We start from the raw sequence: 57,671 nt of genomic DNA, 5'->3' as shown, positions 1-57,671 counted from the left end.
AATGATTATGAAGTACATCAAACCTTGCAAAAAATGGGTGTTAAACGTAGTGAGGGTGAATGGTTTGTATCGGATCGTGAAACAGTAATGGCGGCGATTATTGCAGTACGCAATCGTAAAATGCCACAAAAAAATCGTATTTTTGATTTTGCGATGCGTCCAGAACAACAAGCTGCAGTAGCACGAACAAAAGCTTATTTCACTTCCTTTAGAAACGATCCGAAGAATAAAAATAAAGATCCTAAATTTCTTTGGAATGCCAAAATGCGGTTTGGTAAAACATTCGCCACTTATCAATTAGTAAAAGAGATGAATTGGCGTAGAATTTTAATCCTCACTTTTAAGCCTGCGGTAAAAACTGCGTGGCAAGAGGATTTACAACGACATATTGATTTTACGAATTGGCAATTTATTGATAAACAAAATATTGACCAAGCAGAGATATTAAAAAAGAGAAGTGAGCAACTTAATAAACCAATGATCTGTTTTTTATCTTTGCAAGATTTACATGGTAGAACATCGACTGGGAAAATTAAGGCTCGTAATCGTTGGATTTATGAAATTAATTGGGATTGTGTAGTATTTGATGAGTATCACTATGGTGCGTGGCGTAACAAGACCAAAGAACAGTTTGATGATGGCGAGCTGAATACTGAACTAGCTGATCAATTAGCATTTGAAGAAGAAATTCTAGGATTAACGCCGTATCATTACCTTTATCTTTCAGGTACGCCATTTAGAGCTTTAAATGATGGTGAGTTTATTGAGGAACAAGTATTTAGTTGGACTTATAGTGATGAACAACAAGCTAAAATTGATTGGGGTAATAAACCAAAAAATCCTTATTTAGCGTTACCGAAAATGGTCATGATGACCTATCAAATGTCAGAAGATTTACGTCGTGTAGCAGAAAAAGGGGAAAATAACGAATTTGATTTAAATGAATTTTTTGCTGCTAATGGTGATGGTGAACAAGCACAATTTAAATATATTAATGAAGTGCAACAATGGTTAAATTGGTTACGTTACGGTGGAGAGCAACATCTAGTACATATTGGTGTTGAGAAACCACCGATGCCATATAGTGATGTGAATTTGTTAGGTAATTTATTGCATACCGTTTGGTTTTTACCTTCGGTTGCAGCTTGTTTTGCAATGCGAAACTTATTAGCACAACCGCAAAATCAGTTTTATCACGACTATAAGGTTGTAGTTGCAGCTGGTAGCCAAGCTGGCATAGGTGAAAATGCGTTACCACCAGTACGTAATGCAATTGGTGATAATCCATTGGAAAGCAAGAGCATTACCTTAAGTTGTGGAAAATTACTAACAGGTATATCAATTCCGGAATGGTCAGGGATTTTTATGCTATGTAATTTGAAAAGCCCTGAAACTTATTTCCAAGCTGCATTTCGTGTACAAACACCTTGGACAATGCGAGATGATCAACAACAAGAAATAGTGATTAAAGATTATTGTTATGTTTTTGATTTTGCACTAAATCGTGCATTAGCACAGATCAGCGAATATAGTACACGTTTAAATCCAAAAGAGAGTAATCCGGAAAAACAAGTTGCAGAGTTTATCCATTTCTTACCTGTATTATCTTATGACGGCGGTTCAATGAAACAATTTAATGCAGCAGATATTTTGGATTATACCCTTAGTGGGATTACCGCAACTTTGTTAGCACGACGTTGGGAAAGTGCAATGTTGGTAAATGTGGATAATGATACCTTAGACCGCTTGCGTAATAACCCAGAAGCGATGGCAGCATTACAAAAAATCGAAGGCTTTCGTTCATTAAATCAGGATATAGCGACTATTATTAATCGTACGGAATCAGTGAAAGAGAAAAAGAGAAATGCGATTGCTGAGGAGCGTGATCTGACTACGAAAGAAAAGCAAGAAATTAAAGAGGAAGAAAAAGAACGGCAATCATTGCGTAAACAAATTCAGGAAAAACTGATTAAATTTGCCACTCGTGTGCCAGTATTTATGTATTTAACGGATTTACGTGAGCATAGTTTACGAGAAGTGATAGAAGAGTTAGAGCCTGATTTATTTTTATCTGTTACGGGTTTAACGCAAAGAGATTTCCAATTATTAGTAAATTTGAATGTATTTAATCAATCGCAAATGAATGATGCTGTGTATAAATTTAAGCGTTATGAAGATGCAAGTTTGGAATATACAGGTATTAGAAAGCATCACGAAAATTTTGTGGGAGGCTATGATACCGTAATTACGCAATCAGAATATATGCATCTAAATTAACGAATAACTGGCTCAATGACTCATTGAGCCAGTATAACGATTACTCTTTATAAACAATTCCCGAATTGGCTTCAAATTTTGAAATATCAATTGGTGAGTTTTCTTGGAAGTAAGCTTTTAAACTGTCAGCATCAACGTAACCGGTATTAACATAGGTTGGGTTGTTGGTAACGACAGGATAACCATCACCACCGGCTGCACAATAACTTGGTACGGAAACGCGATAAACTTTCTCTAAATCTAATGGTTTTCCATTAATTTTGATGTCAGATACTTTTTTCGCCTTGCGATCCACTGTCATCGTGATACCGGAAAATTGTGGGTAAGCACCAGAATCGACCTCTTTTAATGCCACAACATTTAAGTAGTCGATTAAATCTTTCCCTTTCATTTCAAAATAACTGATGATATTGCCAAAAGGTTGTACGGTAAGGATATCTTTGTAAGTCACTTCGCCAGCTTCAATTGAGGCACGAATACCGCCAGAGTTCATAATGCCGATATCAGCTTTTGCTCGTTCAGCTTGTGAGCGTGCGATTAATTGACCGAGATTGGTTTGATGGAAACGGATCACATCGCGATCACCTTCTAAGCGTCCATTTACACTACCTACGACTTGATTAAGTAATTTGTCGCCTTTGTCTTGGTAAGTTTGTAAATGGGCTAACAGTTTTGCATCAGCTGGGATTTCTTCTTGATAAAGCACATACTCGCTAGAACCATCGGCTTTTTTCACTTTATGCTTAAGATTGATTGGAATAAGTTGGTATTTCTCAAGAGTCAGTTTGCCATTTCTGAAACTGAAATCAGCACGACCAAGATATTTTCCCCATTCGCCAGCTTGCATAATCCAAGTCGCTTTTTCTAATAGAGGTTGACAGCTGTCACCTGGTTTGAATTGAGCATTGAAGCTACCGTCAGCATTAATACATACAGTGTCATGAGTATGTCCGCCAATCAGAATATCAAAGGCGCCTTTTGGTAACTCTCTAACCATAGAAACATCGCCAGGTGCGTTAGAACCATATTGTGCATTATGGTAGTAGCCCATATGGGTCAAGGCGATTTTGAGATCAGGTTTTTCTTTTTGATCTAATGTTTTGAGAATGTTTTTTGCTGCTTCTGCAGGACGTTCAAATTTTACTGCTGAGATAAATTCAGGATTACCCAATTTGGCAGTATCTTCGGTGGTTAAGCCAACAACAGCAATTTTTAAGCCTTGCTTGTTGAGTAAGGTGTAAGGTTTAACTAATAGTTTGCCGGTTTTTTGATTGAATACATTGGCTGCTAAGAATGGGAATTTTGCCCATTTTTCTTGCATTTCTAATAATTGTAATGGGTTATCGAATTCGTGATTACCTAGGGTTAAGGCTTCATAGCCCATCATATTTAAGGCTTCAATATCTGGTTTTGCATTTTGTAAATCGGATTCAGGAACGCCAGTATTGAAATCACCAGCATTTAACAAAATTACTGAACCACCTTGTTTTTTTACTTCAGCACGAATACGGTCAATTAATGTTTTTTGTGCTGCTAAACCATATTCACCATTTTTATTTTGCCAATAATGACCATGTAAATCGTTCGTGTGCAGAATAGTGAAATGATAAGTGTGGTCTTTTTGATAGGCATAGCCAAAAGATGAAACTGCAAGAAGAGAGGTTGCCGCTGAGAATTTAAGTAGATTCGCCAATTTCATTGATGTTCCTCCATTGAAGTAAATCAGCAAGTTCTATTCTAAGCAACAAATTAACTGAAAAAAAGAGAAGTTTTATCAATAATATAGTGTGTTATTTTTCCGATATAGATAATACATAAATGATATGAAAATCTCTTTAATCATTGAAACTAAAATAAGGCAATGATTGATTTTTCTGGAAAAAACGGTAAAATTCTACGGCTTTTTGTACAGATGTTTTTTATCTAAAAAATATTTTGCTACAAAAACAACAAACGCCCCTACTTCGAACGGGGTTTTCTTTTTTTACTATCAATATTTTAGAGGAAGGTTATGGTAACCATTCGTTTATCTCGTGGCGGAGCTAAAAAACGCCCATTCTATCAAATTGTCGTTGCAGACAGCCGTTGCCCTCGTGATGGCCGTTTCATCGAACGTATTGGCTTCTTCAATCCAATCGCTTCTGGTAAAGCAGAACGTTTACGTATCGATTTAGATCGCGTAAATGATTGGGTGAGTAAAGGCGCATCTTTATCAGATCGCGTTGCTTCTTTAGTAAAAGAAGCTCAACAAGCAGCTTAATTTAGAACAACGTAGGTGGTTGTAATGGAACAGCAAAAAATCGGTGTCGTAGGTAAACTTGGTTCGACTTATGGTATTCGCGGTTGGTTGCGTGTTTATTCTTCTACCGAATATGCAGAAAGTATTTTTGATTATCAACCATGGTTTTTGAAAATTAAAAACCAATGGCAACCAGCGGAAATTGAGGGTTGGCGTCATCATAGTCAGGATTTGATTGTGAAATTGAAAGGCGTTGATGATCGTGAACAAGCGCAAACATTAGCAAATATTGAAATTGGTGTTGATTTGAACCAACTTCCTGAATTGGAAGATGGTGATTATTACTGGCACGATCTTATTGATTGTGAAGTTATCAATCTGCAAGGTTATCATATGGGTAAAGTGACAGAATTGATGGAAACAGGTTCCAATGATGTATTAGTTGTGAATGCGAATACAAATACAAAAGATGCTTTCGGCAAACAAGAGCGGTTAATTCCGTACATTGATACAGTAGTTAAAAGAGTAGATCTCAGCACCAAAGTTATTGAGGTGGACTGGGACGCTGGTTTCTAACCTCAGGAAGATCCTGTTGGCTTAATGAACATTGAGGTATCCGTATGTGGATTGGGGTAATTACGCTTTTCCCAGAAATGTTTAAAGCTATTACAGAATTTGGGGTAACAAGTAGAGCCATAAAGCACAATCTCCTGCAAGTGCATTGTTGGAATCCTCGTGATTTTACTCACGATAAACATAAGACGGTTGATGATCGTCCTTATGGTGGTGGTCCGGGAATGTTAATGATGGTACAACCGTTAAGGGATGCCATTCAGGCAGCAAAAGCAGCGGCAGGTGAGGGAGCGAAAGTGATTTATCTTTCGCCGCAAGGACGAAAACTTAATCAAGCGGGTGTCGAACAGTTAGCACAAAATCAAAAAATGATTTTAGTTTGCGGACGGTATGAAGGCATTGACGAGCGTGTGATTGAAACCGAAATTGATGAAGAATGGTCAATCGGTGATTATGTTCTTACCGGTGGAGAGCTGCCAGCAATGACATTAATTGATGCAGTTTCACGATTTGTTCCGGGTGTATTAGGAAAACAGGCTTCAGCAGAAGAAGATTCCTTTGCAGACGGTTTATTAGATTGTCCGCATTATACACGTCCAGAAGTGCTTGATGGATTAACAGTACCGCCAGTATTGATGTCTGGCAATCACAAAGAAATTCGTAAATGGCGTTTAAAACAGTCATTACAACGAACGTGGTTACGCAGACCTGAGCTATTAGAAAGCCTAGCTCTGACTGACGAACAAAGGTTGCTGTTGCAACAAGCTCAACAAGAGTATCAACAGCAAAAGAAATAGATTCAGTTACATCTAGGATAAGGTAATTTATTATGAGTAACATTATTAAACAACTTGAACAAGAACAATTAAAACAAAACGTACCTAGCTTCCGTCCAGGTGACACATTAGAAGTTAAAGTATGGGTTGTTGAAGGTAGTAAAAGACGTCTGCAAGCGTTCGAAGGCGTGGTTATTGCGATTCGTAACCGCGGCTTGCATTCAGCATTTACCTTACGTAAAGTGTCTAACGGTGTTGGCGTTGAGCGTGTATTCCAAACTCACTCACCAGTTGTTGACAGCATCGTAGTTAAACGTAAAGGTGCCGTTCGTAAAGCTAAACTTTACTACTTACGTGAACGTAGTGGTAAGTCTGCACGTATTAAAGAACGTTTAAATTAATCGATTCTTTCTCTAAAGCCCTTGTATCTTGCAAGGGCTTTTTTATAGATTTTTAATAGGAAATGAACATAGGTGTGTGGCTAATCGGATCTTGATGAATTTCTCCATGCAAAGAGAATACTTTATTTAAAAGATCTTTCGTCATTACTGTTTCGGGTGCACCTTCTGCAATTAAAGTTCCTTGTTTTAATACGACTAGGTGATCGCAATATCGGCTAGCTTGGTTTAGATCGTGTAAAACAGTGATGATTGTTTTTCCCTTAGCTTTTTGCGATTGCATAATATTCATTAATTCTGTTTGATGATTAAGATCAAGGTAAGTTGTTGGCTCATCAAGTAACAGAAATGGTGAATCTTGAGCTAATGCCATAGCTAAAAAGACACGTTGTTTTTGACCTCCAGAGAGATCTGTTACTAGATTATTTGCTAGAGAAGTGACTTGAGTAATTTCCATTGCTTCTTCAATTTTCTCTTTATCTTCTGCTTTCAATTTTCCCCATAAATTTAAATAAGGGCTGCGACCATAGCTAATTAAAGATCGGACATTAATGCCTTCTGGGGTGATATGGTGTTGAGGTAGAAGGGCTAGTTGTTGTGCAAATTGATTAGCACTGTAGTGCCAAATATTTTTATTGTTTAATAATACTTCACCTTGTTTGATTGGTATAAGGCGAGCAATACTTTTGAGGAGTGTTGATTTACCACAACCATTGGGTCCAATTAACGCCGTAATTTGATTATCAGGAAAATTGACATTGAGCTTGTTTAGGATAATTTTTTTACCATAGCCAACAGTAAGTTGATGTGTTGAAAGTTGCATTATTTATTTTTCCTAATCAATAATAAAAAGAAATAAGGAGCACCGATGATTGCTGTTAAGATTCCTGCTGGAAGTTCTAGTGGTGGTGCAAGGGTGCGAGCAATAATATCAGCGAGTTGTAATAAAATTGCCCCAATCAAAATAGATGCTGGAATTAATATATGGTGATGTCCGCCAAATAATTTTCGTGCCATGTGTGGTGCCACTAATCCTAAGAAGGCAATTGGACCACAAACTGACACTGCTGTTGCTGAAAGAGCAACAGCAATTAATAGCGTGATTAGTTGTGTACGGTGGACATTTACGCCTAGATTATTTGCCTTTTCTTCTCCTAATCCTAACAAATCAAGAAATTTTCCTAACAATATGCTAGTGGGTAAAAATATTAGTAACCATGGCAGGGCAATATAAACAAAATCCCAACTTCTTCCCCATAAGCTTCCTGTTAGCCAAAGCATAGCAAGATTAATTTCTAGTGGTCTAGCTAACATAATATAATGCGTTATTGCTGCATATAAAGCAGAAAGTGCTACACCAATTAAAGCCATTTTTAGAGTAGAAAAACGATAACTACATAAGAACCATAGCAGCAGAAAAGCTGCAATACCTGCAATAAAAGTAATGGGTGGCAACCAGTAAATAGAAAGTGTTGGAAAAAAAGATAAAATTATGACAGCCGCTAAACCAGCAGCGTTGTTGATCCCAAGTATTTCTGGTGAAGCAAGAGGGTTTCTAATAATCGCTTGAACTAATGTTCCTGATAAAGCGAGTGCAGCGCCTAGAACAATAGCAAGCAATGCTCTAGGCAAACGATATTCAATGAGTGTGAAATAATCTTTACTATTCGCGTTAGTGAATGCTGAAATAAGATCAGATATAGATAAGGTATAAGTACCAAATATTAAACTGATCATAAATAGTAAGGTAACAATACTTAGCAGTAATATAAGGTAATATACTGACAATTTCATTATTGTTTCCCTCTTGCTAGCCAAACAAAGAATGGTGCACCAATAAGTGCTAATATTGCACCAGCAGGCAGTTCATTTGGAAATGTAATGGCACGAGCTAAAGTATCAGCAATGAGCATTAAAATTGCGCCAAATATTATAGACATTGGTAATGATTTTCTTAAATCATGACCAATCCAGTAACGTGCGATATGGGGAACTAATAGACCGATAAATGCAAATGGACCAGCAATACTAACGGTTGATCCAATTAAGAATAAGGCACACAAGTTAACGATAATTCTTAATTGGAAAAGGTTGATGCCGAGAGAAGTTGCCGTTTCATCACTTAAACTTAAAATATTTAATTTATTTGCCATTATCATGCTAATAATGATTGCTGGAAGGGTAAATGGTAATAATATTTTGACTGCTTCCCAGCGAATATGCCCGACTCCACCAGCTAACCAATTCATTATTCCATAGGCATTATCTTCAGATAAAATGAGCGTTAATTTTGTAAGTGCTGCGCATAACATAGATACTGCTATACCAGCTAGGACAATACGACTTCTTTCAACGTTGGTTCGCCAGCCAGCACTAATAGATATTACTAATAGCCAACTTAACCCGCCTCCAAGTGCTGCAACAAAACTAATACTGTATGATGACAGTAATGCAGGATTAAATGCAGTAGCTATCACCATTGCTAATGCTGCGCCAGAATTAATGCCTAGTAAAGATGGTGATGCGAGAGGATTTCTAGTAATACTTTGTAATAGTGCACCTGCAAGACTAAGAGAGGCACCAATCAACATTGCACAAATACTACGAGGAACTCGTAAATTGTTAACAGTAATGCTTGCAATGGAATTATGAGCATTAGTGAATAAAGTATACAAAGCATCATTTGCTGATATATTTAATGGGTAATAGAGAAAGAGGCTCCCCCAAAATAATAATAAAAGTACTAAAATGGGGCATAGCCAACGTAATAATACACTACGCATCTTTTATTTTGTCATTGTTTTTTGTAAGGTTTCAGCAATATTTTCTGCAGCATCTAAACCTCTAGAACGAGTCCATAGTGCAGCATCATTAACATTAATTACTTGATTTTTTTGGACAGCAGTTAGTGCTTGCCATAATGGTTCAGTTGCCCATTTTTTAGCGATACTTTCATCTCTATAATGAACAATAATGAGCCAATCTGGATTTGATGTTGCTAATTGTTCTAATCCAGCAGGATTATTAGCATCATCTTTTGTATTTAGTGGTTTATCTACAGTAAAACCTAAAGCTTCTAACAGGCTACCAGTATAAGATTTATTGGTTGTAATCAAGAATGAGGTTTCACGAGAAATACCTATTGTTGCATGAACTTTTGGTAATGATTTGGCAATTTCAGCCATTTTTTCTTTATGTTGTTTAATTCTTGCTTGCATTTCTTGTGACTTGCCAACAACATCAGCAATGGTTTGAGCAGATACAAGGTTATCTTGATAAGTTTCTTTGCGAGATTTTAGTAATAAAGTTGGTGCGATCTTCTTTAATTCTTCATATACAGCACTATGTCGATTTTGGTCAGCAATGATTAAATCTGGTTTTAATTCAGCGATCGCTTCTAGGCTTGGTTGAGAACGAGTACCAACAGATTTCCAATCATTAATTTTATTTCTCACACTTTGTAAAATACGAGTCTTATCGTTATCGTCAGCAACACCCACTGGGCTTACACCCACATTTGCTAGCGAATCTACAAAAGAATATTCGAGTGCTACAACTCTTTTAGGTGTTGTGTTAATTGTAAATTCACCTTGGGCATCTTTTACAGTAACTGCAATGGCAGAAAATGAACAGCACAACAGAACAGTGAGAGTAAAAAAATAACGAAATTTATGTAACATTGATTAGCTCCTAAATTAATTTAATCAATAAAATAATAGCAAATTATTGTACAAAATAACAACGAAAATAAGAATTCTTCTCAATTATGAGAGATATTAATTTTAGGAGCGTTGAAAATAAATTACACCTGCAACCAAAAGGTAACAGGTCCATCATTGGTGAGGGAAACTTGCATATCAGCGGCAAATTGTCCTGTTTGAACAGGCACTGTTTGGCGACATTTTTCAACAAAGTAGTTATAAAGCTCGGTAGCGAGTTCTGGACTACCAGAACGACTAAAACTCGGACGTAAGCCTTTCTTAGTATCGGCAGCAAGAGTGAATTGCGAAACCACTAATAATTCACCATTAATTTGTTGTACATTCAAATTCATCTTGCCGTTTTCATCGCTAAAAATACGATAATTTAAGACTTTTTCTGCCAATTTATCTGCTTTAAGCTTATCATCATCTTGTTCCACGCCAAGTAATACCAAAATGCCTTGCCCAATCTGCCCAATAGTTTGTTGATTAACGACGACATTGGCATTTGTAACACGTTGGATTAAAGCAATCATTTTTTCTCTCCAGTTGGTTTAGATTGGGTTAATTGTTGATAGAAATTGTCTAGATCGGGATCTGGTACGCCATTGCTCTTGATACGTTGTAGATCATCAAGCACTGCAGTTAATTGTGCACCGAGTAAAACAAAAGTCCAACTTAAGTGGATCCATAAGATCATAATTGGTAATGTAGCTAAGGCACCATAAATTAATTGATAAGATGGAAAAGCCTGCATATACCAAGTAAAACACGCTTTCCCTAGCGTGAAAAAGATTGCGGCAATTAACGCACCATAAGCAGCGTGTTTAATGTTTACTTTGGTGTTAGGTACGACAGCATAAATACAAGTAAAAGCTAACCATGTCAGTAAAAAAGGTACAAAGCTCAATAATTTTAAGCCGAAAGGCAATCCTGTTTTATAAGTAAATACAGAACTTGAAAAGATGTAAGAACTCACTCCAACACTAGTAGCGATAAAAATTGGACCCAAGGTGAGGATCATCCAATAAATAGAAAATGAGTATAAGGCAGAACGTTTTTTGCTGTTAAACCAAATATCATTAAGCGTAGTATCAATAGATCTAATCAACATTAAGGCGACAATAATTAAGCCAATGATACTGACACCGCTCATCTTTTTGGTATTGGCGAGAAACATACGCATATAGTGTTCAACTGTGTTACTCACAGAAGGAGCAAAATTAGTAAATATAAATTGTTCAAAATCTTGAACAAGATCGCCAAAAACAGGAAATGCAGCAAAAAAGGCAAAAATCACCATAAAGAGTGGCACAATCGCTAACATTGTGCTGTAAGTGAGAAAGCCTGCAGCTTGTGAAAGTTTATTTTGTTTAAAACGAAATAAAAAAACTTTAACTAAGATAATGAAACGCTGAATGATCAATTGTTGAGAAAGTATTTGCATAAACTACCTTATTAATGTTTTAACGACGAATTGCTAACCAATTGCGTAATATCGTTTCGCCATATTCGGTCATAAAAGATTCAGGATGAAATTGTACTCCATAAATAGGTAACTGACGATGTTGTATTGCCATAATCACACCTTGTTCGCATTCGGCAATGATTTCTAACGCATCAGGAAAGTTCGTTTTTTCAACTGCCCATGAATGATAAACTCCAATTTGACTATTATTAGGAACATTTTTCCATAAAGGTGAAGATACGGTTTGTCGTAAAGTAATATTTCTGCCATGTCTTACTTCTGGCAAATTGTAGAGTGAAGCACCAAAAAATTGACAGAGTGTTTGATGACCTAGACAGACACCCAGAATCACTTTGTTTTGATGATATTGCTGTAATAACTGGAAAAGCTGTGGATAAGCAGAGGGAATATCAGGCCCTGGTGATAGGAGTATGTGTGAATAACGATCTAATTCAGTAACAGGAATTTCATCATGTTGTATTACGGTAAATTTAGATGGCGGAATGATTTTGCGTAATAGATCAACTAGGTTGTAGGTGAAGGAATCGTGGTTATCAATTAGGAGCAGCATAAGATTTAGAGGTAGATTGTAATAAATGTTATTTTACTGATATATCGTGTTATAGAAAACAATAATAAAGACTTCTATAATGAATAAAATGGACAAACTTGAGAATTGTAATGAAAGATAGACATAGCTTAATCCTTGAGGTGTTGAACCAGAAAGGTAAGATTCAGATAAATGAGTTGGTTAAATTATTAAATGTTTCTGTAGAAACAGTAAGGCGAGATTTATCCTTTCTATCTCAACAGCAGTTACTTTATCGGACACATGGTGGGGCATTAAGTAAAAAAACAGATGATATTGGTAGTTCTTTCCAAGTTAGGCAAAAAACAAATGCAGAAGTAAAAAGAATCATTGCAGAACGGGTTGCAGAATACATTTATGAAGGAGCAGTTATTGGTCTAGATGCAAGCACAACGAGCTGGTATGTAGCACAGTTAATACCTAATATTCCTTGTTCTGTGGTGACAAATTCGATGCATAATATTACGGCGTTGGTGAATAAGCCGAATGTAAAGACGATTGCAACAGGTGGGGTTTATTCAGGGAAGTATGATGCTTTTTATGGTCCATTGTCAGAATATTTACTTTCTCGTTTGCATATTGATATTGGTATCTTTTCTTGTATTGGCGTGGATGATAATGGAGCTATTTGGGAGTCCAATGAGTTAAATGTTGCGATTAAACGCAAGATGATGGATGTTTCTAGCCAAAAATTTCTTTTGGTTGACCCTTCTAAATTTGGTAAGCAGAATTTAGTTCAATTAGCTGAAATTTCTCAAATTGATATGTTATTTACTCAAGGTAATATACCTGAACGATTATTAAAGTATTGTGATAAAAATGGTGTAACTGTATTTGGCTAATTATGCCTGAATTGACCGAATTTTGGTGAATTTTTATTTATTCGGTCAAGATTTTTTGAAAAAAATTCTGTATTTTGACTGTTTTCTGTGATTCTCCTCACAAAACGTAATCAAGTTCTAAAAATATCTTTTCCCTTTCCTTCTATTAATAGATGATTTTCTCCAGATAATTTGTGCTGTTTGAAGTACAAATTTACTTGTTTTCAAAAGTGAAATTAAAGGAGACATCTATGCAATCAGCAAAAATTAAGATTGGTATTAGACCAACTATTGATGGTCGTCGTATGGGAGTAAGAGAATCACTAGAAGCTCAAACTATGAATATGGCGAAATCTGTATCAGAGCTATTACAAACTCATATCCGACATACAGATGGTCAATTTGTTGAATGTGTTATTGCTGATACTTGTATTGGCGGTGTAGCTGAAGCCGCAGCTTGTGCTGAAAAATTTAAGTTAAACAATGTAGGCGTGGTTATTACAGTGACGCCTTGTTGGTGTTATGGTTCTGAAACGATTGATATGGATCCTCATATGCCGAAAGCTATTTGGGGATTTAATGGTACGGAACGCCCAGGAGCAGTTTACTTAGCTGCAGCACTAGCTGGGCATACACAAATGGGTTTACCTGCATTCTCAATTTATGGTACAGAAGTTCAAGAAGCGAATGACATAACAATTCCTGAGGATGTAAAGGAGAAATTATTACGTTTTGCTAGAGCAGGATTAGTGGTAGCAAGTATTAGAGGGAAATCTTATTTATCAATAGGTTCTGTTTCAATGGGGATTGCAGGCTCTATTGTTGATCAATCTTTCTTCCAACATTACTTAGGCATGCGCAATGAATATGTTGATATGACAGAAATTAAGCGTCGTTTGGATAGAAACATTTATGATCAAGAAGAAGTTGAATTAGCGCTATCTTGGGTAAAACAATACTGTAAAGAAGGGATTGATACTAATAAGCCAGAATTCCAGCGTTCTCCTGCCGAAAAAGAGGAGCTTTGGGAAAATGTAGTGAAAATGACGATTATTGCCCGTGACTTAATGGTTGGAAATCCAAAATTAGCTCAATTAAATTTTGGTGAAGAAGCATTAGGGCATAACGCAATAGCAGCGGGTTTCCAAGGACAAAGACAATGGACAGATCACCTACCTAATGGTGATTTTATGGAAGCTATTCTCAATTCTACCTATGACTGGAATGGTGTACGTCCTCCATTCATTATGGCAACAGAAAATGACTCACTCAATGGAGTTACGATGTTGCTTGCTAATCAATTAACAGGTCAAGCTCAAATTTTTGCTGATGTTCGTACTTATTGGAGTGAAGAATCTGTTGAGCGTGTAACAGGTTTCCGTCCGGAACAAGGTTTTCTTCATTTGTTAAATTCTGGTTCAGCTGCATTAGATGGTACAGGTCAGCATCAAAACGAAAAAGGTGAACATTTAATCAAGCCTGTTTGGGAGGTAACGGAACAGGATGGTAAACGTTGTGTAGAAAATACACGTTGGTGTGCAGCTGTTCACGAATATTTTCGTGGTGGTGGATTATCTTCGCAATTCCTTACTAAAGGAGGGTTGCCATTTACCATGAGTCGCATCAATTTAGTTAAAGGATTAGGACCTGTCTTACAACTTGCAGAAGGTTGGTCGATTGAATTGCCTCAAGATGTACATGAAACATTAAGTAAACGTACTAATGAAACTTGGCCTTGTACTTGGTTTGTTCCTCGTCTTACTGGCAAGGGGGCGTTCACTGATGTTTATTCGGTTATGGCAAATTGGGGAGCTAATCATTGTGTTGTGAGTTATGGACATATTGGTGCGGATCTTATTACTTTAGCATCAATGCTACGTATTCCAGTGTGTATGCACAATGTCGAAGATGATGCCATTTTCCGTCCAAGTGCATGGAACGCATTTGGTCAAGACAAAGAAGGTCAAGATTATCGAGCCTGTCAAAATTTTGGTCCATTATATAAATGATCTATTTATTGGTAACACTTCCTCGTTTTGAGGAAGTGTTCTAAAAGGAGTTATAAATGGCTATTGCATTGATTCTAGATTGTGGAGCAACTAATGTTCGAGCAATCGCAATGAATGATCAAGGTAAGATGATTGCTTCCACTCATCAGATAAATCAAACACTTTCTGATATAAAAAATCCAGATTACAAAGTTTGGGATTTTGAGCAAATTACAAGAAAGTTATTTGACTGTGCTAAACAAGTTACGAAAAAACTCGCTGATTTGCAATTAGAGGTAGATGTCATTGGAGTTACCACATTTGGCGTAGATGGTGCACCTTTCATTCGATGTGAACAATGTTACCCGATAATTTCTTGGAAATGCCCTCGTACATTACCGGTCATGCAATCGTTAATACAAGAGTTTGATGTTGCAGCTTTATACCAACGTAATGGAATTGGACAATATAGTTTTAACACCTTGTATAAATTACGCTGGTTACAGCAAAATGAAGCTGATTTATACAAAAAGATAGAACACTTCTTATTTATCTCTTCAATGCTGACTTATCGTTTAACAGGAGTAATGACTACTGATAGAACGATGGCAGGCACTTCTATGATGACTAACCTACAGACAGAAACTTGGGATACTGAGGTATTAGCTTTTTTAGGACTACTACCTGAACAATTACCTCCATTAGTGAGTGCTGGAGAACAGATTGGTAAATTGTTACCTGATGTTGCTAAACAACTTGGAGTAGCTTCAGGAATACCAGTTGTTTCTTGTGGTCACGATACTCAATTCGCCATCTTAGGATCTGGTGCAGGCTTAAACCAACCTGTTTTAAGTTCTGGAACTTGGGAAATCTTAATGGCAAGAACGCAGAAAGCGATTGTGCAACAGGAATTCTTATCTCAAGGATTAACAACAGAATGGGATGCAGAAAAAGGAATATTTAACCCAGCAGTGCAATGGGTAGGATCTGGGATTCTAGAGTGGGTAGGCAAATTATTGTTTAGTGATTGTTATGGAAAAGACAATTATTACCAAACAATGATAACAGAAGCTGAAGCTGTAGATAGAGATGCTAATAGGGTATCTGTTCAAGGGAATTTTGAGTTTAGTGATTGTTCTCTTGGACTAGGACAGTTCAGTGGACTCTCTATGCATACTACTCGTGGTGAAATCTATATCGCTATGTTGGAGTATTTAGCGAATAAATTGAAATCAAGTCTAGCATTATTGCAACAGGTAGGGTGTTTCCAAGCGGATAGTTTGATCTGTGTTGGGGGTGGAGCGAAGAACAGATTATGGAACCAAATTAGAGCTAATACCATTGGTTTACCGATTGAAGTTGTTCAGGTGTCTGAATCAACGGCGTTGGGGGCAGCAATGACAGCTTTTAAAGGGATTAATGTTTATCAAGACGTAGCCACTGCTCAACAAGTAATGAAATCTTCTAGAGAAGTGGTTAATCCTCAGTCTTAGAGATTAGATAAGGAGAAGAAAATGTTAAAGGGAATACATCCAGCAATTTCACCAACATTATTGAAAGTATTAGCTGAGATGGGGCATGGAGATGAACTAGTGTTAGCCGATGCTCATTTTCCAGGACATCAATTACACCACCAAGTACTGAGAGCTGATGGTGTCGATATTGCAACGTTATTAGAAGGGATTAGTCAATTAATCGAATTAGATCAATATGTTGATACACCATTAATAATGATGCAGGTAGTAGAGGGAGATACATTAGATCCAAGTGTGGAGCGGCGTTATGTATCAGCTATTCAGCAAAATATAACAGAAAAATTAAATTTAACACGTATTGATCGTTTTTCTTTCTATGAAAGAGCAAAACAGGCTTTTGCTGTAGTAATAACGGGAGAAACTGCAAAATACGGCAACATTATCATTAAAAAAGGGGTTACCCCAGTTAAGGATTAATTATGAATAGAGAACAACTTTCACAAAAAATTATTGATACTTGTTTAGAGATGACTCGTTTAGGTTTGAATCAAGGTACAGCAGGTAATGTAAGTGTACGCTATCAGGATGGAATGCTTATTACACCAACAGGTATGCCGTATGAGCAAATGACTATAGATAGCATTGTTTATGTTGATAACAATGGAAATTATGAAGAGGGTAAATTGCCTTCTAGTGAATGGCATTTCCATTTAGCAGTTTATAAAGCGCGTAATGATGTAGATGCTGTAGTACATAACCATGCTCTTAATTGTGCTGCAGTATCTATTTTAGAAAAATCAATTCCTGCCATTCATTATATGATTGCTGTTGGCGGTACGGATCATATTCCTTGTGTACCTTATGCGACTTTTGGAACACATCAATTAGCTGAATACGTTTATCAAGGTATTCAAACATCAAAAGCAATTCTATTAGCTCATCACGGATTAATTGCGGCAGAAAAAAACTTAGATAAAGCATTGTGGTTAGCTCATGAAGTTGAAGTATTAGCAAGTTGGTATATGAAATTGCTGGCAACAGGTTTACCTATTCCGACACTTCCTGCTGAGGAAATGAAAATTGTATTAGAAAAATTTAAATCTTACGGTTTGAGAGTCGAGGAATAGTTTTATCTATTCAATAAAAGGAGACAAATTTATGAAAGCAAAAGTATTAGAAAAACAATATGTGATACCGTTCATTCTGCTGACATCTTTGTTTGCATTATGGGGGTTTGCGAATGATATTACCAATCCAATGGTAGCTGCATTTCAAACAGTAATGGAAATCCCTGCATCACAAGCGGCCCTTGTCCAGTTTGCTTTTTATGGCGGTTATGGGACGATGGCAATTCCTGCAGCATTATTTGTAAGTCGTTATAATTATAAATATGGTGTCCTTTTAGGTTTAGCTTTGTATTGTATAGGCGCTTTATTATTTTACCCTGCTGCAAAATATGAAATGTTTTCTTTCTTTTTGTTTTCACTCTATATTTTGACTTTTGGACTGGCATTTTTGGAAACTACCGCCAATCCATATATATTATCAATGGGAGATCCACAAACAGCGACCAGAAGATTAAACTTTGCTCAGTCATTTAATCCTCTAGGATCTATTTTTGGTATGTTTGTAGCGTCACAGTTTGTTTTAACTCAGTTAGATTCTGATAAGCGAGATGCAGCAGGAAATCTTATATTTCCAACATTATCTACTGCTGAAAAAACAATTATAAAAACGCATGATTTAGCGGTTATCCGAGATCCTTATGTCATATTAGGATTCGTTGTTTTAGCGATTTTAATTATTATAGCACTGTATAAAATGCCTAAAACTCGTACTGAAGAACAACCAAGAATTAGCTTTTCTGAAGCAGTAGGACGTTTATCAAAAAATGCAAAATATCGTGAGGGTGTTATAGCTCAGGTATTTTATGTAGCTACGCAAATTATGTGTTGGACGTTTATCATTCAATACGCAGAACGGTTAGGTTTTACTAAAGCAGAAGCACAAAATTTCAATATTATGGCAATGGGACTCTTTATTGTAAGTCGTTTTATTAGTACCGCATTAATGAAATATCTCAAAGCTGAATTAATGTTGATGTTATTTGCTTTAGGTGGTTTAGCAACAATACTAGGTGTTATTTTTATAGATGGCGTATTGGGGGTGTATTGCTTAATTTTAACTTCAGGTTTTATGTCGTTAATGTTCCCAACTATTTATGGTATTGCCTTAAATGGATTGAAAGAGGAATCTACCTTAGGTGCAGCAGGACTAGTAATGGCGATTGTAGGTGGAGCATTAATGCCTCCTTTACAAGGCTCTATTATTGATATGGGAGAGGTGGCAGGTTTACCAGCAGTTAATGCATCTTTTATATTACCGCTTATTTGTTTTGTGGTGATTGCTATTTATGGCTATCGCTGTTGGAAGATATTGAAATAAATATTTTATAAGGCTGAGTATAAAAACCTTGATAAGAGCTACTTATCAAGGTTTTTTATAATTTAAGTATTTTAGAGTTAAAAAAATATTACTTTTTTGTGTTTGTTTTTTTATTGTAACAGGAGTATTCTTAGCTAAACCGATTTAGCTAAGAAAAAATTCTGCTTAAAGAGCAGAATTCTTTTTTTGCTAACTAGAGTGTTTTTGTTTGTAGGCATAGATATAGCAAATAGCAATATGTTCTGCGAACGTGTTTAGGCGTGCTGGTTAATCATCAGCAATGGTAGTTATTCTCTGTATGAGCAGAGAAAGCATGAAAAACGATAACTGAAATATGGGTTATTCCATGTAGTTCATCTAGTTAGGAGCTTTTATGCAAGAGGCGAGTGTATCTCAATCGAAGTGGGGAAAAACAATTACAACAGTAATTTTTTCTCTGCTTTCTTTAATTTTATTAGTGGCTGGTATATGGCTGGCTGCATTAGGAGGTTCTATCTATTATCTGTTAGCCGGGATTGTGTTAGCAGTCATCACCGTTTTATGGATAAAAGATAAAATTTCTGCATTATGGCTTTATAGCATCGGCTTACTTGTTACATTGATTTGGTCTTTGTGGGAGGTAGGTACTGATTTCTGGGCATTAGCACCACGAGTCGATATTTGGTTTTTACTCGGTGTGTGGTTATTGTTCCCATTTACCAATCGAATGTTAGCTCAACATAGCAACATTAAAGCAGCAAAAGGCAGCTTATCTGTGGTGATGTTAGCGGTATTGGCAGTGTTGGGATACAGTATTTTTAATGATCCACAAGAAATCAATGGCACTATCAGCCGCGCACAACCGGAAAATAGTACACCAGTTGCTGGCGTTGCTGAGGCAGATTGGCCAGCGTATGGACGTACGCAAGCTGGCGAACGTTATTCACCGCTTAATCAAATTAATGTGGATAATGTGAAAAATCTAGAAGTTGCGTGGACATATCACACAGAAGATATGAAAACAGAGAAAGATTCTGGTGAAAGTACTTATGAAGTAACACCGATTAAAGTGGATAACACCCTTTATCTCTGTACTACACACCAATTTTTAGATGCAGTTGATGCCGAAACAGGTAAACGGTTATGGCGTTTTGATCCGCATTTAGCACCAACCAAACGTTTCCAACATATGACATGTCGTGGCGTTTCTTACTATGATGAGAAAACCGCTGCAGCAATTAATCCAAAAAGTGCTTCAGTGAGTGATAGTGTGCCGTCAGCTGTTTGCCCACGTAAAATCTTATTACCTGTCAATGATGGACGTTTAATTGCAGTGAATGCAGACACCGGCGAGGCTTGTAGTGATTTTGGTGAGAAAGGAACAATCAATTTAAGAAAGAAAATGCCTTATGATTATCCTGGTGGATATAATCCAACCTCACCAGCAGTTGTGACCGCTTCAACCATTATTATTGGCGGATCAGTAACAGACAATTTATCTAATAAAGAGCCGTCTGGTGTAATTCGTGGTTATGATGTCAATAGTGGCGAACTTAAATGGGTGTTTGATACTGGAGCGCAAGATCCGAATGCAATGCCGGGTGAAGATACTGACTTTGTGCATAATTCACCAAATGCTTGGGCGCCGCTTGCTTATGATGCGGAAAGAGATATTGTCTATATTCCGACTGGCGTTGGTACACCGGATATTTGGGGCGGTAATCGTACAAATTTAAAAGAACGTTATGCAAATTCTGTATTGGCATTAAATGCAACAACAGGAAAATTATTGTGGAGTTTCCAAACCACACACCACGATTTATGGGATATGGACGTTCCGTCACAACCATCACTTGGCGATTATCAATTACCGAATGGACAGAAAGTTCCAGCGATTTATGTATTAACTAAAACAGGTAATCTCTTTGTATTAAATCGTGAAACTGGAGAACCGCTTGTACCGGTAGAAGAGCGTCCAGTGCCACAAACCGTTGCACGAGGCCCACAAACTTTTGGTGAACATTATTCTGCAACTCAACCATTTACTGAAATTAATTTAGCACCACCTGGAAAATTAACTGATAAAGATATGTGGGGTGCAACTATGTTCGATCAGTTGATGTGCCGTATTATCTTTAAATGACTAAATTATGATGGAATTTATACACCACCGTCAGAAAATGGTACTTTAGTGTTCCCTGGTAATCTTGGGGTATTTGAATGGGGCGGTTTATCATTGAATAGTGATCGACAAGTTGCCGTAATGAATCCTCTCGCCTTACCGTTTGTGTCAAAATTGAAAAGAGAAGATCCAAATCGTGCTGAAACCATTAAAGGTAGCGGTACGGAAGGCGGCTTCCAACCAATGTATGGTACACCATATAGTGTTAGCCTTGAGCCATTCCTTTCACCATTAGGTTTACCATGTAAACAACCGGGTTGGGGATATATTGCTGGCGTTGATTTAACTACTCATAAGATTGTGTGGAAAAAACGTATTGGTACCATTCGTGATAGCTTACCGAAACTTATGCAGCTACCGCCGTTGAAGATTGGGGTACCAGGACTTGGTGGCGTTATTTCCACTGCTGGTGGTGTAATGTTTGTTGCTGCGACACAAGACAATTACATTCGTGCATTTAATGTGAGTAATGGTGAACAACTCTGGCAAGCTCGTTTACCAGCTGGTGGACAAGCGACACCAATGACATATATGCAAAATGGTAAACAATATATTGTCATTATGGCTGGTGGCCACAGTTCATTTGGTACGAAATTAGGCGATGCGTTAGTTGCTTATAAGTTGCCAGATGCTAAGTAAGTTAGTTGTTTAAAATTAGTGATTTTAAAATCTGTACCGAATACTATTTCTTGGTGTAAGGTACAGATTTTTTTATGTTTTTTATCTTAAACCTGCCAAGAAAGTAAAGCCCACCTAGCTTGTCCATGTTTGATTGGGGTTTTAGTGTTTATTCTTTCATTATAAAAGTTTTCTAATGCCAATTTTTCATTGTTAGTTAAACCACCTAACGTGAATTCAACTGATTTCAGTAAATCGTTAAAATTTTCTCCTTGATAGGTTGCAACATCTGAATGAATAAAAGTAAGTTCGGCTTGGATTCCTCGTTGGTATAAGCGATTGAGTAAATAGATATAAGAGGGAAATCCAGCATCATGTTCACGTCCGATGGCACGCAATAGATCAGGATCTAAAAAATGCGCTTGGGTGGTGGCAGTAAGATAAACACGCTTTTTCGCTTTACTAATTATTTTATCAATGGCTTGGTCTAAATCACTGACCAGAGTGGAACGGGAAGCTACAACAACATCAGCTTGCGGTACATTATCCCAATTTTCTTCCCAAGAGGTGTGGATAGTTGAGATATTGGAGAGATGCCAACGCTGTTGATATTGAGTAAGGACGGATAACATACCTTGACTATAATCTAACGCATAAACATATTGGCACTGTTTTGCTAATGGTAAGGCGAGTGTTCCCGGTCCACAACCAATATCTAATACTGTTTCGTCTGCTTGGATATTGATCGCTTGTAGTAATGTTTCAGTGTAATGGCTCGTTTGTTCAACGAGATGTTTTGCCATTTTTTCTGCTTTGGCATCCCATTTTTCAGCAGGAATATGATGATGATTACAGGATGTAAGGTGTTGATAATAAAGGGAGGAAAAATCTATATCAAAGATGGTTTTCATATTATATTCCTTACTAAATTTTTGTAGCCAAAGCAGCAACAGTGTATAAGGAATAAGAGCAAAAAGAAACCGCCATCAATAATGAATTAATGGCGGTTTCTACTTTATCAATTATTGTCTAGCAACCATTTTGTCGTTTTCAAAATCAATTTCAATGGTCTTATCTGGTAATAAGGCACCAGACAAAATTTGTTGTGCGAGTGGGTTTTCCACTAAGTTTTGAATTGCACGTTTTAATGGTCTTGCTCCATAAACAGGATCATAGCCAACTTGACCTAAATAGTCTAAGGCGTGATCGCTGAAATGTAAGCGATAACCATGTTCTTGCATACGTTTGATTAAACGTCCTAATTGGATAGACGCAATCGCACGAATATTTTCTTTACCAAGTGGATGGAACACGACTGTTTCATCAATACGGTTGATAAATTCTGGACGGAAATGTTGTCCAACAACTGACATTACTAACTCTTTCATTTCGCCATAATCAAGCTCTTCGGTATGAGATTGAATTAAATCCGAACCTAAGTTAGAAGTCATAATTACCACTGTATTACGGAAATCAACAGTACGACCCTGACCATCGGTTAAACGCCCATCATCTAAAACTTGCAACAAAATGTTGAACACATCACGATGTGCTTTTTCCACTTCATCTAACAGAATAACAGAATATGGACGGCGACGAACGGCTTCGGTTAAGTAACCACCTTCTTCATAACCAACATATCCTGGAGGCGCACCAACTAAACGAGAAACAGAATGTTTTTCCATAAACTCAGACATATCAATACGCACCATTGCATCTTCACTATCAAACATAAAGTTAGCAAGTGTTTTACAGAGTTCAGTTTTACCAACCCCAGTTGGGCCTAAGAAAAGGAATGAACCAATTGGACGATTAGGATCAGCCAAACCCGCACGACTACGACGAATTGCATTGGCTACGGCTTCCACAGCTTCATTTTGTCCAATCACACGTTTGTGTAGCTCATCTTCCATACGTAAAAGTTTTTCTTTTTCACCTTCCATCATACGGGCAACTGGAATACCTGTCGCACGAGAAAGCACTTCTGCAATCTCTTCATCAGTAACACGATAACGCAATAATGTCATCTCTTTACCTTCAGCATTTTCCGCTTGTTCCAATTGTTTTTCTAAATTTGGAATGGTGCTGTATTTTAATTCTGACATTTTAGCAATATCACCGGCACGATAAGCTTGTTCCATTTGTGTTTTTGCACTGTCTAACTGAGCCTTGATATGTTGTGCGCCAGAAAGAGAGGCTTTTTCACTTTTCCAAACTTCTTCTAATTCAGAGTATTCTTTTTCCTTTTCACTTAACTCTTTTTCCAACATTTCAAGACGCTTACGGCTAGCATCATCTTCTTCTTTTTGCAACGCTTGTTGTTCCAATTTAAGTTGGATAATACGGCGTTCCAATTTATCTAATGGTTGTGGTTTAGAGTCAATTTCCATACGAATGCTTGATGCCGCTTCATCAATCAGGTCAATTGCTTTATCTGGCAACTGACGATCAGAGATGTAACGATGTGATAATGTCGCTGCAGCAACAATCGCAGGGTCAGTAATTTGTACGTGGTGGTGGATTTCGTAACGCTCTTTCAAACCACGCAAGATAGCAATAGTATCTTCAACACTTGGTTCATCGACCAATACCTTTTGGAAACGACGCTCTAATGCAGCATCTTTTTCAATATATTGGCGATATTCATCCAAAGTGGTTGCCCCAACGCAATGCAATTCACCACGAGCTAATGATGGTTTTAATAAGTTACCAGCATCCATTGCCCCATCAGTTTTACCTGCGCCAACCATTGTGTGAATTTCATCAATAAAGAGAATGACACGTCCTTCTTCTTTGGCAATTTCGTTTAAAACTGCTTTTAAACGTTCTTCAAATTCACCACGATATTTTGCCCCAGCAATTAAAGCACCCATATCAAGCGAAAGTACACGTTTATGACGTAATCCTTCAGGTACTTCACCATTTACAATACGTTGTGCTAAACCCTCAACGATGGCGGTTTTACCAACCCCAGGTTCCCCGATTAATACAGGGTTGTTTTTAGTACGACGTTGTAGTACTTGAATCGTACGGCGAATTTCATCATCACGTCCAATCACAGGATCGAGTTTTCCACTTTCCGCACGAGCTGTTAAGTCAATGGTATATTTTTGTAATGCTTGGCGAGTTTCTTCTGCACCAGCATCATTGACATTTTCTCCGCCACGCATCTTATCAATGCTTGCGATTAAATTTTGTTTTGTTAAGCCATTTTTCTTTAACAGATCGCTTAACTTATCTGAACTTTCTAACGCAGCTAATACAAAAAGTTCAGACGAAATAAATTTATCATTACGTTGTTGTGCAAACTTATCGCATAAATTCAACATTCTCAATAATGCAGGTGAAACTTGGACATCGCCGCCATTGCCTGATACACGCGGTAAGCGATCAATTTCTTGTGTAATGGCTTGGCGTAGTTGCGCTGCATTGACACCAGCAGAGGTTAATAACGGTGCAATAGAACCACCTTCTTGTTGTAGTAAAACACTCATTAAGTGTAATGGTTCGATATATAGCTGATCTTTACCTAAAGCAAGAGATTGTGCTTCAGCTAAAGCCTGTTGGAATTTGGTTGTAAATTTTTCAATATTCATATAATCCTCCTCGACGATACTTCGTCATTCGCGAGGCATAAGATGGGTATGTGTTAAATAGTTTCAAGGGGAAAATGCAAAATTTATATGCAAAAAGTTGAATATGAAAAAATAAGGCAAATGAACTTGATTAGAGGAAATTGCAAATAATAGAAGATTAGTTATGATCTTTAGCTTTCGTTTGAATTAACAATAGAGCAATGACAACATCACAACTTCGTTATCTGCATTTACAAGTGAACCGAAAGTTAACCGCGTGTTTGCAAACAGCGGAAAAATTTTTTCAATGCCAGTTTGCACGTCCAACAATTAGCTATAAGCTGCGCGGCATGAAAGCAGGGGTAGCTTATTTACAGCAATGGGAAATACGCCTAAATCCAACATTGTTGCTAGAAAATCAACAAGCCTTTATTGATGAAGTTGTCCCACACGAATTGGCACATTTATTAGTGTACAAACAGTTTGGTCGAGTACAGCCACATGGCAAAGAGTGGCAGATGGTGATGAATAAGGTGTTTAAGTTAGAGGCAAGAACTAGACATCAATTTGCAGTAGAGAGCGTGCAAGGGGAGACTTATCCGTATCGTTGTGCTTGCCAATTACACCATTTAACTAAAAGAAGACATAATAAGATTTTGCGAGAAGGCGTGGAGTATTTCTGTAAAAAATGTAAGACAAAGTTACAGATTGCAAAACTTGAGAATGAAGCTACTAAATTTTAATGACTATGCTATATTTTCGCGGATTTATTTAATCACAATAGGAGAGGATATATGAAAAAACTATTAATTGCTGCGTTAGGCGCATTAGCAGTAGCTTCAACGGCCAATGCTGAAGTTTATGTACAAGGAGATTTAGGGTACGCAAAATTAAAAACTTCAGGATTTGAACATAGTGGTAATTTTAGCGGTTCTAGTTTTTCACCTAGTATTGCAGTAGGTTATAAAATGGGCGATTGGCGTACTGCGTTAGATTATACCTATTATGGAAAAGCAGACAGTAGTTATTCCGATGAAGGCGTGACAGGAAAAGCGGATGTTAAGGCAAAAGGCTTTGGTGTATCTGCAATTTATGATATTGACTTAAATACAGTATTGAAACCTTATGTTGGTGTGCGTGTTTCTAGTAACCAAGTGACAGTAAAAGATAATTATGTCCAAAAAGACTCTGCTGGTAGAGATATTCGAAGTTATGAAAAAGATTCATCAACTAAATTTGGTTACGGTGCAATGGTTGGGGCAAATTATGGTTTAGCGCCAAATTTAGATCTTAATACTGCATTAGAATACAACCGTTTAGGTAATTGGGATGGTGTAAAATTAAATCAATATGGTTTAAAAGTAGGGCTTAAATATTCGTTCTAAGTGACTTTTCTCTAATTAAGAAAGTGTGATCTGCAAAGATCGCACTTTTTTATTACCTAAAATCTTGAAATCTCTTTTTTCACACCTATTTTATCCAGCCGATGTGCGACGATAATCGTCACTGTTTAGTTTTTGTATGTTGGTTGATACCGAGAAGGGAATATATATGAGTAAAAATCAAGAAACCAGAGGCTTTCAATCAGAAGTAAAACAACTTCTGCAATTAATGATCCATTCACTTTATTCTAATAAAGAAATCTTTTTAAGAGAGTTAATTTCTAATGCGTCTGATGCAGCGGATAAATTACGTTTTAAAGCATTGTCTGCACCAGAATTGTATGAAGGTAATGGTGATTTGAAAGTTCGTATCAGTTTTGATGCGGATAAAGGTACTTTAACCATTAGTGATAATGGTATTGGTATGACGCGTGAACAGGCGATTGAGCATCTTGGTACGATTGCAAAATCAGGTACAAAAGAATTTCTTTCTTCATTGGGTACAGAACAAGCAAAAGATAGTCAATTAATTGGACAATTCGGGGTAGGCTTCTATTCTGCATTTATTGTTGCTGATAAAGTCACCGTAAAAACACGTGCTGCTGGTGTAAGTGCGGATCAAGGGGTACTTTGGGAATCTGCAGGTGAAGGAGAATTTAGCGTTGCCGATATTGAGAAAAAAGATCGTGGTACAGAAATTACCTTACATTTGCGTGAAGATGAAAAAGAGTTTTTAAACGAATGGCGTTTACGTGAAATTATCGGTAAATACTCAGATCATATTGGTTTACCTGTGGAAATTCTGACTAAAGAGTACGATGAAGAAGGGAAAGAAACAGGCGTTAAATGGGAAAAAATCAATAAAGCGCAAGCGCTTTGGACTCGTTCTAAGTCAGAAATAAGTGATGAAGAGTATAAAGAGTTTTATAAACATTTGAGCCACGATTTTGCTGATCCAATGTTATGGGCACATAATAAAGTTGAAGGAAATCAAGAATATACCAGCTTATTGTATTTACCAGCGAAAGCGCCTTGGGATCTCTTTAATCGTGAGCAAAAACACGGCTTAAAATTGTATGTGCAACGTGTCTTTATTATGGATGATGCCGAACAATTTATGCCGAACTATCTGCGTTTTGTGAAAGGATTAATTGATTCTAATGACTTGCCATTAAACGTTTCACGTGAAATTTTACAAGATAATAAAGTGACTGCTGCTTTACGTAAGGCATTGACTAAACGTGCGTTAGGAATGTTGGAAAAATTGGCGAAAGATGAAGATCAAAGTAAATATCAACAATTCTGGCAAGAGTTTGGCTTGGTATTGAAAGAAGGTCCAGCGGAAGATCCAACTAATAAAGAAGAAATTGCGAAATTATTACGTTTTGCCTCAACACATAATGATAGTAGCGAACAAACCGTATCATTAACTGATTATGTTGCTCGTATGAAAGAGGGGCAAAAAGCGATTTACTATATTACAGCGGATAGTTATACCGCAGCGAAAAATAGCCCACATTTAGAGATCTTCAATAAGAAAGGGATTGAAGTATTATTACTGTCTGATCGTATTGATGAATGGATGTTAAGTTATTTAACCGAGTTTGATGGTAAGCCGTTACAAACTATTACTAAATCAGATCTTGATTTAGGTGATTTGGCGGATAAAGAGGAAGAAAGTAAGCAAAAAGAAGATGATCAAGCCTTTACTTCTTTCATTGAGCGTGTGAAAACCTTATTGGGTGAACGTGTGAAAGATGTGCGTTTAACTCACCGTTTAAGTGAAACACCTGCGATTGTTTCTACAGATAGCGATCAAATGACTACACAAATGGCGAAATTATTTGCTGCTGCAGGACAAAAAATGCCAGAAGTAAAATATACGTTTGAGCTTAATCCTGAACATCATTTAGTGAAGAAAGTAGCAGATATTGCTGATGAACAACAATTTGCTGAGTGGGTGGAATTATTATTCGATCAAGCCCTATTAGCAGAACGTGGTACATTAGAAAATCCAACTGCCTTTATTAAGCGAGTAAATAAACTATTATCTTAATAGGTTCTTAAGAAGAAAAAAGTCCGCCAGTTGGTGGACTTTTTGATCCTTTTCTTTATGAGTTCTTTTTAAGAGCCTGACGCAATTTTTTTCGTTTGTGCATAAAAAAGCCTACGATGTCATAGAGGATGCCAGGTACGGCTACGCATGCCATAAATATTGGATTAATGTCTTTTGCCAAGACGAGAAAAGCTGACAGTATAAGGATAAATACTGTACTCAAGAATGGAAGGCAAAGACCAATTATGCAGGTAATCACAAAGACGACCCAAATCCCGAACGTGATCTCTTCGCCCATGAACCAATAGTACATGTCATAACTTTGCAATAGGAACGTCAAAATGTAGATAACAATCAGGATGCCATGAAGGGAATATGAGGGAATTATTGTGAGTTTCATAATAGACCTTTGGAACATCAGTATATGTTAGTGTCTCTATTATAGAGATTCTATTTGCTGTTACAGTAAAAATCTAGATCATAATGTTATCAACCCCTCTTCACAAAATGAAAATACCTGATTTTTTCCAATAATTAGGTGATCTAATACTCGTACATCAATTAATTGGCAGATTTGTTGAATGTTTTTAGTGATTTGAATATCTTGTTGGCTAGGCGTAGTAATACCAGAAGGGTGATTATGTGCCAAGATTAATGCTGCTGCATTATATTGCAAGGATAGTTTGATAATTTCTCTAGGGTGAACTTGCGTACTATTGATCGTGCCTTGAAATAGAATTTCTTGTTTAATTAGATAATGTTGATTATCTAAGAATAACACCATAAAAACTTCGCGTTGCTGTGTTGCTAACTCACTCTGTAAATACAATTTAGTACATTCAATATTATTAAATAGCGGTTGTTGCTTTAGTTCTTCACTTAAATAACGTTTTGTCATTTCGACACAAGCTTGTAGTTGAATATATTGGGTAATACCTAATCCTTTTACTTCACAAAATTGTGTTATTGATGCGGTGAGTAATTCACGTAATGAACCAAAGTGTGATAATGCGTTATTGGCTAATGTCATTACAGGACAATTTTTAAAACCAGTACGTAAAAAAATTGCTAACAGCTCTTGATCGGTGAGATGAGCTGCACCTTGTTGTAATAATTTTTCTCGTGGCATTAAATCAGTCATAAGTTTGTAATTAGATTGGTGAAACTCTTCATATTTATATTATGACAAAGGTGTTTAAATAGATTTTGGATAGCTTTTTTGGAAAGAGTGTCACAAAATTGAAAAAAATCATTTTTTAGCGGAATAAAACAAAGGGTAAATTGGCAGGGTAGTAAATATCCAGTAGAATGCTTTATCTTTTGTTGATTTTTCTAGAGGTTATCAACTCGTGGATAATATTCTCCAACAAAAACGGATTCTGGTCGGGATTACTGGCGGTATTGCAGCATATAAAACGATTGAGTTTATTCGTTTATTACGTAAGCAAAATGCAGAAGTCAGAGTAGTGTTAACCGAAGCAGCATCTCATTTTGTTTCCCCTCTTACTTTACAAGCTATTTCTGGTAACGCGGTTTCACAATCTTTATTTGATCCACAAGCTGAATTGGCAATGGGACATATTGAATTGGCAAAATGGGCGGATGCGATTGTGATTGCGCCAGCCACCGCTGATTTTCTAGCTCGGTTTAATTTAGGACTGGCGAATGATTTGTTAACAACTTTATGTTTAGCAACATCAGCGCCGATTTTTATCGCACCAGCGATGAATCAACAAATGTATGCGCAAACAGTAGTACAGCAACATCTTAGTTCTCTACGTCAACGAGGTATTACTATTATTGGACCAAATAGCGGTGAACAAGCCTGTGGTGATGTTGGTGCTGGTAGAATGTCAGAGCCGGTAGAAATTTTTACTGCGTTGGCTGATGCATTTTGTCGTGAACAGCCATTAGCTGGGATAACAGTGGCGATTACTGCTGGACCAACTCAAGAACCTATTGATCCAGTTCGTTATATTTCTAATTACAGTTCCGGTAAAATGGGGTATGCCATTGCAGAGGCCTTTGCGCAGCAAGGGGCAACCGTTACCTTGATTAGTGGGCCAGTGAATTTAACGACACCGCCTAATGTGAAAAAAATCGCCGTAACCACTGCACAACAAATGTGGCAGCAATCAATGACAGCTGCCGTCACTCATCAAATTTTTATTGGGTGTGCCGCAGTAGCGGATTATCGGGTGGCGGAAATTGCGCCACAAAAAATAAAGAAAAGTGGTGATGAATTAACATTAAAATTGGTGAAGAATCCTGATATTATTGCCGACGTTGGTCATCTTACAGAACATCGACCTTTTACTGTTGGTTTTGCTGCTGAAACACAAGATGTGGAAAATTATGCAAAAGATAAGTTGGTACGTAAGCAATTAGATTTAATTTGCGCTAATGATGTTTCGATCGCGGGGCAAGGATTTAGTAGTGATCAAAATGCGTTACAACTTTTTTGGCATAAAGGTAGTGCAACTTTACCGTTAACAAATAAGCGGCAATTAGCAGAACAATTAGTCAACCATATTATTAATCTTTATCAAACAACAAAAAATAATGATGAAAAAAATTGATGTCAAAATTCTTGATGCACGTATTGGTAGTGAATTTCCATTACCAAGTTATGCAACAGAGGGATCTGCTGGTTTAGATCTTCGCGCTTTAATTGATGAAAAAATCGTATTGCAGCCAGGAGAAACTCGTCTAATTCCTACCGGACTTTCTATTTATATTGCAGATCCAACCTTAGCCGCGGTGATTTTACCTCGTTCAGGTTTAGGACATAAACATGGGATTGTGTTAGGTAATTTGGTGGGATTGATTGATTCAGATTATCAAGGTCCATTAATGATTTCTGCGTGGAATCGTAGCCAACAACCTTTCACCATTGAGGTTGGTGATCGCATTGCACAGCTTGTGTTTGTTCCTGTCGTACAAGCTGAATTTAATATTGTGACTGATTTTGAACAGACAGAACGAGGCAGCGGTGGATTTGGTCATACAGGAAAATAAGCCAAAAAAGAAGATCGAGAAGCGATCATTAGCGGCGAGAAGGCAACAAGTATTGACGATTGTTGCGCATTTATTACATTCTGAACAAGGAATGGAACGCATTACAACGGCAAAATTAGCTGAAGCTGTGGGCGTTTCAGAAGCAGCGTTATATCGCTATTTTCCAAGCAAAACGAAGATCTTTGAAGCGTTAATTGAACAAATTGAAACGGTATTGTTGCAACGTATTACACAATCAATGAAGATGCAGACTGATACCAAAATGCGAGTGCATGATATCTTACAAATGGTATTAACTTTTGCGCAAAAGAATCCAGGATTAACGCGAATTTTAACCGGGCATGCCTTGATGTTTGAGGATAAGTCTTTACAAATAAGGGTAGCCACGTTTTTTGATCGCTTGGAATTACAATTGGTGAATGTATTACAAATGCGAAAATTGCGTGAGGGACGTGGTTTTAAAGTGGATGAGCGTGTGATTGCTGGTCATTTGGTTTTATTATGTGAAGGGCAATTTATGCGTTATGTACGTTCAAATTTCCGTCATTTACCAAGTCAAGATTTTGCTATGCAATGGCAATTGATCGAGCCACTTTTTGATTAGGTATTAGCATGATTATTCCATGGCAAGAATTAAGTGAAACTGCTTTGCGTAATATTGCACAAAGTTTTATTTTGCGAGAAGGGACGGATTACGGCGTAAGAGAATTAACTTTAGCCGAAAAAGAAGAGCGATTATTAAAACAAATTAAATCAGGAAAGATCGTGATTGTGTGGTCAGAGCTGCATCAATCAGTGGATCTTAAGGAAAAACGGGAATTTTTAAGACAATCTGAGCAAAATATGCTATAAAAACAGAGTCTTAAATCTCGATTCAATCTCATAAGTGTTGGTGGTATGGATATGAAAGAAGAAATTGAAATGCAGCAGGATGATACGGGGATAACACATGCAAATGACCCGACTTTAGAATGGTTTTTATCTCATTGCCACATTCACAAATACCCTTCCAAAAGTACTTTAATCAATGCAGGCGAAAAAGCCGAAACGCTTTATTATTTAATTAAAGGTTCTGTCGCTGTTTTAGTAAAAGATGATGAAGGAAAAGAGATGATTCTCTCTTACCTCAGTCAAGGTGAATTCTTTGGGGAAATTGGTCTATTTGAAGAAGTAAAAGTACGTACTGCATGGGTTAAAGCGAAAACAACTTGTGAAGTAGCGGAAATTTCATATAAAAAGTTCCGTCAATTAATTCAAGTTAACCCAGAAATTTTAATGTATCTTGCTGCACAATTAGCTCGCCGTTTACAGAATACGTCTAAGCAAGTGAGTAATTTGGCCTTCTTGGATGTAACAGGGCGTATTGCACAAACATTATTACATTTGGCGAAAATGCCAGAAGCGATGACCCATCCTGAAGGGATGCAAATTAAAATTACTCGTCAGGAAATTGGGCAAATCGTAGGTTGTTCACGTGAAACGGTAGGACGTATTTTGAAAATGTTAGAAGATCAAGGATTGATCTCTGCACATGGTAAAACAATTGTTGTTTATGGTACGAGGTAAACTAATTACTAATTTTATCTAACGATAAGGAAAAATGATGAAAAAAGAGGAAATGGGACATAATTTTTTGGCTCGCTTAGGTAAAACACGTCTTCGTCCAGGCGGTAAGAAAGGTACAGATTGGTTAATTGCTAATGCTGACTTAAACAAAGATAAAAAAGTGCTAGAAGTTGCTTGTAATATGGGAACTACGGCGATTGGTTTAGCTTCTCAATTTGGTTGTCAGATTGAAGGTGTTGATCTTGATGAGCAAGCTTTAGCTAAGGCACAAAAGAATATTACCGAGGCGAAATTAGATCATTTAATTCATGTACAAAGAGCAAATGCAATGAAATTGCCGTTTGCTGACAATTCGTTTGATGTGGTAATTAATGAAGCGATGCTGACAATGTTGCCATTGGAAGCAAAACATAAGGCAGTTGCGGAGTATTTTCGTGTGTTAAAACCGGGCGGTTTTTTATTGACTCACGACGTAATGTTGTTAGAACAAAATGCAGAAACCATTTTGGCTACTTTGCGTGATGTGATTAATGTTAGTGTCACACCATTAAGCAAAGAAGGGTGGAAGGATTTATTTAAAGAAGCTGGTTTTAGTAACGTGGATACCTATTCGGGTGAAATGACGCTATTATCACCAAAAGGTATGATTTATGATGAAGGTGTGTTGGGAACGTTAAAAATTGTTCGCAACGCGGTTAAACCAGAAAATCGAGTTACTTTTAAAAAGATGTTTAAATTCTTTAATGATCCACAAAATAAGCTGAATTTTATTGCAGTATGTAGCCAAAAATAGCCTTTCTTATAAAAAGCGGTCTTGTTGCAACAAGACCGTCTTTTTATCTCTTCACTAAAGACAATACCTCAACCACTTGTACACTACTCATCCGCCACTGAATATTAATATCCCATAAAGTCATTCCATAAACACGTTCTGAAAGTTGCTGTTTCTGATAAGCAGGGCGTGGATCTTGCTGTAATACTTCTTCAATTAAATTAATAAGATAAGGATATTTTGTTGCTAAGGTAGTAGCCTGTTGTTGGGCTAATGGTGAAAAAATTACCTGCAATGTTATTTCAGGCTTAGTTTGTGCAAAGCTAGATTTCGCCAACGGTTCGCTATCGGCATAAGCAAGATAAGGTTTAATGTCAAAAATCGGTGTGCCATTGACAAGATCCACGCTACCTAGATGCAAGAACACTTTACCTTGCGTAATCTCAATATGATCTAAACGTACTTTCGATAAACCAAGTGGATTAGGGCGATGAGTTGAACGTGAAGCAAATACCCCAACACGTTGATTACCACCTAAACGTGGTGGACGGACGGTCGGCGACCATTTACCAGCAGGAATACGATCAAACTGAAAAATCAGCCATAAATGAGAAAATTGCTCAAGACCTCTTACAGATTCAGGAATATTGTAAGGTGGCAAGAGTTCGAGAATACCTGTGCCATGTTGAACCAGTTCTGGTTGTCGGGGTACAGAAAATTTTTCCGTATAAGGGGTATGAATAATTGCAATAGGCTGTAATTCAATGGACATATTTGCCTCTTATGCCAATAAATAAGTAGTTACATTCAAAGGATTTCGGGTAAAATTATCAACTTATTTTATAAAAGCAATTGTATTGCGGCTAGATAGCGCGTAGTAATAAAAATTTAGAGAAGTGGATGAAATCAAACAAATGTAAAATGTGGTTTGAAACCGCAAGACCAAAGACATTACCATTAGCGATAGCTTCTATTGTAACGGGTTCTGCCTTAGCTTATTACCATCAACAATTTAATGGCATGATTGCTTTTCTTGCCTTAATTACGGCAACTTTATTACAAATTGTTTCGAATTTTGCCAATGATTATGGTGATCACGTTAAAGGTTCAGATACAGCGGAAAGAATTGGACCTTTAAGAGGGATCCAGCAAGGAGTGATTAGTTTTGCTCAATTGCGTGTAGGATTAATCTTAGTGACATTGGCAAGTATGGTGTCTGGCGTGGCATTGATAGCAGTAGCTTGTCAAACGTGGGATGATGTTATCGCTTTCGTGGTGTTAGGTGTGTTGGCGATTATTGCTTCGATTACCTATACCGTAGGTAAAAAACCTTATGGTTATATGGGATTAGGCGATCTTTCTGTCTTTATTTTCTTTGGTTTATTAGGTGTTGGTGGGACTTTTTACTTACAAGCTCATTATTTAGATGCGAGTATTTTTCTGCCAGCAGTGATGTCTGGTTTATTGGCAGTAGCAGTATTAAATATCAATAACTTACGTGATGTGGAGCAAGATAAGAAGTCGGGTAAAAATACCTTGATTGTCCGTATTGGCGCTACATATGGACGTTATTATCATGTTGGTCTATTAGCATTAGCTGCACTTTGTGCATTAAGTTTTGCCTTTAGTTATTTTCAATATTGGTATAGCTTCTTATTTATTGTGATTTTACCGTTACTGATTAAGCACGCTATCTTTGTATTACGTCATAAAGATGCGTTGGAATTGCGTCCAATGCTTGCACAAATGGCTAAACTGGCACTATTATTTAACATTATTTTTAGTTTGGGATTATATTTAGAATAATTTTTATCCTAAGATTTTTAAAAAAGGAAAACACTATGAGAATTGACACATCAGAACTCTGCGATATTTACTTGGATCAAGTTGATGTTGTTGACCCAATTTTTTCTAGCTTCGGTGGTATTTCAGCTTTTTCAGGAAAAATTACTACCGTAAAATGCTTTGAGAGCAATGGTTTAATTGCAGAAGTATTAGATGAAGATGGTCATGGGCGAGTGTTATTAGTTGATGGTGGTGGCGCAGTGCGTCGTGCCTTGATTGATGCCGAGTTGGCTCAATTAGCAGCTGATAATGGTTGGGAAGGCATTATTGTTTATGGTGCAGTGCGCCAAATTGATCAATTAGAAAATATAGATATTGGTATTCAGGCGTTAGCGCCAATTCCTGTTTCAGCAGATGAACAAACTATCGGTGAGGTGGATGTGCCGGTGAATTTTGGCGGTGTTTCTTTCTTACCTGAGGACTTTGTCTATGCAGATCTTACTGGAATTATTTTGTCACCTGAACAGTTAGATTTACCAGACGATAGTGAAGAATAAATTTATTGCACAGTAACCTCATCGCTTGATGAGGTTATTTTTTTATATAGGGATTAGACAAGGTGCATTATGTTGGAAATTAGTCACTTAGATCATTTAGTGCTGACGGTTGCTAATATCGAACGTACAGTCACTTTTTATCAAAAGTTGGGAATGCAGAAACAAACTTTTGCTGGTGGACGTATTGCACTGAGTTTTGGTAAACAAAAAATTAATCTACATCAATTGGGGAAGGAATTTGAGCCAAAAGCGGGTTGTGTACAAGTGGGGAGTGCCGATCTTTGTTTTATCATTAAGCAACCGCTTGAAGTAGTAATTGATGAATTAAAACAACAAAATATTCGTATTGAGCAAGGAATTGTAACAAGAACGGGAGCAATTGGCGCGATTCGTTCGATTTATGTGAGAGATCCTGATAATAATTTAATTGAGCTATCGAATTATTTATAAATGCGTAAAGTATAAACCTGCTATAACTGATATAGCAGGTTTTGCAAAGCTAGTTTATATTCTCGATTTGCGCTGTTGGTGGTGTGATACGTGTGACGAGAAGTTGGTCTATTTTATAATGGTCAATATCAACCACTTCAAATTTAAAGCCTTCAAACTCAACAACATCGGCAGGACGAGGAATTTTACGCAAACGATACATCATAAATCCTGCAATAGTTTCATAATTCTCCCATTCAGGAAAATCATTATCGATAGCTAAAGCGTGTTTGACATTCTCAATTGGGGTTGAACCTTCAATTAGCCAGGAGTTTTCGTCACGTTTAATAATTTGTTGATCTTGTTCAATTGGTGCCACCCAATCTCCCATAACAGTGATCATAATATCGGATAAAGTAATTACGCCGACCACCAATGCATATTCATTCATTACTACAGCAAATTTCTCTTTAGTAGCACGAAAACGATCGAGTAGTTCAGATAATGTCAATGTGTCAGGAATAATCAATACATTACGGATTGTCGACTCATTCAATTGAATAAGTGATTGATTATTTAAGATTTTCACCAAAATATCTTTGGTATCAACATAACCAATTACCTGATCGATATTTTCATTACAAACTAAAAATTTAGAGTAAGGATAATCGGCAATTTTTTGGCGGATACTTTGTTCGGAATCTTTTAAAGTGAAATAGACGACATTTTCTCGCGTTGTCATACTAGAAGGGACAGTACGTTCTTCTAATTCAAATACATTTTCAATGAAATGATGTTCTTGTTGTTGTAATACCCCAGCTTGGGCGCCTGCATCCATTACCGCGGAAATATCATCAAAGGTGATGTTATCATCACGATTAATGTTCATTTTAAATAGACGGAAGATCGTATTAGCAACGGCATTGATAATCCAAGTCAGTGGTTTGCAAATGGTAATAAAAAAGGTAATTGGACGAATTAATGTCACAGCAATTTTTTCTGGAGCAATCATCGCCATCCGTTTTGGCATTAAATCAGCAAACAGAATAAACAAAGAAGTCACCAAAGAAAATGATAAGCTAAACCCGATTGTTTCCGCCCATTCGCCTTGATAGAACTGTTCAACTAACCCAACAAAATAGGGACGAAAGGCGGATTCACCTAAGATACCACCCAAAATAGCCACTGCATTGAGTCCAATTTGTGAAGCAGCGAAAAAATCAGCGGAATTTTCTTGTAACCATAAGACCTTATTAGCACGTTCGTCACCGTTTTCTGCTAATAATTTGAGCTTAATTTTGCGTGCGCCAGCAATAGCAATTTCAGAGATAGATAAGAAACTTGAGGCGGCAATTAAAGCAACAATAACAATAAGATTTTGAAATATACTCACAAAACACCTATGAACGTTAATAATTTACTCACCAAAAACGATCATTATTCTACTCTAAAAAGGCAGAGGTGGAAAAATTACTTGTCGTGATTAGTGAAAGCAAGCTGGTTATATAGAGAGGAAATAAATCCACCATAATGGGTAATTGTTTTTAGCTAGTGAATACCTTAGCATTTTTGTCAGCTATTTTGTTATGTTTTAAGGAGTAATTATGAGCGCAGTATCTGTAACAGAAGCCCCATTTTCAGCAGCAGAAATTGCACATTGGCAAGCTGCAAATTATCAAGACATTATTTCATTTGTTGAATCTGGTTATCATACCCGCCATCGTGAGCAATTACCTGAATTAATTGAGTTAGCGCAGAAAGTTGAAAGCGTACATAAAGATAGTCAAGCTTGTCCTGTTGGTACTGCTGCAATTCTTGAGAAAATTTATCAAGATCTTGAAATGCATATGCGTAAAGAGGAACAAATTTTATTCCAAATGATCAAAGCTGGTCAGTATGGAATGGCGAGAATGCCGATTCAAGTGATGCTTTCAGAACATGATGAAGCAGAAGAAGATTTAAAAACATTATTAGCGGTAACCCATAATTTGACTTTACCAGCAGATGCGTGTGGATCATGGCAAGCGCTTTATGATGGTATTGCCAAATTTATTGCCGATCTGTCACAACATATCTATTTTGAAAATGAAATTTTCTTTGCCCGCGTTGTTGCTGAAAGTCGTTAAATGTTAGACGATAGGTACGATATAGCCCTTCAATAAATGTGAGGGCTATTGAAATAGTGGATATGTATGTCCACTATTTTTCCTCTCAGAGTAAATTTTTTTTACGCAATTCTCTAGTAATTCTAATTGCTGTTTCTGTTTCGCAGCCTGTATATTCTGCAATTTCTCTATTGGTCCAGTTATATTCAGGAAAATTCTCATTTAAGAAGCAAATGCTATCTATGATTCTGTCTAAACTTTTTAGATATGCACTTTTTGCTAATCGTCCTTCTGCATCTCTCAATTCATTTGCTAAGATTTGAAATAGCATACGAATGATGTCAGGGTTCTCTGAAAAGAAATTTTCTAAATTTTTCGGGGTAATTCTAATTATTTCAGATTTCTTTAGTATCTTTGCAGTACAGTGGTATTTACCATCACCAAATAAAGTTCTAAATCCGAAATAGTCTCCTTGTTTATAAATTCTGACTAAACTTTCTTTACCATTTTCTAAAGTATGGTATAGCCCCACTAATCCTTTCTCTAAGAAATAAAATTCGTGAGAAGAGTTTCCTTGGAAATATAACTCTGTTCCTCTAGGAACAGTGTGTAAGTAGGTGCATTGACAATGTTTTAAATCCTTAGGAAATAATATTAGAGTATTCATCATAGGTTCTCTGTTTTATCAGTATTCATAATTAATGCTGCTGCACCTTTTATTCCTGCTGAATCAAGTAATTTACTGCTTCTGAATTGGAGATTCTCCATAGATGCTTGTAATGCATAATTATGAAGGTATTTGTTTACTTTTTCTATGATTACGTCTGCAGATTTTGATATGCCACCAGCAAAAATAATTGCATCCGGATTAATTATATTTAGCAATATCCCTATTCCATAAGCTAAGTGTCTACAGAAGTTTTCAATAACTGTGATTGCAATAGCATCATCTTTTTTATAAAACTCAAAGATGTGATGTACTTCTAATTGTTGCAGATTATTTTGGAATTGTTTACTGATTAACCCAGAATTTTTTTCGGTAATCAGTTTTTTGGCTTCTCTTAGCAAGCCTGCTGTAGAAACGTAAGTTTCAAGACAGCCTGTTAATCCACACCCACATTTTAATCCATTTGGATTGATAACAATATGTCCAAACTCACCGCCACATCCAGTAGTGCCAGACAAGATTTGATGATTGATAATAATTCCAGCTGATACTCCAGTACCAATTGAGATTACAAGGATATTTTTAAATCCACGACCTTCACCGAAGAGATATTCACCTAGTGCAATATTATTAACATCTTTTTCAACCTTAACTGGTTTTTTGGTGATTTCTTCCATTAAATGCTTAGCATTAACGTTATCACCCCAAGGGAAATTAGCAGCTCGTTTTATGATAGACTGATTGATGATTAATCCAGGAATACCTAGACCAATGCCTATAATATTATCCTCTGAAATGTTAATAGTATCAGCCATTTCTTGGGTAGTTTTCCATATCCTAGAGAAAGTCTTTTGAACTCCTAATTCAGGCAATGTTTTAATGCTTTTTTCAATAATAATATTACATTTGTCATCAACGATACCGATCTTTGTATTAGTTCCACCAATGTCAATTCCGACATAGTAATTGAGTATATTATGCTGTTTCATATTGGTTCGCAGGGAGTGATAAATAGATAATAGTAAGTATAAGGAATTAATATATTAAGATTTATGATATTTATCATAAGAATTTTGTGAGATGGTTCACAAAATAGAGATCTTACTTTTTTATTCCTGATCGTTATATATTTATAGCTGATCAAATATGATGGTGATCATAAAGGTAGAAGTTATAACTCCGTCATAATATTAAAAAATTACTAGGATGATATATGACACTATCTATTATTGTTACTTTAATTATATGCGGTATGCTTGCAAATCTAATGTCAGCACTATTTGGCATTGGAGGTGGTGTATTAATGGTACCAATGTTACATACGCTTTTCCCAAATATACCATTACAGATGGTGGCTGCTACTTCATTAACTATCGTTATGGGTACAGCAATAATTAATCTAGTTTATTTCTTTAAGCAGAAAGTTTTCATTGACATCAGAAAATTAATTGTTTGGTCAATAGGAATGATTGCGGGAGTGCAATTAGGATTTTCACTTAGTTTTAACGTTTCAGATTTAGTCATTGTATCGATATTTGTTGTTACCTTGGTATTATTAGCATTAAAAACGTTATTAGATTTGAAAACAAGCAAACAAGAAGAATATAAGCAGAAAAATGATATGTTCCAAGGTGTTATTGCTTGTTTATTCGGTGGAGGAGTTGCAGGAATTACTGGAATTGGTGGTGGTTCTATTATGTCGCCATTAATTAGCCAGTTACCAAGTGTAAGTGTTCGTCAAATAGCCGTTTATACTAATTATATGATGGTCATTGGCGGTATCGGTAATCTGTATGGTTATTTACATAAATCACCCGATGTATCTATTGCAGGCTCATGGCAAATTGGTTACGTGAATTTTAGTATTGTGTTTATTGTTGTATTAAGTTCATTCTTTATGAGTTTTTTTTCTATGAGAATTAGAGGAAAACTAAAACCAGAGTTGTCACAAAAATTATTGGGTCTTATTCTATTTGTTATTGCCTTATATATGTTATTGTTGCAGTTCATTTAAATTTAAACGTTAATCTCTAATCTAAAATAAATAAGAAGTTTATATGTCCCAATTCAAACAGTCTCATTTTCATGTAATGGCCAAGCCAAGTAGTTTTCATTGTAATATTAAATGTGAATACTGTTTTTATTTAGAAAAAGAAGGAGTTCTTACTCATAATGTTGATATGATGACAGAAAATACATTAGAGAATTATGTAAAGAATTATATTAATTCATTTGCTGGTAATCATATTGACTTTATGTGGCAAGGGGGTGAACCAACTCTTTTAGGATTAGACTTTTTTAAGAAAGTAGTTATGTATCAAAAGCGATTTGCTAATGGAAAACGCATTAGTAATAGTTTTCAAACAAATGGTATTGCATTGAATCATCAATGGGCTGAGTTTTTCAGAGAAAATCAATTTTTAATTGGTATATCTATTGATGGATTGTCAGATATTCATAACAGATATCGTATATCTATTAATGGACAACCTACATTTGAACGAGTAAAACGTACCATTCAATTACTAAAAGAATACCAAGTTGATTTCAATACATTAACAGTAGTTAATGATCAAAATTGGCACAAAGGTAAAGAAACATATCAGTCATTGAAAGAGTTAGGCTCAACATTTATGCAATTTATCCCCGTTGTAGAAGTTGCTAATTACTCATTACAGCGTTCAGATTATATGCCAAATAAAAATTATCGTATGGCATCATTTTCTGTACCAGCAGATGGTTATGGTCAATTTTTATGGGATGTATTTGATGAGTGGTTAAAACAAGATGTAGGTCGTATTTTTATTAATACTTTTGATAATTTATTAGGACAATGGCTAGGTTATCCATCAAGTAGCTGTGTCCATAGTGAAACTTGTGGTAAATCAGTAGTATTAGAAGCTAATGGGGATGTTTATTCTTGTGATCATTTTGTGTATCCAGTTTATAGAATAGGAAATATTAATAATCGATCTCTTGCCGAAATTGTTGGTTCATCGAAACAGGTTAAATTTGGTCAAAATAAAAAGACAACGCTAACTAAGAAATGTCAGAAATGTGATGTTAAGAATATTTGTCATGGAGGGTGTCCAAAACATAGAATTGTTTCGATAAAGGGAGAAGATTTTAAGCAAAATTATCTATGTCCGTCATATCAGTTCTTTTTTAAAAAAACAGCACCTTTTATGCTAAGAATGAAAGAAATGATTCGGCATGGGGAAAATATACAAGGAATGAAAAATATAATCCCTTGAGGTTTTTAAAATACTTTCTTATTGGTAGTAGAGAAAGGTTATCATGATGTATAAATTATATTTATAATCTGTGATCTTCCTCACATACTCACTATGATTATCATCATATCAAGTAAGCGCTAAATGTATTTATCCTAGTTAATAGATATTTATATCTTTGAAATATCATTTAAGAATAGTACAGGAGGCAATATGCTTTTAACAATTATTAGTTTCTTACTTGTCACTGGTGGAGTTGCATGGCTTTCGTGGCAAAAAACAAAAAATGATGATTTATCAACATCTAAAGGTTATTTCCTTGCAGGACGAGGGTTGAGTGGGTTTGTGATCGGATGTTCTATGATATTGACTTCATTATCAACAGAACAAATCATAGGCGTTAACGCTAATTCTTATCTGGGGAATTTTTCAATTATTGCTTGGACAGTACCAACGGTTATTCCATTGTGTTTTTTAGCACTGTATCTATTACCTAAATATATTAGAAATGGGTACACTACTATTCCTGAGTTTTTTGAAAATCGATTTGACAGACAAACTCGATTAATTATGTCAGGTCTTTTTTTAGTCTTTTACCTTTTTATTGTTATTCCGACAGCATTATATACGGGAGCAATTGCTTTTAATAAGATCTTTAATCTTGAAACTACTTTTGGTATCAGTTATGCGGAATCTATAGTTTATACTGTAATGGCAATTGGTGTTGTTGGTGCTGCGTATGCAATTTTTGGTGGCTTAAAAGCTGTTGCTGTATCAGATACTATTAATGCTGTCATTTTAGTGATTGGAGCAATATTAGTACCAATTTTTGGACTGATTTATTTAGGAAAAGGCAGTTTTATGGAAGGGGTGCATATTATTGGTACAACTCATGTCGAAAAGTTTAATGCGATTGGTAGTGCAACGGATGCAGTACCTTGGCCAACAATTTTTACAGGTATTATGTTGGTGCATTTTTTCTATTGGACAACTAACCAAGCGATTGTACAACGTGCTTTGGGAGCGAAGGATTTAAAATCTGGGCAAAAAGGAATTTTAATTGCAGCACTATTCTTATTATTATTACCTCTTATTTTAAATGTACCAGGATTACTTAGTTTCCACATTATTGGTGAAGGTTTAAATCCTATTGATTTATCTTATCCTGAATTGGTTAATCGAGTATTACCAACTGTCTTACAAGGATTTTTTGTTGCCGCATTATTTGGTGCAATTTTAAGTACATTCAATTCTTTCTTGAATTCTGCTGCAACTATTTATTGTAAAGACTTACTGCCTTCAATTACTAAGAAAACATTTGAAGATAAAGAATTGATTGTTTATGCGAAAAAAGTCTCAACTGTGATGGCAATTGTAACTATTATTATTGGTCCATTACTTATGTTTGGAACAGATGGTATCTTTTTAATTACTAAACGTTTTGCTGGTTTTGTTAATATTCCAATCGTAGCATTATTTGCTGTTGGATTATTTAATAAAACGGTATCAGGCTTAGCAGCTCGTATAGCATTATTATTGCATATAGTTTTATATTTCCTCATTGTATGGGTGTTTAATGTAAAAATTAACTTTGTATATGTAATGGCTGCACTCTTTGTATTCGATGTTGCGGTAATGTTAATATTAGGAATATTCCTACGTAGAGATACTCCTTATCAAGATAATACTGAAAATAAAAGCAATGTTGATCTCAGTAACTGGGAATATGTAAATGTAACAGTTGCTTCTTTAATCTTAGGTTTATTATCTCTTTATGCACTTTTATCTCCAATTGGCTTAGCTTCTCCAGAGGGCAAACCATTGTGGATTATTTGTGGCTATGTGATTATTCAAGCTATCTTACTTATTGTAGTAGGTAAAAATAAACAGAAGGCTTAATATGCGTAATGTGATTTATATTTTATTGGATCAAGTTAGAAAGGATATGTTGGGAGCTTATGGGCATAATATTGTCAAAACTCCTAATATTGATAGATTGGCTCAAGAAGGGATTCGTTTTGATAATGCGTTCACACCGGCTTCTGTATGTGGTCCAGCAAGAACATCTTTATTTACAGGACTTATGCCATCATCACACGGAATTATTCGTAATGGTGAAAAAGGTGGAACTGGTGAAATTAGTGTTGATGCTCCAAATATTATGGATTTAGATGGCTACAATTGTTATGTGGCTGGTAAATGGCATGTTGGTACAAAATCAGTTCCTGCTGATTATGGTATACGAGGTCATAATTTTGACGGTTATGGCTATCCTGGAAGTCAGGTGTATAAAAACCTAGTTTTCGATCAACCACCAACACATTCTAATCGTTATAAAGAATGGTTGGATGAGAAATGTTTGGATATTCCAGAAGTAAGTTTAGCTTATTTTGGTGATAATCCTCATTTACGGGTACAGGAGCTTTGCGGTTTATTATCTGGAACAAAAGAACAAACGATCCCTTACTTTATAATTGATGAATCTAAAAGATTTATTCAGGAATCATTAGATGAAGAGAAACCATTTTTCACTTGGATAAATTTCTGGGGACCTCATACTCCATGTATAGTGCCAGAACCCTATTATTCCATGTATGATCCGAAAGATGTTGTATTAGATGAAAGCTTCTTTAAACCTTTGGAAGGTAAACCAGGGCATTATCGTACTATTTCTAAAATGTGGGGGATGTGGGAAGCAAGTGAAGAACATTGGCGAGAAGTTATTACCAAATTTTGGGGATATATTACGCTTATTGATGATGCTATCGGTGAATTGTTTAAATTCTTAGAGGATAAGGGATTGTATGATGATACGTTTATCGTTGTGACAGCAGATCATGGTGATGCAATGGGAGCTCATAGAATGATAGAGAAGGGAGAATTTATGTTTGATAGTACATACAATATCCCGCTTATTGTTAAAGATCCTGTCTCTCAACGAGTAAATGTGAGAGATGACAATTTAGTGTATTTGCATGATCTTACTTCTACGGTTTACGATGTAGCAGAGCAAGTTATTCCAAAAGAATTTGAAGGTGAAAGTATATTGCCAATTATTCGAAAAGGTCAGAATAATGAACGAAAAGGATTATTGGCGCAATTGGCAGGACATTTCGTTTATTTTGAACAGAGAATGTGGCGTCGCAAAGATTATAAGTTAGTTTTTAATGCGAGTGATGTTTGTGAACTTTACGATATTATCAATGATCCGGGAGAACTAAATAATCTCTTTTATGATCAGAAATATACGACTATCAAAAAAGAGATGTTGCAAGAAATGCACACTGAAATGAAGAGACTTAATGATCCATTAGAAAACTGGGTTTACCGAATTATTAATGAAGTTTAAGTAATTCTTTTTCAATTATTAGTTAATAGTAATCTCTATTTTGGAGGATGTCTCTAAAATAGAGATTTTTTATTTTGATAGATAAATTAGAGTAGTTGTTAAAACAGTAGAGAACTTTTTATTACCCATTCTGTCAAAACAGCGTTTTTATTGATTACTCATTTATTGCAAGGATTATGTAGTTTATGCCGATAAGAACACTTTCTTTACGTTCTACTTCATTAATTGGTTTAGTTTCTCTTTATTTCACCTTCATTTTAAATTATGCGTTTTACGCTAAAGTATTGACGATTCATCCATTTACAGGTGCAAAAGAAGATTATTTCTTATTAACCGTTCCTTTATTTGTATTCTTTGTGCTAAACGCAGTATTTCAGTTCTTGGCATTTCCTTTCTTACATAAAGTCGTGATACCAGTATTGCTAATTATTAGTGCGGCGATTGGTTATAGTGAAACCTTCCTCGATGTTTATTTCACCACCGATATGTTAGAAAACGTGTTGCAAACTAATTTTGCTGAGAGTTCACGAACCGTTACCTTACCTTATCTTCTTTGGGTAATCGGATTTGGGGTCATTCCAGCTATTCTCTATATTTTCGTTAAAGTAGATTATCGTTGTTGGTATAAAGAATTGGCATATCGTATTGGTATGATTTTGCTTTCTGTGGTGGTAATTTTGGGTATCGCAAAAGTGTTTTATCAAGATTATGCCGCTTTCGTTCGCAATAACAAAAGCGTACCAGCGTTGATCGTACCATCCAATTTCATTAGCGCTGGTATCAACGAGATTAAACGTGTTCGACAAGCGAATATGCCATATACACAACTAGGATTAGATTCTTCTCAAGAAAAACCAGATGATTATCGTCATCTGACAGTCGTTGTCGTTGGGGAAACGACACGAGCGCAAAATTGGGGGCTGAATGGTTATAAATTCCAAACAACACCGATGTTGGCTGCAAGAGGAGATAAGATTATCAACTTTAAGCATGTAACTAGCTGCGGTACCTCAACAGCGGTTTCAGTTCCTTGTATGTTCTCAGGAATGGGACGGGATAATTACGACGCAGTCAAAGCCTCACATCAAGATAATATTTTAGATGTATTACAACGTGCTGGCGTTGAGATTATGTGGTTGGAAAATAATAGTGACTGTAAAGGCGTTTGTTTAAGAGTACCAAATAAAAACATTACCGAATTAAATGATCCAAAATATTGTAAAGATGGTGAATGTTTAGACAACATCCTACTTTCGTATATTGATGAAGTGATTAATAGTACCAAGAAAGATACGGTATTAGTGCTGCACACGATTGGTAATCATGGACCAACTTATTATGAACGCTATACTCCAGAATATCGCCGTTTTACTCCAACTTGTGATACGAATGAAATTCAAAAATGTACTAATGAGCAGTTAGTTAATACCTATAACAACGGTATTCTCTATATTGATCAATTTATTGATAAAGTGATTCAAAAGGTCGAAGCGCATCCAGAATTGGAATCAGCGGTGTATTATCTTTCTGACCATGGTGAATCTTTGGGCGAGAATGGCGTATATTTGCATGGAACGCCTTATGCGATTGCGCCAGAGCAACAAACTCGTGTACCAATGGTGATGTGGTTCTCAGATCGTTTCAGACAAAACGAACATATCGATTTTGACTGTTTACGTAAAAATGCGGAACAACAATCTTATTCGCAAGATAACTTATATAGTACCTTGTTTGGCTTAATGGATATGAATCCAAGCACTTCGGTATATCAAAAGAAATTAGATATTATTGCGCAATGTAAGAAGTGATTTTTAGGGATTGATGAAAAAACAGCACCTTAAATAATGTTGTTTAAGGTGCTGTATTTTTTAATTAATTTTCACTCAAAAAACCACCACTTTGGTGTTTCCACAATTTGGCATAAAGACCGTTTTGCGCTAACAATTCTGAGTGAGTGCCTTGCTCAACAATTCTTCCTTGATCCAAGACAATTAAGCGATCCATTGCAGCAATGGTAGATAAACGGTGTGCAATGGCAATAACCGTTTTATTTTCCATCATCTTATCTAAACTTTCCTGAATGGCTGCTTCTACTTCGGAGTCTAAGGCACTCGTTGCTTCATCTAGAAGTAGAATCGGCGCATCTTTCAACATCACACGCGCAATCGCAATACGCTGGCGCTGTCCACCAGAAAGTTTTACGCCTCGTTCGCCGACGTGAGCATCATAACCATGACGACCTTGTGCATCGCTAAGCGTTGGAATAAAACCAGCTGCTTCCGCTCGTTCGGCAGCTGAAATCATTTCTGCTTCGGTAGCACTTGGACGCCCATAGATAATATTTTCACGCACTGAACGGTGTAGTAATGAAGTATCTTGAGTTACTAGACCAATTTGGCTACGTAAGCTTTCTTGGCGTACGTCGCAAATATTTTGTCCATCAATGGTGATGTTACCTTGATTGGCTTCATAGAAGCGTAATAATAAATTCACGATGGTGGATTTACCTGCTCCAGAGCGCCCAATTAACCCTACTTTTTCACCTGGTTTAATGGTTAAGTTGAAATTAGATAGCAATGGTTTTTCTGCTTCATAAGCGAAATTCACATTTTCAAATTTAATCTCTCCGTTGGTAACAGTAAGATCAGTAGCATTGCTTTTATCAACAATGGTATGTGGTTTAGATAGAGTATGCATACCATCATTGACAGTACCAATATTTTCAAACAAGCGCGCAGCTTCCCACATAATCCAGCGTGAAAGATTATTTACGCGTAATGCCATTGCGATAGCGGTAGCAATAGCTCCAACGCCAGTTTTGCCAACGCTCCATAACCATAGTCCTAAAATTGCTGTACTTAAAGTGAGCAAAATATTGGTGAAATAGGTTAAGGTTTCTAAGGAAGTCGCTAAGCGCATTTGTGCGTGTACGGTAACCATAAACTCTTGCATTGAACGTTTTGCATAACTAGCTTCACGTAAGCCATGAGAGAACAATTTGACCGTTGTAATATTGGCATAAGCATCAGTAATACGACCAGTCATTAAAGAACGAGCATCAGCTTGGCGTTCTGCGGTATAAGCGAGCTTAGGAATAAATATCTTCAAAATAATTGCAAATACAATCAGCCAAATAATAAATGGTAGGACGAACCAACCATCTAGTGTCATGAGTACGGCACCAGATGTGATGAAATAAACGGTTACATAAGTCATCACATCGGCAATGGCTAATACAGTATCACGTACGGCAAGCGCTGTTTGCATCACTTTCGCTGATACTCGACCAGCAAATTCATCTTGATAAAAGCCTAAACTTTGTCCCAACATTAAACGGTGGAAATTCCAGCGTAAACGCATTGGAAAGACCCCTTGTAATGTTTGTAGATGTACATTAGCTGCAATAAATGACCAAAGAATACTAAATAGCAATAATCCTGCCATTGCGAGTAATTGGATATTCTTTTCTTGCCATAATTGTTGTGGCGAATATTGCGCTAACCAATCAACTAAAATGCCCATAAACTGGAATAGTACGGCTTCCATCACGCCGATACCAACAACTAAAATGGTAAGCAGTAAAATCCAGCCTTTCATACCGTCCATACAAGACCAAATAAACTTTATCAGTCCATTTCTTGGAACATCTGGCATTTCATCAGGGTAAGGGTTAAGACGATTTTCAAACCATGAATAAATACGATTAAACATAGTTAATTGTTATTCTCCTTGTTTTTCTTGTTGTTTAACCTGATCCCACAATAAATCCATTTCTGTGAGAGAAACTTCTGCTAAATCACGCCCAGAAAGCACAATCGTTTGTTCCACTTGGCGGAAACGACGTTCAAATTTGAGATTAGCTTTGCGTAAGGCTTCTTCTGGGTTGATATGTAGATGACGTGCAACATTTACCACAGCGAATAATAAATCTCCCATTTCTTCTTCAATAGCAGATTGATTTTGTGGTGATGTATTTAATTCATCACGTACTTCTTGCAACTCTTCTTCTACTTTTTGGATGGTAAGTTCGGTTTCAGACCAATCGAAACCAACTTTGGCGCAACGTTTTTGTAATTTGGCTGCACGCAATAGTGATGGCAAGGCAGAAGGAACATTATCCAAAATGGAAAATTGTTGTTTGTTATGGCGTTCTTGCTGTTTAATGTTTTCCCAATTTTTTAATACTTCTTCACTATTATTTGCTTGTAATTCACCAAAAACGTGTGGATGGCGGCGAATAATTTTTTCGGTAATTCCCTCAATCACATCATCTAAAGTAAATGCCTTTTCTTCTTTGGCTAATTGGCTTAAGAACACCACTTGCATTAATAAATCACCAAGCTCTTCTTTCAGATCCTGACGATTGTCTTGATTAATCGCTTCGACAACTTCGTAAGCCTCTTCTAAGATATGTGGCGGCATAGTTTGATAGTTTTGTTCTAGATCCCAAGGACAACCTTTTTCAGGATCACGTAGTTGAGCAATGACCTCAGCAAATTTTTCTAGTTTTGTTACCATTTTTTGCTCCATTTTAGAATTAATTTGGACTTGTTTGTAATAGCGTGATCGACCGCAAACTTTTTACTAGTTTTTAATGTTACTATAACAACAAGCTTATTCAATTAGCTGATTATAAATGGAGGAATCATTATGTATAAGCATGTTCTTGTAGCGGTAGATCTTTCAGAAGAAAGTAATGTCTTATTAGCAAAAGCGGTTCAAGTTGCTAAAAACAACAGCGCTAAACTTTCCATTATTCATGTCGATGTTAATTTTTCCGACCTCTATACTGGGTTAATCGATGTTAATATGTCTTCTATGCAAGATCGTATTTCCGATGAAACTCATGATGCACTTGTTGAATTAGCCAAACAAGCAGGTTATCCAGTAACCGAAACTCTTTGCGGTAATGGTGATCTTGGTACAGTATTAGCAGACGCCGTAGATAAATATGATGTCGATATTCTTGTTGTCGGCCATCACCAAGACTTCTGGAGTAAGTTGATGTCCTCAACTCGTCAAGTCATGAATAATATTGACGTTGATATGTTAGTTGTACCATTAAAAGACGAAGAATAGATTATAGCGTGAAAAAGCCTCTGCGTCAGCGGAGGCTTTTTGCTATCTGATGATTTAGTTTTATTAGTAATGTGGCGGCGGAGTTTCTTCCGCTTGTGTTGCAATATTAGAGGGTTGCATATCTTTTAATTTTTGTGCTAGATAACGTAATTGTAGCTGCATCTTTTCAATAATAAACTGTTGATCAACTAACGCCTGATTCAGTTGTTCAATCGTGTTTTCTTGAAAGGCAACTTTCATTTCTAATTCATCTAAACGTTGTAATAGAGGGCTAAGCTCATTTTTCATTATTCGTCCTTATCAGATTTAAGGTGCTAAATTTTTTCTGTATGTTGAAAAATTAATAATTTCGTTTAAACCTTAAATAAATATTGTATATTTTAAAAAATCATTTTACCCTATTCGCTAAAATTAAAGCAGTGATAAATTTATTATTTTCTTATGGAGAACAAACAATTATGCGTTCCATGAATAAAATTGCCTTTCTTTCTGGATTAGTTTTCTTAGCTGTAAGTGGCCACAGTTTTGCTGAAGATTCTCAATTAAAAGACAAAAAATTTATTGAAGATTCTTCTTATGCAATTGGTGTATTTATGGGGAAAAACATCCAACAATCGTTAGATTCACAAAAATCTCTCATTAAATATGACAATAGTAAGATTTTAGAAGGCGTGAAAGATACGCTAACAGGAAAAACAACTTTATCTGATGAAGCGTTACAAAAGCAATTACAAGCCTTAGACGAACAACTCACCAAAGCAACACAAGTGCAATTAGAAAAAGTTGCTAAGGAAAATGAACAAAAAGGTAAAGAGTATCGCGATAAATATGCGAAGCAAGATGGCGTTAAAAAGACTGAATCTGGCATTCTTTATCGTATAGAAAAAGAGGGTGATGGTGTTAGACCAAATCCAGCAGATACGGTGAAAGTTAATTATCGTGGTACTTTAATTGATGGTACAGAGTTCGATAGTTCATATAAACGTAATCAACCAATTGAATTTCAACTCAATCAATTGATTCCAGGCTGGGTTGAAGGAATTAGCCTAATTAAGAAAGGCGGAAAAATTCAGTTAGTATTACCACCTAATCTTGCATATGGCGATCAACAAACAGGTCAAATTCCACCAAATTCAACCTTAATTTTTGATATCGAATTGTTAGATGTGAAATCAAATAATAAGTAATTATTATAAGAAAGAGAAAGAATGCGGGCAGAAATGTCCGTTATTCTTTTTTCATTTGGAGTGGTTATGAATTTAGATGATGAGATTTTTTTACAGGAAGAACAGCCATTTACGAAAGAGGATCATGATATTTTGCAATCTTATGTTCCTGTAGTAGAGGGAATTGCTGCATTAGTTGGCGGGCATTGCGAAATTGTGCTGCATTCTTTAGAGAATTTGAAGCACTCAGCTATTTGTATTGCTAATGGACATAATACAAATCGCAAAGTGGGCTCGCCAATTACTGATCTGGCATTGCGTTCTTTACATCAGATGAAAACGGATAGTGTGTCACAACCTTATTTTACACGAGCAAAAAGTAATGGGTTGATGAAGTCTATTAGTATTGCAATTCGTAATTCACAACAACGTATTATTGGTTTACTTTGTATCAATATTAATTTGAATGTTCCAGTGGCTGAGTTTGTACAAGGACTAGTTCCGACACACGAGCAAGAGGAAAGTTCTTCAGAAGTGAATTTTGCTTCTTCAGTTGAAGAGTTGGTGGCGCAAACGGTAGAACAAACTATCGAAGATATCACTAATGATCGTAATGTATCGAATAATAATAAGAATAAACAGATCGTACTTTCGTTATTTGAGAAAGGTATTTTTGATATTAAAGATGCGATTAACCAAGTAGCGGAACGTTTAGGCATTTCTCGTCATACGGTATATCTCTATATTCGTCAAATTAAGCAGGATGAACAAAAATAATGCGTTATGTGTTGTCCGTTACACAGCCAGTATATGGTTCTCAAGCTAGCTTCTTGGCTTATCAATTTGCGGAAGAATTGTTGCAGGCTGGTCATTCGATAGCACAAGTGTTTTTCTCTCAGGCTGGCGTTAGTCATGGCAACGCTTTTGTTTATCCAGCTAATGATGAATTTAATTTAATTAAACATTGGCAGCAATTAGCGCAACAGTACCAATTCCCACTTTACCTTTGTATTGCCGCTGCGCAACGACGTGGTGTGGTGAATGAAGAAACGGCTGCAATAGAGCAACAAAATAATCTTGCCGAAAAGTTTGTGTTAGCTGGGCTAGGAGAGTTTAGCCAAGCTGTCTTAACTGCAGATAGAGTAATTACTTTTTAGGGCGATGATATGAAAGTGGCTTTTGTTTTTACGCAAGCGCCTTATGGCAGTAGTAGAGTAAGAGAAGGCATTGATGCTTTATTAGCAATGTCAGCTTATTGTGATGAAACGGATATTGGTGTATTTTTTTTGCACGATGGCGTGTTAAATCTGTTAGCAAAGCAACAAGCGGAATTATTGTTACAGAAAGAAACATCAGCAATGCTAAAATTGTTAGCATTATATGAAATTGAACAATGTTTTATCAGCCAAGAAGATGTCGCTCGTTATCAATTAACAGATCAGTCGTTATTATTACCAGTGAAAATACTAGAACAGTCAGCGTTGATTAACAGATTACGACAAGCGGAAAAAATCTTAACATTTTAATGGACTGCGTATGCTTTATACCTTTTCAAAAAGCCAATATGATCAACAACAATTAGTCCAATTATTCTCTAATGTGACAGAGCAAGATGCCATTTTATTGTGGCAAGATGGTGTCCTTTTACCGATAAAATATCCAACGCTATTTCAACCAGAACAGAGCTATTTCTTATTAGAAAATGATGTTACAGCCAGAGATTTGCATTATTTTTTTTCAGCAAATCGTGCATCTTTTTCTATCATCAGTTTACGTGATCTGGTTAAGTTAACAGAACAATATTCCCCACAAGTGAGTCTTTAATAATCAGGGTCGGTAAAACCTTGACATGCCAATCGTTAAAGAATAGAATGCGTCGTCCATTCTTCTATGGAATGGGGTTAATTTAACATTCAATAGTGAATTATTTTTTATTTAAACTGGAGCTTTTTAATGGCAACTATCAACCAGCTAGTACGCAAACCGCGTGTGAAGAAGGTTGTAAAAAGCAACGTTCCTGCATTAGAGGCTTGCCCGCAGAAACGTGGCGTGTGTACTCGTGTGTACACTACTACACCTAAAAAACCGAATTCAGCACTACGTAAAGTATGCCGTATTCGTTTAACAAATGGTTATGAAGTAACCTCTTATATCGGTGGTGAAGGTCATAACTTACAAGAACACTCCGTTGTATTAATTCGTGGCGGTCGTGTTAAAGATTTACCAGGTGTGCGTTACCACACCGTACGTGGCGCATTAGACTGTGCAGGCGTAAAAGATCGTAAACAAGGCCGTTCTAAATACGGCGTGAAGCGCCCTAAAGCTTAATGGATCTCCGTTAAGTAAGGCCAAACGTTTAATTTAGAACATAGATAGCATACAAGACTCCAGAAATAGAGTTTTGGATAACCTGAAGATTTAATATACGGAGAAAAAGCCATGCCACGTCGTCGTGTGATTGGTCAACGCAAGATCCTTCCAGATCCAAAGTTCGGATCAGAATTACTTGCAAAATTTATTAATGTTTTAATGGTAGATGGTAAAAAATCTATCGCTGAAAAAATTGTTTATACTGCTTTAGATACATTGGCACAAAGAACTGGTAAAGATCATTTGGAAGCCTTTGAAGCAGCATTAGAAAATGTTCGTCCAACTGTAGAGGTTAAATCTCGCCGTGTTGGTGGTTCTACTTACCAAGTACCAGTAGAGGTTCGCCCTGTACGTCGTAACGCATTAGGTATGCGTTGGATTGTTGAAGCAGCTCGTAAACGTGGTGACAAATCAATGGCATTACGTCTTGCAAATGAGTTGTCTGATGCAGTAGAAAATAAAGGCGCTGCAGTTAAGAAACGTGAAGACGTTCATCGTATGGCAGAAGCTAACAAAGCATTTGCTCATTACCGTTGGTAATTTATTTTATGCAGTAAGTCTTGGTATCAAGACTTACTGGTTCATCTTTTTAAGCCTAGCGAGAGGAAATAATCGTGGCACGTACTACTCCAATTGAGCGCTACCGTAATATCGGGATCAGTGCTCACATCGACGCAGGTAAAACAACTACCACAGAACGTATTCTTTTCTATACCGGTGTAAGCCATAAAATCGGTGAGGTTCATGATGGTGCAGCTACCATGGACTGGATGGAACAAGAACAAGAACGTGGTATTACTATTACCTCTGCAGCAACAACTTGCTTCTGGCAAGGTATGTCAAAACAATTCCCACAACACCGTATTAACATTATCGATACTCCGGGACACGTAGACTTCACTATCGAAGTTGAACGTTCAATGCGTGTACTTGATGGTGCGGTAATGGTTTACTGTGCGGTAGGTGGTGTTCAACCTCAATCTGAAACTGTATGGCGTCAAGCTAACAAATATGGTGTTCCACGTATTGCATTCGTGAACAAAATGGACCGTACAGGTGCAAACTTCTTACGTGTTGTTGAACAAATTAAAACCCGTTTAGGTGGAACTGCTGTACCAATTCAATTACCAATCGGTGCAGAAGATAATTTCACAGGTGTTATCGATCTTCTTAAAATGAAAGCGATTAACTGGAATGAAGCAGATCAAGGTATGACATTTACCTATGAAGATATTCCAGCTAATTTGAAAGATTTAGCAGATGAATGGCATCAAAACTTAATCGAATCTGCTGCAGAAGCATCAGAAGAATTAATGGAAAAATACCTTGGCGGTGAAGAATTAACTGAAGAAGAAGTTAAAGCAGCATTACGTCAACGTGTATTGGCAAACGAAATTATCCTTATCACTTGTGGTTCTGCATTTAAGAACAAAGGTGTTCAAGCAATGCTTGATGCGGTAGTTGATTACTTACCAGCACCAACAGACGTTCCAGCGATCAAAGGTATCAACCTTGACGAAACTGAAGGTGAACGTCATGCAAGTGATGATGAGCCATTCTCATCATTAGCGTTCAAGATCGCAACTGACCCATTCGTAGGTAACTTAACATTCTTCCGTGTTTACTCTGGTGTAGTAAACTCTGGCGATACTGTAATGAACTCAGTGAAACAAAAACGTGAACGTTTTGGTCGTATCGTACAGATGCACGCTAACAAACGTGAAGAAATCAAAGAAGTTCGTGCAGGGGATATTGCAGCAGCGATTGGTTTGAAAGAAGTAACAACAGGGGATACATTATGTGATCCTGATAATCCAATCATCCTTGAACGTATGGAATTCCCAGAGCCAGTAATCTCTGTAGCGGTAGAACCAAAAACTAAAGCTGACCAAGAAAAAATGGGCTTGGCATTAGGTCGTCTTGCACAAGAAGACCCTTCATTCCGTGTTCACACAGATGAAGAATCTGGTCAAACCATTATTTCTGGTATGGGTGAGTTACACTTAGATATCATCGTTGACCGTATGCGTCGTGAGTTTAAAGTGGAAGCAAACATTGGTAAACCACAAGTTGCTTACCGCGAAACTATCCGTACTCGTGTTAATGATGTTGAAGGTAAACACGCGAAACAATCTGGTGGTCGTGGTCAATACGGTCACGTTGTTATCGACCTATATCCATTGGATCCAGAAGGTCCAGGATACGAATTTGTCAACGAAATCAAAGGTGGTGTTATCCCTGGTGAATACATTCCTGCGGTTGATAAAGGTATCCAAGAACAACTTAAAGCTGGTCCTTTAGCTGGTTACCCAGTAGTAGATATCGGTGTACGTTTACATTTCGGTTCTTACCATGATGTGGACTCATCAGAATTAGCGTTCAAATTAGCAGCGTCAATTGCGTTTAAAGCAGCGTTTGCTAAAGCGAACCCAGTATTACTTGAACCAATTATGAAAGTGGAAGTTGAAACACCTGCTGATTATGTGGGTGATGTAATCGGTGACTTAAGCCGTCGTCGTGCACTTGTTAATGGTCAAGAAAGCAACGAATTTGTTACTAAGATCAACGCAGAAGTACCATTATCAGAAATGTTTGGTTATGCAACTGATCTTCGTTCACAAACTCAAGGTCGTGCTTCATACTCAATGGAACCATTGAAATATGCTGAAGCACCTGCTAGCGTAGCAACTGCAGTAATTGAAGCTCGCAAAGCGAAATAATCGTAATGACTGCAACGCATTTATGCGTTGCAGGTTTTTAATTTAAAAAGGAAATTATCGTGTCTAAAGAAAAATTTGAACGTACAAAACCGCACGTTAACGTGGGTACAATCGGTCACGTTGACCATGGTAAAACAACATTAACAGCAGCGATCACCACAGTATTAGCGAAACACTTTGGTGGAGCAGCACGTGCATTTGACCAAATCGATAATGCACCAGAAGAAAAAGCACGTGGTATCACCATCAACACTTCACACGTTGAATATGATACAGCGACTCGTCACTATGCACACGTTGACTGTCCGGGACA

At 36.6% G+C, this 57,671-nt stretch carries 57 protein-coding genes and 1 pseudogene (1 of these 58 running past the window's edge); 40 read left to right on the top strand and 18 right to left on the bottom strand.

The window, feature by feature from the left end:
* A protein-coding gene (locus tag QS62_RS09990; protein WP_066109615.1) for a DEAD/DEAH box helicase crosses the window boundary here: on the top strand, nt 1-2,277 show its 3' portion. Its footprint begins 204 nt before the window's first position; the window shows 2,277 of its 2,481 coding nt (coding positions 205-2,481); its start codon lies beyond the left edge, outside the window; it ends in the stop codon at nt 2,275-2,277.
* 40 nt (nt 2,278-2,317) lie between these two features.
* Here the strand turns inward: QS62_RS09990 and ushA are convergent, their stop codons facing one another.
* Entirely contained in the window at nt 2,318-3,976 is a 1,659-nt protein-coding gene (gene ushA, locus QS62_RS09985; RefSeq protein WP_066109612.1) for a bifunctional UDP-sugar hydrolase/5'-nucleotidase UshA, read from the bottom strand.
* Nucleotides 3,977-4,288: 312 nt separating this feature from the next.
* Between ushA and rpsP the strand changes: the two genes are divergently transcribed.
* The 4 genes from rpsP to rplS are packed head-to-tail and all read left to right on the top strand — an operon-like array spanning nt 4,289 to nt 6,266.
* Nucleotides 4,289-4,537, top strand: a complete 249-nt coding sequence (gene rpsP / locus QS62_RS09980; RefSeq protein ID WP_066109609.1) for a 30S ribosomal protein S16 — start codon at nt 4,289-4,291, stop codon at nt 4,535-4,537.
* 24 nt (nt 4,538-4,561) lie between these two features.
* Complete coding sequence (rimM, locus tag QS62_RS09975) at nt 4,562-5,092, top strand: ribosome maturation factor RimM (RefSeq protein ID WP_066109607.1); 531 nt, start codon at nt 4,562-4,564, stop codon at nt 5,090-5,092.
* A gap of 44 nt (nt 5,093-5,136) precedes the next feature.
* Nucleotides 5,137-5,886, top strand: a complete 750-nt coding sequence (trmD, locus tag QS62_RS09970; RefSeq protein WP_066109604.1) for a tRNA (guanosine(37)-N1)-methyltransferase TrmD — start codon at nt 5,137-5,139, stop codon at nt 5,884-5,886.
* A gap of 32 nt (nt 5,887-5,918) precedes the next feature.
* A complete protein-coding gene (rplS, locus tag QS62_RS09965; protein ID WP_065238727.1) occupies nt 5,919-6,266 on the top strand; it encodes a 50S ribosomal protein L19 in 348 nt (115 codons plus the stop codon).
* Nucleotides 6,267-6,318: 52 nt separating this feature from the next.
* On the opposite strand, the gene fecE is transcribed toward rplS, so the two are convergent.
* The 7 genes from fecE to QS62_RS09930 form a co-directional block, all read right to left on the bottom strand.
* A complete protein-coding gene (gene fecE / locus QS62_RS09960) occupies nt 6,319-7,086 on the bottom strand; it encodes a Fe(3+) dicitrate ABC transporter ATP-binding protein FecE (protein WP_066109601.1) in 768 nt (255 codons plus the stop codon).
* Nucleotides 7,086-8,057, bottom strand: coding sequence for a Fe(3+) dicitrate ABC transporter permease subunit FecD (fecD, locus tag QS62_RS09955; protein WP_066109597.1), 972 nt, complete (start codon nt 8,055-8,057; stop codon nt 7,086-7,088). The genes fecE and fecD overlap by 1 nt, the downstream gene beginning before the upstream one ends.
* On the bottom strand, nt 8,057-9,046 hold the full coding sequence (gene fecC, locus QS62_RS09950) for an iron-dicitrate ABC transporter permease FecC (RefSeq protein WP_066109594.1): 990 nt from the start codon (nt 9,044-9,046) through the stop codon (nt 8,057-8,059). Before fecC ends, fecD begins: the two co-directional genes overlap by 1 nt.
* A gap of 3 nt (nt 9,047-9,049) precedes the next feature.
* Nucleotides 9,050-9,943: a Fe(3+) dicitrate ABC transporter substrate-binding protein gene (locus QS62_RS09945; RefSeq protein WP_066109592.1), complete on the bottom strand. Its 894-nt coding sequence runs from the start codon at nt 9,941-9,943 to the stop codon at nt 9,050-9,052.
* A 122-nt stretch (nt 9,944-10,065) separates the two neighbouring features.
* Nucleotides 10,066-10,500, bottom strand: a complete 435-nt coding sequence (gene dtd / locus QS62_RS09940) for a D-aminoacyl-tRNA deacylase (RefSeq protein WP_066109586.1) — start codon at nt 10,498-10,500, stop codon at nt 10,066-10,068.
* A complete protein-coding gene (locus QS62_RS09935; protein ID WP_066109583.1) occupies nt 10,497-11,411 on the bottom strand; it encodes a virulence factor BrkB family protein in 915 nt (304 codons plus the stop codon). The genes dtd and QS62_RS09935 overlap by 4 nt, the downstream gene beginning before the upstream one ends.
* Before the next feature lie 19 nt (nt 11,412-11,430).
* The gene (locus QS62_RS09930) at nt 11,431-12,003 is read right to left on the bottom strand and encodes an anthranilate synthase component II (RefSeq protein ID WP_066109581.1); all 573 of its coding nucleotides are present in this window, start codon (nt 12,001-12,003) and stop codon (nt 11,431-11,433) included.
* 110 nt (nt 12,004-12,113) lie between these two features.
* Between QS62_RS09930 and QS62_RS09925 the strand changes: the two genes are divergently transcribed.
* From QS62_RS09925 to QS62_RS09895, 7 genes and pseudogenes are all read left to right on the top strand, one after another.
* A complete protein-coding gene (locus QS62_RS09925) occupies nt 12,114-12,863 on the top strand; it encodes a DeoR/GlpR family DNA-binding transcription regulator (RefSeq protein WP_066109579.1) in 750 nt (249 codons plus the stop codon).
* A gap of 230 nt (nt 12,864-13,093) precedes the next feature.
* The gene (gene fucI / locus QS62_RS09920; RefSeq protein ID WP_066109576.1) at nt 13,094-14,851 is read left to right on the top strand and encodes an L-fucose isomerase; all 1,758 of its coding nucleotides are present in this window, start codon (nt 13,094-13,096) and stop codon (nt 14,849-14,851) included.
* A gap of 56 nt (nt 14,852-14,907) precedes the next feature.
* Nucleotides 14,908-16,323, top strand: a complete 1,416-nt coding sequence (gene fucK / locus QS62_RS09915) for an L-fuculokinase (RefSeq protein ID WP_066109574.1) — start codon at nt 14,908-14,910, stop codon at nt 16,321-16,323.
* Nucleotides 16,324-16,344: 21 nt separating this feature from the next.
* Nucleotides 16,345-16,782, top strand: coding sequence for an L-fucose mutarotase (gene fucU / locus QS62_RS09910; protein ID WP_066109572.1), 438 nt, complete (start codon nt 16,345-16,347; stop codon nt 16,780-16,782).
* 2 nt (nt 16,783-16,784) lie between these two features.
* Entirely contained in the window at nt 16,785-17,432 is a 648-nt protein-coding gene (gene fucA, locus QS62_RS09905; protein ID WP_066109567.1) for an L-fuculose-phosphate aldolase, read from the top strand.
* A gap of 31 nt (nt 17,433-17,463) precedes the next feature.
* Nucleotides 17,464-18,750, top strand: coding sequence for an L-fucose:H+ symporter permease (gene fucP, locus QS62_RS09900; protein WP_066109562.1), 1,287 nt, complete (start codon nt 17,464-17,466; stop codon nt 18,748-18,750).
* A gap of 373 nt (nt 18,751-19,123) precedes the next feature.
* Nucleotides 19,124-21,550 (top strand): annotated as a pseudogene (locus QS62_RS09895) (glucose/quinate/shikimate family membrane-bound PQQ-dependent dehydrogenase).
* A gap of 86 nt (nt 21,551-21,636) precedes the next feature.
* On the opposite strand, the gene QS62_RS09890 reads toward QS62_RS09895, so the two are convergent.
* The gene (locus QS62_RS09890) at nt 21,637-22,440 is read right to left on the bottom strand and encodes a class I SAM-dependent methyltransferase (protein WP_066109559.1); all 804 of its coding nucleotides are present in this window, start codon (nt 22,438-22,440) and stop codon (nt 21,637-21,639) included.
* Between the two features lie 111 nt (nt 22,441-22,551).
* The gene (gene clpB / locus QS62_RS09885) at nt 22,552-25,125 is read right to left on the bottom strand and encodes an ATP-dependent chaperone ClpB (protein WP_066109557.1); all 2,574 of its coding nucleotides are present in this window, start codon (nt 25,123-25,125) and stop codon (nt 22,552-22,554) included.
* Nucleotides 25,126-25,325: 200 nt separating this feature from the next.
* Between clpB and QS62_RS09880 the strand changes: the two genes are divergently transcribed.
* From QS62_RS09880 to htpG, 3 genes are all read left to right on the top strand, one after another.
* Nucleotides 25,326-25,847 carry a SprT family zinc-dependent metalloprotease gene (locus tag QS62_RS09880; RefSeq protein WP_066109554.1) on the top strand — a complete coding sequence of 174 codons (522 nt, stop codon included), beginning with the start codon at nt 25,326-25,328 and terminating at the stop codon, nt 25,845-25,847.
* A gap of 51 nt (nt 25,848-25,898) precedes the next feature.
* A complete protein-coding gene (locus QS62_RS09875; protein WP_066109551.1) occupies nt 25,899-26,489 on the top strand; it encodes an opacity family porin in 591 nt (196 codons plus the stop codon).
* A gap of 166 nt (nt 26,490-26,655) precedes the next feature.
* On the top strand, nt 26,656-28,542 hold the full coding sequence (gene htpG, locus QS62_RS09870) for a molecular chaperone HtpG (RefSeq protein WP_066109548.1): 1,887 nt from the start codon (nt 26,656-26,658) through the stop codon (nt 28,540-28,542).
* 478 nt (nt 28,543-29,020) lie between these two features.
* Here the strand turns inward: htpG and radC are convergent, their stop codons facing one another.
* Nucleotides 29,021-29,683, bottom strand: a complete 663-nt coding sequence (gene radC, locus QS62_RS09860) for a RadC family protein (protein WP_066109541.1) — start codon at nt 29,681-29,683, stop codon at nt 29,021-29,023.
* A gap of 217 nt (nt 29,684-29,900) precedes the next feature.
* On the opposite strand from radC, the gene coaBC reads away from it, so the two are divergent.
* From coaBC to QS62_RS09830, 6 genes are read left to right on the top strand one after another with little or no spacing between them, the layout of a single operon-like run.
* Complete coding sequence (gene coaBC / locus QS62_RS09855; protein WP_414146322.1) at nt 29,901-31,121, top strand: bifunctional phosphopantothenoylcysteine decarboxylase/phosphopantothenate--cysteine ligase CoaBC; 1,221 nt, start codon at nt 29,901-29,903, stop codon at nt 31,119-31,121.
* The gene (gene dut / locus QS62_RS09850; RefSeq protein ID WP_066109648.1) at nt 31,108-31,560 is read left to right on the top strand and encodes a dUTP diphosphatase; all 453 of its coding nucleotides are present in this window, start codon (nt 31,108-31,110) and stop codon (nt 31,558-31,560) included. Before coaBC ends, dut begins: the two co-directional genes overlap by 14 nt.
* Nucleotides 31,535-32,164, top strand: a complete 630-nt coding sequence (gene slmA / locus QS62_RS09845) for a nucleoid occlusion factor SlmA (protein WP_066109534.1) — start codon at nt 31,535-31,537, stop codon at nt 32,162-32,164. Before dut ends, slmA begins: the two co-directional genes overlap by 26 nt.
* 8 nt (nt 32,165-32,172) lie before the next feature.
* On the top strand, nt 32,173-32,412 hold the full coding sequence (locus QS62_RS09840; protein ID WP_066109531.1) for a YheU family protein: 240 nt from the start codon (nt 32,173-32,175) through the stop codon (nt 32,410-32,412).
* A gap of 45 nt (nt 32,413-32,457) precedes the next feature.
* Complete coding sequence (crp, locus tag QS62_RS09835) at nt 32,458-33,126, top strand: cAMP-activated global transcriptional regulator CRP (protein WP_414146302.1); 669 nt, start codon at nt 32,458-32,460, stop codon at nt 33,124-33,126.
* 37 nt (nt 33,127-33,163) lie between these two features.
* Nucleotides 33,164-33,919, top strand: a complete 756-nt coding sequence (locus QS62_RS09830) for a class I SAM-dependent methyltransferase (RefSeq protein WP_066109524.1) — start codon at nt 33,164-33,166, stop codon at nt 33,917-33,919.
* A gap of 43 nt (nt 33,920-33,962) precedes the next feature.
* Here QS62_RS09830 and tsaA read toward each other — a convergent pair whose 3' ends face one another.
* The gene (gene tsaA, locus QS62_RS09825) at nt 33,963-34,670 is read right to left on the bottom strand and encodes a tRNA (N6-threonylcarbamoyladenosine(37)-N6)-methyltransferase TrmO (RefSeq protein ID WP_066109520.1); all 708 of its coding nucleotides are present in this window, start codon (nt 34,668-34,670) and stop codon (nt 33,963-33,965) included.
* Between the two features lie 128 nt (nt 34,671-34,798).
* Between tsaA and QS62_RS09820 the strand changes: the two genes are divergently transcribed.
* The 3 genes from QS62_RS09820 to QS62_RS09810 all read left to right on the top strand — a co-directional run bounded on the left by QS62_RS09820 (nt 34,799) and on the right by QS62_RS09810 (nt 36,690).
* A complete protein-coding gene (locus tag QS62_RS09820; protein WP_066109518.1) occupies nt 34,799-35,704 on the top strand; it encodes a 1,4-dihydroxy-2-naphthoate polyprenyltransferase in 906 nt (301 codons plus the stop codon).
* A 35-nt stretch (nt 35,705-35,739) separates the two neighbouring features.
* Nucleotides 35,740-36,240, top strand: a complete 501-nt coding sequence (rraA, locus tag QS62_RS09815) for a ribonuclease E activity regulator RraA (protein ID WP_066109514.1) — start codon at nt 35,740-35,742, stop codon at nt 36,238-36,240.
* Between the two features lie 69 nt (nt 36,241-36,309).
* Entirely contained in the window at nt 36,310-36,690 is a 381-nt protein-coding gene (locus tag QS62_RS09810) for a VOC family protein (RefSeq protein ID WP_066109511.1), read from the top strand.
* 49 nt (nt 36,691-36,739) lie between these two features.
* Here QS62_RS09810 and paeA read toward each other — a convergent pair whose 3' ends face one another.
* The gene (gene paeA / locus QS62_RS09805) at nt 36,740-38,062 is read right to left on the bottom strand and encodes a polyamine export protein PaeA (protein ID WP_066109506.1); all 1,323 of its coding nucleotides are present in this window, start codon (nt 38,060-38,062) and stop codon (nt 36,740-36,742) included.
* A 211-nt stretch (nt 38,063-38,273) separates the two neighbouring features.
* Here paeA and QS62_RS09800 point away from each other — a divergent pair, with 211 nt between their 5' ends.
* On the top strand, nt 38,274-38,795 hold the full coding sequence (locus QS62_RS09800) for a hemerythrin domain-containing protein (protein ID WP_066109501.1): 522 nt from the start codon (nt 38,274-38,276) through the stop codon (nt 38,793-38,795).
* An 85-nt stretch (nt 38,796-38,880) separates the two neighbouring features.
* On the opposite strand, the gene QS62_RS09795 is transcribed toward QS62_RS09800, so the two are convergent.
* Nucleotides 38,881-39,441, bottom strand: a complete 561-nt coding sequence (locus QS62_RS09795; protein WP_066109644.1) for a Crp/Fnr family transcriptional regulator — start codon at nt 39,439-39,441, stop codon at nt 38,881-38,883.
* On the bottom strand, nt 39,441-40,430 hold the full coding sequence (locus QS62_RS09790) for an ROK family protein (RefSeq protein ID WP_066109498.1): 990 nt from the start codon (nt 40,428-40,430) through the stop codon (nt 39,441-39,443). Before QS62_RS09790 ends, QS62_RS09795 begins: the two co-directional genes overlap by 1 nt.
* 224 nt (nt 40,431-40,654) lie before the next feature.
* Between QS62_RS09790 and QS62_RS09785 the strand changes: the two genes are divergently transcribed.
* The 5 genes from QS62_RS09785 to QS62_RS09765 all read left to right on the top strand — a co-directional run bounded on the left by QS62_RS09785 (nt 40,655) and on the right by QS62_RS09765 (nt 47,831).
* On the top strand, nt 40,655-41,455 hold the full coding sequence (locus tag QS62_RS09785) for a sulfite exporter TauE/SafE family protein (RefSeq protein ID WP_066109495.1): 801 nt from the start codon (nt 40,655-40,657) through the stop codon (nt 41,453-41,455).
* 43 nt (nt 41,456-41,498) lie between these two features.
* Nucleotides 41,499-42,695: an anaerobic sulfatase maturase gene (locus QS62_RS09780; protein ID WP_066109493.1), complete on the top strand. Its 1,197-nt coding sequence runs from the start codon at nt 41,499-41,501 to the stop codon at nt 42,693-42,695.
* A 192-nt stretch (nt 42,696-42,887) separates the two neighbouring features.
* Entirely contained in the window at nt 42,888-44,573 is a 1,686-nt protein-coding gene (locus QS62_RS09775; RefSeq protein WP_066109490.1) for a solute:sodium symporter family transporter, read from the top strand.
* 1 nt (nt 44,574) lies between these two features.
* Nucleotides 44,575-46,023 carry a sulfatase-like hydrolase/transferase gene (locus QS62_RS09770; protein WP_066109487.1) on the top strand — a complete coding sequence of 483 codons (1,449 nt, stop codon included), beginning with the start codon at nt 44,575-44,577 and terminating at the stop codon, nt 46,021-46,023.
* Nucleotides 46,024-46,208: 185 nt separating this feature from the next.
* Complete coding sequence (locus QS62_RS09765) at nt 46,209-47,831, top strand: phosphoethanolamine transferase (RefSeq protein WP_066109483.1); 1,623 nt, start codon at nt 46,209-46,211, stop codon at nt 47,829-47,831.
* Between the two features lie 64 nt (nt 47,832-47,895).
* Here QS62_RS09765 and QS62_RS09760 read toward each other — a convergent pair whose 3' ends face one another.
* Both QS62_RS09760 and mazG read right to left on the bottom strand, forming a co-directional pair.
* Complete coding sequence (locus QS62_RS09760; RefSeq protein WP_066109480.1) at nt 47,896-49,734, bottom strand: ABC transporter ATP-binding protein; 1,839 nt, start codon at nt 49,732-49,734, stop codon at nt 47,896-47,898.
* 9 nt (nt 49,735-49,743) lie between these two features.
* Nucleotides 49,744-50,541, bottom strand: coding sequence for a nucleoside triphosphate pyrophosphohydrolase (gene mazG / locus QS62_RS09755; RefSeq protein ID WP_066109477.1), 798 nt, complete (start codon nt 50,539-50,541; stop codon nt 49,744-49,746).
* A gap of 132 nt (nt 50,542-50,673) precedes the next feature.
* Here mazG and uspA point away from each other — a divergent pair, with 132 nt between their 5' ends.
* A complete protein-coding gene (uspA, locus tag QS62_RS09750) occupies nt 50,674-51,102 on the top strand; it encodes a universal stress protein UspA (RefSeq protein ID WP_065234209.1) in 429 nt (142 codons plus the stop codon).
* A 63-nt stretch (nt 51,103-51,165) separates the two neighbouring features.
* Here the strand turns inward: uspA and QS62_RS09745 are convergent, their stop codons facing one another.
* The gene (locus QS62_RS09745) at nt 51,166-51,390 is read right to left on the bottom strand and encodes a SlyX family protein (protein WP_066109473.1); all 225 of its coding nucleotides are present in this window, start codon (nt 51,388-51,390) and stop codon (nt 51,166-51,168) included.
* A 170-nt stretch (nt 51,391-51,560) separates the two neighbouring features.
* Between QS62_RS09745 and fkpA the strand changes: the two genes are divergently transcribed.
* The 9 genes from fkpA to QS62_RS09700 form a co-directional block, all read left to right on the top strand.
* A complete protein-coding gene (gene fkpA, locus QS62_RS09740) occupies nt 51,561-52,289 on the top strand; it encodes an FKBP-type peptidyl-prolyl cis-trans isomerase (protein ID WP_066109470.1) in 729 nt (242 codons plus the stop codon).
* Nucleotides 52,290-52,355: 66 nt separating this feature from the next.
* Nucleotides 52,356-53,045, top strand: coding sequence for a helix-turn-helix transcriptional regulator (locus QS62_RS09735; RefSeq protein ID WP_066109642.1), 690 nt, complete (start codon nt 52,356-52,358; stop codon nt 53,043-53,045).
* On the top strand, nt 53,045-53,425 hold the full coding sequence (gene tusD / locus QS62_RS09730) for a sulfurtransferase complex subunit TusD (RefSeq protein WP_066109466.1): 381 nt from the start codon (nt 53,045-53,047) through the stop codon (nt 53,423-53,425). Before QS62_RS09735 ends, tusD begins: the two co-directional genes overlap by 1 nt.
* A 9-nt stretch (nt 53,426-53,434) precedes the next feature.
* Nucleotides 53,435-53,794 (top strand): sulfurtransferase complex subunit TusC, encoded by a 360-nt coding sequence (tusC, locus tag QS62_RS09725; RefSeq protein WP_066109463.1) that lies wholly within the window; start codon nt 53,435-53,437, stop codon nt 53,792-53,794.
* A gap of 10 nt (nt 53,795-53,804) precedes the next feature.
* On the top strand, nt 53,805-54,092 hold the full coding sequence (locus QS62_RS09720) for a DsrH/TusB family sulfur relay protein (protein WP_066109459.1): 288 nt from the start codon (nt 53,805-53,807) through the stop codon (nt 54,090-54,092).
* 129 nt (nt 54,093-54,221) lie between these two features.
* Complete coding sequence (rpsL, locus tag QS62_RS09715; RefSeq protein WP_013745731.1) at nt 54,222-54,596, top strand: 30S ribosomal protein S12; 375 nt, start codon at nt 54,222-54,224, stop codon at nt 54,594-54,596.
* A gap of 111 nt (nt 54,597-54,707) precedes the next feature.
* Nucleotides 54,708-55,178 carry a 30S ribosomal protein S7 gene (gene rpsG / locus QS62_RS09710; RefSeq protein ID WP_013745730.1) on the top strand — a complete coding sequence of 157 codons (471 nt, stop codon included), beginning with the start codon at nt 54,708-54,710 and terminating at the stop codon, nt 55,176-55,178.
* A gap of 74 nt (nt 55,179-55,252) precedes the next feature.
* Nucleotides 55,253-57,358 (top strand): elongation factor G, encoded by a 2,106-nt coding sequence (gene fusA, locus QS62_RS09705; protein ID WP_066109456.1) that lies wholly within the window; start codon nt 55,253-55,255, stop codon nt 57,356-57,358.
* A gap of 59 nt (nt 57,359-57,417) precedes the next feature.
* Nucleotides 57,418-57,671, top strand: a 254-nt coding sequence (locus QS62_RS09700; protein WP_231923706.1) for a GTP-binding protein, incomplete at its 3' end; no start/stop codon positions are given.

It is taken from the genome of Gallibacterium salpingitidis (genome assembly GCF_001678495.1).
Classification (GTDB): domain Bacteria; phylum Pseudomonadota; class Gammaproteobacteria; order Enterobacterales; family Pasteurellaceae; genus Gallibacterium; species Gallibacterium salpingitidis.
The sequence above is the reverse complement of the archived record's forward strand: the minus strand, read 5'-3'. Positions and strand labels throughout refer to the sequence as shown.

Coding starts and splice junctions, on each gene's coding strand:
- ushA (WP_066109612.1), bottom strand. CDS start 3,976: ATGAAATTGGCGAATCTACTTAAATTCTCAGCGGCAACCTCTCTTCTT.
- rpsP (WP_066109609.1), top strand. CDS start 4,289: ATGGTAACCATTCGTTTATCTCGTGGCGGAGCTAAAAAACGCCCATTC.
- rimM (WP_066109607.1), top strand. CDS start 4,562: ATGGAACAGCAAAAAATCGGTGTCGTAGGTAAACTTGGTTCGACTTAT.
- trmD (WP_066109604.1), top strand. CDS start 5,137: ATGTGGATTGGGGTAATTACGCTTTTCCCAGAAATGTTTAAAGCTATT.
- rplS (WP_065238727.1), top strand. CDS start 5,919: ATGAGTAACATTATTAAACAACTTGAACAAGAACAATTAAAACAAAAC.
- fecE (WP_066109601.1), bottom strand. CDS start 7,086: ATGCAACTTTCAACACATCAACTTACTGTTGGCTATGGTAAAAAAATT.
- fecD (WP_066109597.1), bottom strand. CDS start 8,057: ATGAAATTGTCAGTATATTACCTTATATTACTGCTAAGTATTGTTACC.
- fecC (WP_066109594.1), bottom strand. CDS start 9,046: ATGCGTAGTGTATTATTACGTTGGCTATGCCCCATTTTAGTACTTTTA.
- QS62_RS09945 (WP_066109592.1), bottom strand. CDS start 9,943: ATGTTACATAAATTTCGTTATTTTTTTACTCTCACTGTTCTGTTGTGC.
- dtd (WP_066109586.1), bottom strand. CDS start 10,500: ATGATTGCTTTAATCCAACGTGTTACAAATGCCAATGTCGTCGTTAAT.
- QS62_RS09935 (WP_066109583.1), bottom strand. CDS start 11,411: ATGCAAATACTTTCTCAACAATTGATCATTCAGCGTTTCATTATCTTA.
- QS62_RS09930 (WP_066109581.1), bottom strand. CDS start 12,003: ATGCTGCTCCTAATTGATAACCACGATTCCTTCACCTACAACCTAGTT.
- QS62_RS09925 (WP_066109579.1), top strand. CDS start 12,114: ATGAAAGATAGACATAGCTTAATCCTTGAGGTGTTGAACCAGAAAGGT.
- fucI (WP_066109576.1), top strand. CDS start 13,094: ATGCAATCAGCAAAAATTAAGATTGGTATTAGACCAACTATTGATGGT.
- fucK (WP_066109574.1), top strand. CDS start 14,908: ATGGCTATTGCATTGATTCTAGATTGTGGAGCAACTAATGTTCGAGCA.
- fucU (WP_066109572.1), top strand. CDS start 16,345: ATGTTAAAGGGAATACATCCAGCAATTTCACCAACATTATTGAAAGTA.
- fucA (WP_066109567.1), top strand. CDS start 16,785: ATGAATAGAGAACAACTTTCACAAAAAATTATTGATACTTGTTTAGAG.
- fucP (WP_066109562.1), top strand. CDS start 17,464: ATGAAAGCAAAAGTATTAGAAAAACAATATGTGATACCGTTCATTCTG.
- QS62_RS09890 (WP_066109559.1), bottom strand. CDS start 22,440: ATGAAAACCATCTTTGATATAGATTTTTCCTCCCTTTATTATCAACAC.
- clpB (WP_066109557.1), bottom strand. CDS start 25,125: ATGAATATTGAAAAATTTACAACCAAATTCCAACAGGCTTTAGCTGAA.
- QS62_RS09880 (WP_066109554.1), top strand. CDS start 25,326: ATGACAACATCACAACTTCGTTATCTGCATTTACAAGTGAACCGAAAG.
- QS62_RS09875 (WP_066109551.1), top strand. CDS start 25,899: ATGAAAAAACTATTAATTGCTGCGTTAGGCGCATTAGCAGTAGCTTCA.
- htpG (WP_066109548.1), top strand. CDS start 26,656: ATGAGTAAAAATCAAGAAACCAGAGGCTTTCAATCAGAAGTAAAACAA.
- radC (WP_066109541.1), bottom strand. CDS start 29,683: ATGACTGATTTAATGCCACGAGAAAAATTATTACAACAAGGTGCAGCT.
- dut (WP_066109648.1), top strand. CDS start 31,108: ATGAAAAAAATTGATGTCAAAATTCTTGATGCACGTATTGGTAGTGAA.
- QS62_RS09840 (WP_066109531.1), top strand. CDS start 32,173: ATGATTATTCCATGGCAAGAATTAAGTGAAACTGCTTTGCGTAATATT.
- crp (WP_414146302.1), top strand. CDS start 32,458: ATGGATATGAAAGAAGAAATTGAAATGCAGCAGGATGATACGGGGATA.
- QS62_RS09830 (WP_066109524.1), top strand. CDS start 33,164: ATGAAAAAAGAGGAAATGGGACATAATTTTTTGGCTCGCTTAGGTAAA.
- tsaA (WP_066109520.1), bottom strand. CDS start 34,670: ATGTCCATTGAATTACAGCCTATTGCAATTATTCATACCCCTTATACG.
- QS62_RS09820 (WP_066109518.1), top strand. CDS start 34,799: ATGAAATCAAACAAATGTAAAATGTGGTTTGAAACCGCAAGACCAAAG.
- rraA (WP_066109514.1), top strand. CDS start 35,740: ATGAGAATTGACACATCAGAACTCTGCGATATTTACTTGGATCAAGTT.
- QS62_RS09810 (WP_066109511.1), top strand. CDS start 36,310: ATGTTGGAAATTAGTCACTTAGATCATTTAGTGCTGACGGTTGCTAAT.
- QS62_RS09800 (WP_066109501.1), top strand. CDS start 38,274: ATGAGCGCAGTATCTGTAACAGAAGCCCCATTTTCAGCAGCAGAAATT.
- QS62_RS09795 (WP_066109644.1), bottom strand. CDS start 39,441: ATGAATACTCTAATATTATTTCCTAAGGATTTAAAACATTGTCAATGC.
- QS62_RS09790 (WP_066109498.1), bottom strand. CDS start 40,430: ATGAAACAGCATAATATACTCAATTACTATGTCGGAATTGACATTGGT.
- QS62_RS09785 (WP_066109495.1), top strand. CDS start 40,655: ATGACACTATCTATTATTGTTACTTTAATTATATGCGGTATGCTTGCA.
- QS62_RS09780 (WP_066109493.1), top strand. CDS start 41,499: ATGTCCCAATTCAAACAGTCTCATTTTCATGTAATGGCCAAGCCAAGT.
- QS62_RS09775 (WP_066109490.1), top strand. CDS start 42,888: ATGCTTTTAACAATTATTAGTTTCTTACTTGTCACTGGTGGAGTTGCA.
- QS62_RS09770 (WP_066109487.1), top strand. CDS start 44,575: ATGCGTAATGTGATTTATATTTTATTGGATCAAGTTAGAAAGGATATG.
- QS62_RS09765 (WP_066109483.1), top strand. CDS start 46,209: ATGCCGATAAGAACACTTTCTTTACGTTCTACTTCATTAATTGGTTTA.
- QS62_RS09760 (WP_066109480.1), bottom strand. CDS start 49,734: ATGTTTAATCGTATTTATTCATGGTTTGAAAATCGTCTTAACCCTTAC.
- mazG (WP_066109477.1), bottom strand. CDS start 50,541: ATGGTAACAAAACTAGAAAAATTTGCTGAGGTCATTGCTCAACTACGT.
- uspA (WP_065234209.1), top strand. CDS start 50,674: ATGTATAAGCATGTTCTTGTAGCGGTAGATCTTTCAGAAGAAAGTAAT.
- QS62_RS09745 (WP_066109473.1), bottom strand. CDS start 51,390: ATGAAAAATGAGCTTAGCCCTCTATTACAACGTTTAGATGAATTAGAA.
- fkpA (WP_066109470.1), top strand. CDS start 51,561: ATGCGTTCCATGAATAAAATTGCCTTTCTTTCTGGATTAGTTTTCTTA.
- QS62_RS09735 (WP_066109642.1), top strand. CDS start 52,356: ATGAATTTAGATGATGAGATTTTTTTACAGGAAGAACAGCCATTTACG.
- tusD (WP_066109466.1), top strand. CDS start 53,045: ATGCGTTATGTGTTGTCCGTTACACAGCCAGTATATGGTTCTCAAGCT.
- tusC (WP_066109463.1), top strand. CDS start 53,435: ATGAAAGTGGCTTTTGTTTTTACGCAAGCGCCTTATGGCAGTAGTAGA.
- QS62_RS09720 (WP_066109459.1), top strand. CDS start 53,805: ATGCTTTATACCTTTTCAAAAAGCCAATATGATCAACAACAATTAGTC.
- rpsL (WP_013745731.1), top strand. CDS start 54,222: ATGGCAACTATCAACCAGCTAGTACGCAAACCGCGTGTGAAGAAGGTT.
- rpsG (WP_013745730.1), top strand. CDS start 54,708: ATGCCACGTCGTCGTGTGATTGGTCAACGCAAGATCCTTCCAGATCCA.